At 71.7% G+C, this 56797-nt stretch carries 50 protein-coding genes (1 of these 50 cut by a window edge); 22 read left to right on the forward strand and 28 right to left on the reverse strand.

The features are described 5' to 3' along the window. From OG357_RS13495 to OG357_RS13520, 6 genes are all read right to left on the reverse strand, one after another. Positions 1 to 2513, reverse strand: the 5' portion of a protein-coding gene (locus tag OG357_RS13495; RefSeq protein WP_329621372.1) for an AfsR/SARP family transcriptional regulator. The gene continues 148 nt to the left of window position 1, outside the view; the window shows 2513 of its 2661 coding nt (coding positions 1-2513); it begins with the start codon at positions 2511 to 2513; its stop codon lies off the left edge, out of view. A 298-nt stretch (positions 2514 to 2811) separates the two neighbouring features. Beyond that, positions 2812 to 3282, reverse strand: a complete 471-nt coding sequence (locus OG357_RS13500) for a DIP1984 family protein (protein WP_329621373.1) — start codon at positions 3280 to 3282, stop codon at positions 2812 to 2814. 175 nt (positions 3283 to 3457) lie between these two features. Then, positions 3458 to 4807, reverse strand: a complete 1350-nt coding sequence (locus OG357_RS13505) for a DUF4407 domain-containing protein (RefSeq protein WP_329621374.1) — start codon at positions 4805 to 4807, stop codon at positions 3458 to 3460. Beyond that, positions 4797 to 6653 (reverse strand): hypothetical protein, encoded by a 1857-nt coding sequence (locus tag OG357_RS13510; protein WP_329621375.1) that lies wholly within the window; start codon positions 6651 to 6653, stop codon positions 4797 to 4799. The genes OG357_RS13505 and OG357_RS13510 overlap by 11 nt, the downstream gene beginning before the upstream one ends. After that, a complete protein-coding gene (locus OG357_RS13515) occupies positions 6650 to 8902 on the reverse strand; it encodes a hypothetical protein (RefSeq protein WP_329621376.1) in 2253 nt (750 codons plus the stop codon). Before OG357_RS13515 ends, OG357_RS13510 begins: the two co-directional genes overlap by 4 nt. 88 nt (positions 8903 to 8990) lie before the next feature. Further along, entirely contained in the window at positions 8991 to 9812 is an 822-nt protein-coding gene (locus OG357_RS13520; protein ID WP_329621377.1) for a hypothetical protein, read from the reverse strand. 286 nt (positions 9813 to 10098) lie between these two features. Here OG357_RS13520 and OG357_RS13525 point away from each other — a divergent pair, with 286 nt between their 5' ends. After that, positions 10099 to 10671, forward strand: coding sequence for a Pycsar system effector family protein (locus tag OG357_RS13525; RefSeq protein ID WP_329621378.1), 573 nt, complete (start codon positions 10099 to 10101; stop codon positions 10669 to 10671). Here OG357_RS13525 and OG357_RS13530 read toward each other — a convergent pair. After that, on the reverse strand, positions 10651 to 11307 hold the full coding sequence (locus OG357_RS13530; protein ID WP_329621379.1) for a Crp/Fnr family transcriptional regulator: 657 nt from the start codon (positions 11305 to 11307) through the stop codon (positions 10651 to 10653). The genes OG357_RS13525 and OG357_RS13530 overlap by 21 nt on opposite strands. Before the next feature lie 223 nt (positions 11308 to 11530). After that, positions 11531 to 12619 carry a redox-regulated ATPase YchF gene (gene ychF / locus OG357_RS13535; RefSeq protein WP_329621380.1) on the reverse strand — a complete coding sequence of 363 codons (1089 nt, stop codon included), beginning with the start codon at positions 12617 to 12619 and terminating at the stop codon, positions 11531 to 11533. Positions 12620 to 13044: 425 nt separating this feature from the next. On the opposite strand from ychF, the gene OG357_RS13540 reads away from it, so the two are divergent. Beyond that, positions 13045 to 13533 carry a DUF6542 domain-containing protein gene (locus OG357_RS13540; RefSeq protein WP_329625583.1) on the forward strand — a complete coding sequence of 163 codons (489 nt, stop codon included), beginning with the start codon at positions 13045 to 13047 and terminating at the stop codon, positions 13531 to 13533. A 118-nt stretch (positions 13534 to 13651) separates the two neighbouring features. Here the strand turns inward: OG357_RS13540 and ppgK are convergent, their stop codons facing one another. Both ppgK and OG357_RS13550 read right to left on the reverse strand, forming a co-directional pair. Then, positions 13652 to 14395 (reverse strand): polyphosphate--glucose phosphotransferase, encoded by a 744-nt coding sequence (gene ppgK, locus OG357_RS13545; protein WP_329621381.1) that lies wholly within the window; start codon positions 14393 to 14395, stop codon positions 13652 to 13654. Positions 14396 to 14424: 29 nt separating this feature from the next. Next, on the reverse strand, positions 14425 to 15480 hold the full coding sequence (locus OG357_RS13550) for a 4-hydroxy-3-methylbut-2-enyl diphosphate reductase (RefSeq protein ID WP_443066678.1): 1056 nt from the start codon (positions 15478 to 15480) through the stop codon (positions 14425 to 14427). 54 nt (positions 15481 to 15534) lie between these two features. Here OG357_RS13550 and OG357_RS13555 point away from each other — a divergent pair, with 54 nt between their 5' ends. From OG357_RS13555 to OG357_RS13570, 4 genes are all read left to right on the forward strand, one after another. After that, the gene (locus OG357_RS13555; protein ID WP_329621383.1) at positions 15535 to 16899 is read left to right on the forward strand and encodes an APC family permease; all 1365 of its coding nucleotides are present in this window, start codon (positions 15535 to 15537) and stop codon (positions 16897 to 16899) included. Between the two features lie 79 nt (positions 16900 to 16978). Then, a complete protein-coding gene (gene xseA, locus OG357_RS13560; RefSeq protein ID WP_329621384.1) occupies positions 16979 to 18208 on the forward strand; it encodes an exodeoxyribonuclease VII large subunit in 1230 nt (409 codons plus the stop codon). Between the two features lie 82 nt (positions 18209 to 18290). Next, entirely contained in the window at positions 18291 to 18545 is a 255-nt protein-coding gene (locus tag OG357_RS13565; protein WP_329621385.1) for an exodeoxyribonuclease VII small subunit, read from the forward strand. Between the two features lie 203 nt (positions 18546 to 18748). Beyond that, complete coding sequence (locus OG357_RS13570; protein WP_329621386.1) at positions 18749 to 19339, forward strand: malonic semialdehyde reductase; 591 nt, start codon at positions 18749 to 18751, stop codon at positions 19337 to 19339. A gap of 106 nt (positions 19340 to 19445) precedes the next feature. Here the strand turns inward: OG357_RS13570 and OG357_RS13575 are convergent, their stop codons facing one another. Next, entirely contained in the window at positions 19446 to 19979 is a 534-nt protein-coding gene (locus OG357_RS13575) for a DUF4245 domain-containing protein (RefSeq protein ID WP_329621387.1), read from the reverse strand. A gap of 133 nt (positions 19980 to 20112) precedes the next feature. Between OG357_RS13575 and glpX the strand changes: the two genes are divergently transcribed. Further along, positions 20113 to 21147 carry a class II fructose-bisphosphatase gene (gene glpX, locus OG357_RS13580; RefSeq protein ID WP_329621388.1) on the forward strand — a complete coding sequence of 345 codons (1035 nt, stop codon included), beginning with the start codon at positions 20113 to 20115 and terminating at the stop codon, positions 21145 to 21147. A 195-nt stretch (positions 21148 to 21342) separates the two neighbouring features. On the opposite strand, the gene OG357_RS13585 is transcribed toward glpX, so the two are convergent. Together OG357_RS13585 and OG357_RS13590 are read right to left on the reverse strand one after the other, a co-directional pair. After that, positions 21343 to 21717, reverse strand: coding sequence for a WhiB family transcriptional regulator (locus OG357_RS13585; RefSeq protein WP_317598754.1), 375 nt, complete (start codon positions 21715 to 21717; stop codon positions 21343 to 21345). Positions 21718 to 21901: 184 nt separating this feature from the next. Further along, positions 21902 to 22621: a DUF1707 SHOCT-like domain-containing protein gene (locus OG357_RS13590; RefSeq protein ID WP_329621389.1), complete on the reverse strand. Its 720-nt coding sequence runs from the start codon at positions 22619 to 22621 to the stop codon at positions 21902 to 21904. Positions 22622 to 22944: 323 nt separating this feature from the next. Between OG357_RS13590 and OG357_RS13595 the strand changes: the two genes are divergently transcribed. Further along, positions 22945 to 24615 carry a fumarate hydratase gene (locus tag OG357_RS13595; protein ID WP_329621390.1) on the forward strand — a complete coding sequence of 557 codons (1671 nt, stop codon included), beginning with the start codon at positions 22945 to 22947 and terminating at the stop codon, positions 24613 to 24615. A 200-nt stretch (positions 24616 to 24815) separates the two neighbouring features. Continuing rightward, positions 24816 to 25493, forward strand: a complete 678-nt coding sequence (locus tag OG357_RS13600; RefSeq protein WP_329621391.1) for an HAD family acid phosphatase — start codon at positions 24816 to 24818, stop codon at positions 25491 to 25493. Positions 25494 to 25523: 30 nt separating this feature from the next. Here OG357_RS13600 and OG357_RS13605 read toward each other — a convergent pair whose 3' ends face one another. Beyond that, entirely contained in the window at positions 25524 to 26060 is a 537-nt protein-coding gene (locus tag OG357_RS13605) for a hypothetical protein (protein WP_329621392.1), read from the reverse strand. A 98-nt stretch (positions 26061 to 26158) separates the two neighbouring features. On the opposite strand from OG357_RS13605, the gene OG357_RS13610 reads away from it, so the two are divergent. Further along, complete coding sequence (locus OG357_RS13610) at positions 26159 to 26815, forward strand: lipoprotein (protein ID WP_329621393.1); 657 nt, start codon at positions 26159 to 26161, stop codon at positions 26813 to 26815. A gap of 63 nt (positions 26816 to 26878) precedes the next feature. Here the strand turns inward: OG357_RS13610 and OG357_RS13615 are convergent, their stop codons facing one another. Continuing rightward, a complete protein-coding gene (locus OG357_RS13615; RefSeq protein WP_329621394.1) occupies positions 26879 to 28408 on the reverse strand; it encodes a ricin-type beta-trefoil lectin domain protein in 1530 nt (509 codons plus the stop codon). Between the two features lie 118 nt (positions 28409 to 28526). Between OG357_RS13615 and OG357_RS13620 the strand changes: the two genes are divergently transcribed. From OG357_RS13620 to OG357_RS13630, 3 genes are all read left to right on the forward strand, one after another. Further along, entirely contained in the window at positions 28527 to 29936 is a 1410-nt protein-coding gene (locus tag OG357_RS13620) for a class II fumarate hydratase (RefSeq protein WP_329621395.1), read from the forward strand. Between the two features lie 74 nt (positions 29937 to 30010). After that, positions 30011 to 30676, forward strand: coding sequence for a cytidylyl-2-hydroxypropylphosphonate hydrolase (gene fomD / locus OG357_RS13625; RefSeq protein WP_317598746.1), 666 nt, complete (start codon positions 30011 to 30013; stop codon positions 30674 to 30676). A gap of 311 nt (positions 30677 to 30987) precedes the next feature. Next, the gene (locus OG357_RS13630; RefSeq protein WP_329621396.1) at positions 30988 to 33099 is read left to right on the forward strand and encodes an ATP-binding SpoIIE family protein phosphatase; all 2112 of its coding nucleotides are present in this window, start codon (positions 30988 to 30990) and stop codon (positions 33097 to 33099) included. Positions 33100 to 33198: 99 nt separating this feature from the next. Here OG357_RS13630 and OG357_RS13635 read toward each other — a convergent pair whose 3' ends face one another. Next, positions 33199 to 35466 carry a transglycosylase domain-containing protein gene (locus OG357_RS13635; protein WP_329621397.1) on the reverse strand — a complete coding sequence of 756 codons (2268 nt, stop codon included), beginning with the start codon at positions 35464 to 35466 and terminating at the stop codon, positions 33199 to 33201. 278 nt (positions 35467 to 35744) lie between these two features. Here OG357_RS13635 and OG357_RS13640 point away from each other — a divergent pair, with 278 nt between their 5' ends. From OG357_RS13640 to OG357_RS13650, 3 genes are read left to right on the forward strand one after another with little or no spacing between them, the layout of a single operon-like run. Further along, positions 35745 to 36269 carry a PadR family transcriptional regulator gene (locus OG357_RS13640; RefSeq protein ID WP_329621398.1) on the forward strand — a complete coding sequence of 175 codons (525 nt, stop codon included), beginning with the start codon at positions 35745 to 35747 and terminating at the stop codon, positions 36267 to 36269. Next, positions 36266 to 36949, forward strand: a complete 684-nt coding sequence (locus OG357_RS13645) for an ABC transporter ATP-binding protein (protein WP_329621399.1) — start codon at positions 36266 to 36268, stop codon at positions 36947 to 36949. The genes OG357_RS13640 and OG357_RS13645 overlap by 4 nt, the downstream gene beginning before the upstream one ends. Continuing rightward, the gene (locus tag OG357_RS13650) at positions 36946 to 39318 is read left to right on the forward strand and encodes an FtsX-like permease family protein (RefSeq protein ID WP_329621400.1); all 2373 of its coding nucleotides are present in this window, start codon (positions 36946 to 36948) and stop codon (positions 39316 to 39318) included. Before OG357_RS13645 ends, OG357_RS13650 begins: the two co-directional genes overlap by 4 nt. Before the next feature lie 84 nt (positions 39319 to 39402). Here OG357_RS13650 and OG357_RS13655 read toward each other — a convergent pair whose 3' ends face one another. Continuing rightward, positions 39403 to 40377, reverse strand: a complete 975-nt coding sequence (locus OG357_RS13655) for a hydrogen peroxide-inducible genes activator (RefSeq protein WP_329621401.1) — start codon at positions 40375 to 40377, stop codon at positions 39403 to 39405. A gap of 135 nt (positions 40378 to 40512) precedes the next feature. Here OG357_RS13655 and OG357_RS13660 point away from each other — a divergent pair, with 135 nt between their 5' ends. After that, positions 40513 to 41067, forward strand: a complete 555-nt coding sequence (locus OG357_RS13660) for a peroxiredoxin (protein WP_024758658.1) — start codon at positions 40513 to 40515, stop codon at positions 41065 to 41067. Positions 41068 to 41073: 6 nt separating this feature from the next. After that, positions 41074 to 41604, forward strand: a complete 531-nt coding sequence (locus OG357_RS13665) for an alkyl hydroperoxide reductase (RefSeq protein WP_317598739.1) — start codon at positions 41074 to 41076, stop codon at positions 41602 to 41604. 72 nt (positions 41605 to 41676) lie between these two features. On the opposite strand, the gene OG357_RS13670 is transcribed toward OG357_RS13665, so the two are convergent. The 5 genes from OG357_RS13670 to OG357_RS13690 form a co-directional block, all read right to left on the reverse strand. After that, on the reverse strand, positions 41677 to 42351 hold the full coding sequence (locus tag OG357_RS13670; RefSeq protein WP_329621402.1) for a hypothetical protein: 675 nt from the start codon (positions 42349 to 42351) through the stop codon (positions 41677 to 41679). After that, complete coding sequence (locus tag OG357_RS13675) at positions 42348 to 43823, reverse strand: AI-2E family transporter (protein WP_329621403.1); 1476 nt, start codon at positions 43821 to 43823, stop codon at positions 42348 to 42350. Before OG357_RS13675 ends, OG357_RS13670 begins: the two co-directional genes overlap by 4 nt. A 141-nt stretch (positions 43824 to 43964) precedes the next feature. Next, entirely contained in the window at positions 43965 to 44687 is a 723-nt protein-coding gene (locus tag OG357_RS13680; RefSeq protein ID WP_329621404.1) for a transglycosylase SLT domain-containing protein, read from the reverse strand. Positions 44688 to 45066: 379 nt separating this feature from the next. Beyond that, positions 45067 to 46392, reverse strand: a complete 1326-nt coding sequence (locus tag OG357_RS13685; protein ID WP_329621405.1) for a PhoH family protein — start codon at positions 46390 to 46392, stop codon at positions 45067 to 45069. A gap of 305 nt (positions 46393 to 46697) precedes the next feature. Further along, the gene (locus OG357_RS13690; protein WP_329621406.1) at positions 46698 to 47459 is read right to left on the reverse strand and encodes an isoprenyl transferase; all 762 of its coding nucleotides are present in this window, start codon (positions 47457 to 47459) and stop codon (positions 46698 to 46700) included. A 127-nt stretch (positions 47460 to 47586) separates the two neighbouring features. Between OG357_RS13690 and mgrA the strand changes: the two genes are divergently transcribed. Further along, positions 47587 to 48624 (forward strand): L-glyceraldehyde 3-phosphate reductase, encoded by a 1038-nt coding sequence (gene mgrA / locus OG357_RS13695; RefSeq protein ID WP_329621407.1) that lies wholly within the window; start codon positions 47587 to 47589, stop codon positions 48622 to 48624. Between the two features lie 244 nt (positions 48625 to 48868). On the opposite strand, the gene OG357_RS13700 is transcribed toward mgrA, so the two are convergent. Beyond that, the gene (locus tag OG357_RS13700) at positions 48869 to 49606 is read right to left on the reverse strand and encodes an A24 family peptidase (protein WP_329621408.1); all 738 of its coding nucleotides are present in this window, start codon (positions 49604 to 49606) and stop codon (positions 48869 to 48871) included. A 39-nt stretch (positions 49607 to 49645) separates the two neighbouring features. Between OG357_RS13700 and OG357_RS13705 the strand changes: the two genes are divergently transcribed. Next, complete coding sequence (locus tag OG357_RS13705; RefSeq protein WP_329621409.1) at positions 49646 to 50011, forward strand: DUF192 domain-containing protein; 366 nt, start codon at positions 49646 to 49648, stop codon at positions 50009 to 50011. On the opposite strand, the gene OG357_RS13710 is transcribed toward OG357_RS13705, so the two are convergent. Both OG357_RS13710 and OG357_RS13715 read right to left on the reverse strand, forming a co-directional pair. Continuing rightward, positions 49983 to 51104, reverse strand: coding sequence for a hypothetical protein (locus OG357_RS13710; protein WP_329621410.1), 1122 nt, complete (start codon positions 51102 to 51104; stop codon positions 49983 to 49985). The genes OG357_RS13705 and OG357_RS13710 overlap by 29 nt on opposite strands. A 30-nt stretch (positions 51105 to 51134) precedes the next feature. After that, positions 51135 to 51497 (reverse strand): hypothetical protein, encoded by a 363-nt coding sequence (locus OG357_RS13715; RefSeq protein WP_329621411.1) that lies wholly within the window; start codon positions 51495 to 51497, stop codon positions 51135 to 51137. A 164-nt stretch (positions 51498 to 51661) separates the two neighbouring features. Between OG357_RS13715 and OG357_RS13720 the strand changes: the two genes are divergently transcribed. After that, positions 51662 to 52603 (forward strand): endonuclease domain-containing protein, encoded by a 942-nt coding sequence (locus tag OG357_RS13720; RefSeq protein ID WP_329621412.1) that lies wholly within the window; start codon positions 51662 to 51664, stop codon positions 52601 to 52603. Positions 52604 to 52668: 65 nt separating this feature from the next. Here the strand turns inward: OG357_RS13720 and OG357_RS13725 are convergent, their stop codons facing one another. Continuing rightward, on the reverse strand, positions 52669 to 54120 hold the full coding sequence (locus OG357_RS13725; protein WP_329621413.1) for a hypothetical protein: 1452 nt from the start codon (positions 54118 to 54120) through the stop codon (positions 52669 to 52671). 255 nt (positions 54121 to 54375) lie between these two features. Between OG357_RS13725 and OG357_RS13730 the strand changes: the two genes are divergently transcribed. Further along, a complete protein-coding gene (locus OG357_RS13730; RefSeq protein ID WP_329621414.1) occupies positions 54376 to 55668 on the forward strand; it encodes a S1 RNA-binding domain-containing protein in 1293 nt (430 codons plus the stop codon). A gap of 9 nt (positions 55669 to 55677) precedes the next feature. On the opposite strand, the gene OG357_RS13735 is transcribed toward OG357_RS13730, so the two are convergent. Next, on the reverse strand, positions 55678 to 56424 hold the full coding sequence (locus OG357_RS13735; RefSeq protein WP_329621415.1) for a DUF2071 domain-containing protein: 747 nt from the start codon (positions 56422 to 56424) through the stop codon (positions 55678 to 55680). After that, positions 56421 to 56753, reverse strand: coding sequence for a metalloregulator ArsR/SmtB family transcription factor (locus OG357_RS13740; protein WP_150263333.1), 333 nt, complete (start codon positions 56751 to 56753; stop codon positions 56421 to 56423). The genes OG357_RS13735 and OG357_RS13740 overlap by 4 nt, the downstream gene beginning before the upstream one ends. Between the last annotated feature and the right edge of the window lie 44 nt (positions 56754 to 56797).

Here is a 56797-nt window from a genome sequence, read left to right on the forward strand (position 1 = left end):
ACGATCTGCAACTGCGCCAGGACGACCACCGCGTCGGGGGTGACCAGTTCCCCCGCGCGAACGGTGTGCGCGAGCGCCTCGTCATATTCGCCGGCCTTCAGGCAATGCGTCGCCAGATGGTGGAGGGTCAGCACCTGGGTGGACGGATGGCCGGTGCGGTCGGCAAGCGAGACCGCGTGGACCATGAGCAGTCCGGCCCGCTCGTGCTCCCCGGTCGCGTCCAGGACGGCGGCGTAGTTGACGTACGCGATCGCCTCGCTGACCGCGTCCCCGGCCCGGGCGGCGAGGATCGGCGCCTTCTCCAGGTGGACGAGCGCCTCGGCGTCCCGCCCTTCCTCGTGCAGCACCCAGCCGAGGAGCGCTCGCGTCCGCGACTGCGCGTCGAGGTCGCCCTCGTGCTCGGCGGAGGCGAGCCCGGCCTCCAGGAGCGGCGTCCAGCCGTCACCGATCCGCATGAGCATCAGCGGCCACTGCACGAGGGCGAGGCGCCAGGCCCGGTCGTGCAGGCCGAGGGCCGCGGCGGCGGCCACCGCGCCCTCCAGGGCGGGGCGCTCGGCCGCGTACCAGTCGAGCGCCGCCGCGCGGTCCTCGAACTCCCGGGTCGCGGCGGGCCGTCGGGCGTCGGCGGGCAGCGAGTAGCAGGGCTGGGAGCCCGGTTCGGCGGCGGCGTCGGCGGCGAGACCCGTGTAGAGGTAGTGGTCGAGGAGGCGGGGCAGGCCCTCGGGGTCGGCCTCCGGGGCGACGCTGCGGGCGTAGAGGCGCACCAGGTCGTGCGGCGTCCAGCGGCCGGGGACGGCCTCGGCGAGGAGGTGGGCGGCGGCGAGACGGTCCAGGTCGGCGGAGGCGTGCGTGGGGGACGTACCGGCGAGCGCGCCCGCCGCGAACCGGTCCAGATCGGAGCCGGTGTGCAGGCCGAGCGCGCGGAACATCCGGGCGGCGGAGTCGGGCAGCTGCTGCACGGTGAGACGCAGAGCGGCGGACACCCCGACGTCCTCGACGTCTAGGAGGGTCAACCGGACCTGTTCGTCGGCGAGTTCGCCGACCATGACGTCGAGCGTCCACTGCGGCCGTTCGGCGAGCCGGGCCGCCGTGACGCGCAGCGCGAGGGGCAGTCCGTCACAGAGTCCGGCGAGCCGCTCGGCGGCGGCGGGCTCGGCGGCGACCCGCGCCTCGCCGAGCACGGTGGCGAGCAGGGCGGCCGAGTCGGCGGGCGGCAGATGGCCCAGCGGCACGGGCCGGGCGGCGTCGGAGGCGATGAGGCCGCTGAGCCGGTCGCGGCTGGTGACGACCGTCGCGCAGAGGTCGCCGCCGGGGAGCAGCGGCCTGACCTGCTCGGAGGAGCGTGCGTTGTCGAGGACGACGAGCAGCCGGCGGCCCGCGGTGAGGGAGCGGAAGAGCGCTCCGCGCGCGTCGGCGGCCTCCGGGATCCGCAGCGCCGGGACGCCGAGCGCGAGCAGGAACTCGCGGAGGACGGCGGCGGTATCGGGTGCCGGGGTGTCGCTGAAGCCGCGCAGATCGGCGAAAAGTCGACCGTCGGGGAAGCCGGTGCGCCGCTCGTACGCCCAGTGGACGGCGAAGGCCGACTTGCCGACACCGGCGGGTCCGGTGACGAGACAGAGGGGCGCGACGACACCGCCGACAGCCCGGTCGAGGGCGGCCAGTTCGGCGCCCCGGCCGGTGAAGCCGCGCGGCGCGCGCGGCAGCTGCTCCGGCGCCGCGAACGCGACGGACGCCTCGACCGGGAGGGCCGGGCGGGGGACACGGGCGGCGGGCTCGGCGGAGCGGAGGAGCGTCGCGTACGCCTCGGCGAGCGCCTCGCCGGGGTCCACGCCGAGCTCCTCGGCGAGCAGCCGCCGGGTGCGGTGGTACCAGTCGATGGCGTCCGACTGGCGCCCGGCGCGGCCGAGCGCCAGCATCAGCGCGGCGGCCAGGGACTCGCGCAGGGGGTGGGCGACGGCCTCGGTACGGAGTACGGCGGCGGCCCGCCCGTGCTCGCCGAGCGCCCCGTACGCCGCGGCCAGCGCCTCCACGGAGGCCAGCCGAAGCTCCTCGAGCCCCCCGGCCGCCGCCTCCAGCGGCCTGCTGTGCACGGTCCCGGTGAGCGCGGGCCCCTGCCAGTACGCGAGCGCCTCGCGCAGCATCCGCACGGCGTCACCGGGGTGACGCTGCACCCCGGCGAGCGCGACGAGCTCCTCGAAGCGGTGGGCGTCGACGAGCGACTCCGGGATGCGCAGCACGTACGCCGAGCCCTGGGTGGCGAGCTCGACCCCGTACGCCTCCGCCCCGTGCTCGGCGAGCAGCGCCCGCAGCCGCGAGACGTGCCCCTGGAGGACGGTCTTGGCGTGCGTGGGCGGCTCGTCCTCCCACAGGGCGTCGATCAACTGCTGCACGTTCACCGCGCCGTTGGGCCGCAGCAGGAGCATGGCGAGCAGACTGGACCGCTTGGCGGGCCCCAGGGCTACGTCGCCGTCCTCCGTCACCAGCGCAACGGAGCCGAGCAGCCGGAACTCCACCTGATACCTCCGCGATCCCTTGTCCCCCGTCCCCCGATCCCCAGCAGTCGAGGATACGTGGGCGGAAGGGGTCGACCGCGACGTGGAGATCCCCGATCCCGCCCTCGCCGTCCGAATCTGCACATGGTGGTGAACTGTGCGCTGTGCACCATCACCTGTGCGATGTGCTGAGCGGCTGTGTAAAAGGGGAGTTGAACCCCTGCGCTGCTCTCCACGCACCAGGTAGGGCCGAATTGACCGTCGGCCCACGGCTTGTGCACGCCTTCGTGACGACTACCGACTCCACGCCGAACCCGGCTCAGTCCAGCAGATCGACCTCCCAGTTCGACCGCTGGATCAGTACGTCGGTCTCCCGGATCTCCCGGGCGAGCACGTCCGCCTGCGCGCGCAGCTCGCCGACCGGAAGCGTCGCGAGCATCCTCAGCTCGGACCGCAGCTGCCGCACCCCGCCGTGCCGGTCCCGGCCGGCGGCGGCGTCGGCCGCGTCGGTGATCACGGCGTGCCGCAGCCGCAGCACGTCCCGGCGTGCGAGCGCGTCGGTGAGGGTGCCGCCCCCGTCGATGACGACGTGGGCATTGGTCAGGTTGATCCGCCGGATCAGCCCCTCCAGTTCGTCCAGCACCTCGCCCGCCTCGGCCAGCAGACTCCCGGCGTTCTCGGCCGGCTCCTCGCCCTCCTGATGCCGGGCACTGCTGACCACGCGGGCCCGCAACTGCTCCACCCGGCGAGCGGCGTCCGCCCGCAACGCCAACGCCTCGGCAAGCTTCAAGGTCCCAACCCTCCGTCACGACGATCAGGCCGAAGTATGTCAGCCGGCGCGGGTCCGGGGCCCACGCGGCCCGGGGCCCGCGCGGCCCGGGGTGACAGGGCTCGGGAACCGGCGGCGCAGTCGGTGAGCCCGGTCACCGTGGGACGTCATTCGCCCAGGAGCCCGGGCAGTGACGTCATTCGCCCAGGAGCCGGGCGGTACGGGCGTCGAGTTCCTCGCGGAGCATACGGGCGTGCTCGGCGCGCGCCTTGTAGCGGGCGTGACCCAGCCGGGCCTTGTCCTCCTCGGCCCGCACCTCGGCCGCGTACCGCCGGACCTCGTGGTCGATGGCGGCGACCTGGCGCTGCACGTCCTGGTCCTCCAGATGGATGCGCTGATTGGCCTCGCGCCGCTCGCCGAGCCTGCGGTCGTACTCGGACGGGCCGCTCATCAGCTTGGCGAGCACCGGCATGGCGTCGACCAGGAGCAGCACGGCGTGCAGCAGGAACATCATGAAGAGCGCGAAACCGTCGGACCAGGCCACCGCGGACAGGGCTTCGGCACGCAGCAGCAGTCCGTCCTGCTGCTGCGACTCCTCCCGCTCGGCGACCTTGGCGTCGATCGCCTTCTTGACGTCCGTGCGGTAGGCGGTGCCGGTGTCGATCAGCTGTTCGGACAGGACGTTGCCCTTGGCGACGAGTTCGGCGCGCTTCACCTCGTACTCGGCGACCTTGCTCGTCTTCCTGTACGCGCTGGTGTCGTCGCGGGCGCGCTCGCACGTCTCGGTGGTGTCCCGGCCGTTGCCGCGCCAGATCCACTTGTCCTCGGCGCACTCGCGACGCTCGATGGCCAGCTTCTTGTCGAGGGCGTCGTTGTAGGTCGCGATCTGCCGGTCGAGGCGGGTGACGGCGGCGGTGTTGTCGGCGATGTCCTCCTTGATCGAGGCCGGCGCGCCCTTCACCGTCAGATGGAAGTCGCCGCACTCCGCGCGGCTCGTCGTGTCCTTGCCGTCGAGGGGGTTGCAGGCGGTGAGACCGCCCCGGAAGTCGGCGAGGTCGCGCTCCCTGGTGACCGCCATCTCCTGGCGTATCTCCCGGTCGAAGATCTGGAACAGCAGCGGCTCGGCGATGGTGAGCCCGAGCACCACGGAGAGGAACAGCCGGGGCACGAGCATGCGGACCGCGCGTCCGCCGGTGTAGCCGTGGGTGCTGGAGACCAGCCAGCTGTCCAGGGCCAGCACGATCCACGCCCACATCACGCCGACGACGACGGCCACCGCGACCGGTGTGCCCTCGCGGATCGTGCTGATCGCCATGGCCATGGAGGCCCCGCCGAGCAGCGCGGTGTTGAGGACGATGGCGCCGTACCAGGTGTAGCGGGCCCGCTCGGCGGGCTCGCGGTCGAGTATCTCCTCGCGGATGCCGATCAGACGGCGCAGGAGCGCGGCGGGGCCACGGCCGCTCCGGCGACGGAGGACGGGTCCGGTCTCCGCCGCCCACGCGGCGTAACTCTCCTCGGGCGGGCGTACGGGGGTGTCAGCGGCCACGCTCCTCCCTCCCCGCTTCACCGAGGTCGTCGTCGGCGATCACGAGGCGGCGCGCGGGGCCGGCGGCGTCGATGTCGCCGCCGGGGCCGCCGTCCCGGCCCCGATCCCGGCCCCGATCCCGATCCCGGTCCCGATCCCGGCTCCGGTCGGTGTCGCCGTCGCGAGCGGGCCGGTCCGTGCGGTCGTACCCCTCGCCGTGACGCTCGCCCTCGTACGGATCGTCTCGCCGGCCGTCACGCGAGTCGTCTTCCCGCCCGTACTCCCGACCCGATTCCCGCCCGTACTCCCGACCCGACTCCCGACCCGACTCCTGTCCGTACTCCCGACCGGCCTCCCGTCCGGGCTCCCCCTTCTCGTACGACGTCCTCGCGTACGACGCCTCGTCCCCGGCCGGCCGGGGACGCTCGTTCGAGCGGTCCGGGGACGACCCACCGTCGCCCTCCTCCAGCTGCGGAGCGTCCCCGGCACCCGCCACCTGCGCGGCAGCGGGCGGATCCTGATCGAGCAGGCCCTGCCCGGAGCTGAGGCGCTCGACGAAGGCACGAGCGTCGAGCGGCGCGTTGTCGAGGAGGCCGCGGTTGATCATCTGGCGGCCCAGCTCCTGGTTGATGTTGTCGCGCCGGTCGGCCCGGTGACGCCGCTCGGCCCGGTCGGCCAGCACGTCCTCGCGCTGCTCGGCGCGCTGCATCCGCCGGTCGTCGCGGTCCGCGGTCCGCTGCTCGCGCTGCTCCTCCCGGGCGGCGTCGAGCGCGGCGCGCTGGTCCTGGCGGTCGACCTCCCGGTGCCGGTCCTCGCGGTCCAGGGTGTAGCGGAGGTCGTCCCGCTCGGCGACACGCCGCCGCTCGTTGTTCTCCCAGTGGCGCTCCTCGTCCTCGCGCTGCCGCTCGCGCCGCAGCCGGTCGGTCTCGCGCTGCCGCTCGGCCAGCTCGGAGTACCCGATCTCGCCCCTGCGCTGGGCGAGGATGTCGGTGTTGGCCGGGTCGGTGCCGAAGTCGTCGATGTCCTTGAGCGCCTCGGTGCGCTCGAACTCGTTGTCGTTGCGCTTGAGGTTCTGGCTGTACTTCTGGTCCTCGGCGCTGGTCCGGTGGGTGTACGTCCGCCTGAGGTCCTCGATTTCCTGCTGGTGCCGCACTTCGAGCGCCTTGCGCTCGGCGTCCATCCGCTCCCGGTCCTTCTCGCGCTCGTGCTCCATCAGCTCGCGCTCGCGGCGCACCGCCTCCTTCACACGGTCCTGCTCGTGTTCGCGCCGCTCCTCGTCGGCACGGCGCTGCTGGGCGGCGAACTCCTCCGGGGTGAGCACGGTCAGGTAGGGGTCTCCGACGGAGAGCCCGGCGATCCGCGGCGGTTGCATCTCCAGGTACGAGATCAGGCGGGCGGTCAGCCGCCGGGACACCTCCTTGCCCGCTTCGAGGGGCCATTCCTGGGTGACGTCGGTGAGTCCGGGCAGCGCCCGGAGGTAGCCGAGCAGCCGGGACTCCACGTCGGTGACGCCCTCGCGGACCACGGCCACCGGGTCGGTGACCGTGCAGTGGAAGGCGACCTGGACGGTGAAGCCGTCGGTCTCGGCGGACGGCACGTCGGTGCCGACGGTGACGGCCACGGCGGTACGGCAGTCGACGACCGTGACCGAGCCGGCGTTCAGGACGGCGTCGTCGCCGGGCCCGCGGACGCCGTGGTCGGTGAGGTACTGGTCACCGGTGCGGTAGACGAGCACCTGGTGGGCGGCGACGCGGGGCAGTTCGTCGTGAGAGCGGGTCGGCTGGTTCCAGAAGCGGCGACCGGTGCGGGGCGCGGGGGCGAGCACGCGCTCCTCGACCAGAGGGTAGGTCCTGCGGATCGTGGTCATCGTGGGTGGGTGTCCTTCACACGGTTCAGGGCGCGGAGCAGGGTCGCGACGCAGTCGGGACCCGGGGCGCGGTGGGGACGGGAGATCGCGAGTCGTTCCATCTCGCTTGTCAGCAAGGGGTGTTCGACCTGCGGAAGCGCGGCGGCGAGGGCGTGACCGAGTCGCGCGGCCACCGCGGTGGGGTCGGAGGTCACCGCGGGCAGGGCACGGGCCGTGACGAGCAGAGCGGACAGGGCGGTCCGGCGCAGCGGCCGGTAGCAGAGGACCGCCGCCCACAACTCGGCGACGACTCCTGCTTCGTTGGGCCGGTCGGCGACGTAGCGTGCCACGGCGGGACGGCCCGAGATCCGCTCGGTGGCGCCGAACACCCAGAGGGTGGTTTCGAGGACGAGCAGGCCGGTCTCCGAGTACGCGGCGGACCGGGTGCGCTGTTCCTTCCTGATGCGGTGCGCCAGGGCGTCGAGCACGATGCCGGCGTCCTCCTGGCAGTCGACGAGCGTCAGGAACAGCTGCGCCCACGCCTGGAGCCCGACCTCGCGCTCCGCCCGCTTGTCGAGCACGCCGCTCCGGAGCACCGCCCAGATCCACTTCACCGCGTCGGTGGGGAAGGTGACACCGAGCTGGCCGCTGAAGGCGATGAGCGCGGTCCCCCGCCGGGTGGGGTGGGTGGACTGCGCCCACGTGCGGGCCAGTGTGAGCGCGGCGGCCGCCTGAGTCTCCTCCAGGCACATGTACCACAGCACGTACACCGCGAGGTACTGCCCGATCTGGCCGCTCTCCCCGCACGCCCACGGGTCGAGGTAGCTCTGCACCACCTCGTCGAAGGCGATGTCCCCGAGCAGCGTGAGTCCGGAGGCGATGGAGAGCTGGAGGACCGGGTCGGGGTCGGCGTCGACGACCGCCCCCAGCCAATGGCGGACCGCGTCCCAGTACTCGGTGGGGTGATCGCGCCACAGCGCCTGGAGCACCCAGCGGCGCAGCTCGGCGTCGGCGAAGACCATGACCTCACGGGTGGTCGAGCCGTAGATCTGCATCTCGGTGGTGATCAGGGCGTTACGGGCGAGGGAGCGGCGCCGGTCCACCGGGCGGGCACGGCGGCGTCGCCGCGGGTCATGGCCGTCGGGGGCAGCCGCCTGCCCCGTGGCGTCAGGGGCTGCGCCGTCGGCAGGGGCCGGCGCGGCGTCCGGCGTGAAGTAGACGGGTTCGAGGAGCCGCTCCAGGAGGTCCTGGAGCGATTCGAAAGCGCGCCGTCCGATACCCGTGGCGAAGGCGAGGGTCGTGACCTCGGCGATCTCGCGCAGGCTCCGCTCGTCCTCCGCGCCGAACCATTCCTGGACCGCCTGCGGCGCGCTGCCGCTGTGCTCCTTCCACACCTGGTCGGGGTCGGCGCCCGCCGCGATCCGCTGCGCCGCGTCGGCGACGACCGCGATGGGGCAGCGCGGAGGGATGGCGGCCAAGGCCCGGTCGACGGTCTCCTGCGGGGTGCGGGCCTGGACCAGCCGGGCCCGCACCACCTTGTCCAGGGCGGGGGGCCGCCACGGCAGATGGCGTACGGCCTCCGGAAGGCGCCCGGGCACACCGTGGACGGTGGTGATCACCAGATGGGCGCGGTGGCGGCGCAGCTGGTCGCGCACCCGGCGCCAGTCGAAGTCCGAGGACGGACCGGCGGCTCCTCCGGTGGTCCCGGCGGTCCCGGTGCGGTCGAGGACGACGTAGCCGACACCTTCGTCGAAGGTGCGCTCCGCGAGCTGGTCGAGGCTGATGTCGGGCGAGAGCACCACGTAGTCGGCGGAGGGCCCGACGGTGTCCCGGAGCAGGGCGACCGCGCCGGAGCGCTTGCCCGTGCCCTGGGGGCCGGTCAGGACGACGACGCGGGTACGGGACAGCTCGCGGGCCGCGTCGTCGAAGCAGTCGGGGCGGATGTAGGAGCGAAGCAGCGCGTCGATCTCGTCGCCTTCGAGGAGACCGGTGGCGCGGGCCCGCCCGGGCCGCTCGGCGGCGGTGGCGATGCCGAAGTGGGCGCGGCCGTGGTACTGAGGGCCGTAGAAGTTGTTGTAGACGCGGTAGTCGCTGTCGGAGGACGCGGCTCCGGAATTCGGTGCGGAACTCGATGCGGAACTCGGTAAGGAATTCGGTGCGGAGGGGGAGGAGGGGGGAGGGGACGAGGGCGCGAGCGAGTCGGGGGCGGGGCCTGGATCGGCGGTGCCGTTCGCCCCGTCGGACGGCTGCTGCCTCGGCTCACCGGGCACGCCACCCCCTTCCCCACCACTTCCCTGACTTTCCGTCAGCCGATCCATGGAACTCATGTGCGCACCCTCGTCTCCCCGTCCACTCAGCTCACTTGGAGATGCCGAAGACGACGTTCCCGTTGATGACGGTTCCGTACAGGTTGGTGGTGGCGGAATCGCCACCGCCCGCAGCAGGCGCGGCAGGGGCGGCGGTCTCGGGGGTACCCGCTGCGGAACCGGCCGCGGAACCAGAACCGGAACCGGAACCGGAGCCCGCGCCGGAACCGGAACCGGAATCCGTGCCGGAACCGGATTCGACAGCGCCGAGATCCAGCGCGTGGACGTCGTACCCCGGCACCCACAGCCAGGCCCGTCCCCGGTACTCCTTCTTCTCGACGACGACCTCCCGGAACTCCTCCGGCCGGAAGTTGGTGTACCCCTGGGCGACGAGCTCCGTGAAGACCGGCGCGGTCAGCGCGACGGCGAGCGCTGCGTCCGGGGCCCCGGCGAGGGCCCTGCGGAGCGGGTCGCTCTCGAGGATCCGGGAGACCTCGACGGGCCCGGGGCCCACGAAACCACTCGGGGCTTCCGAGGCCGGACCGAAGTGCACGGCGGCGCGCAGCGCGAGCCGCGCGCCGGGCACCCGGTCGCGGTTGTGGGCGCGCAGCCCGGCGTCCAGCCTGCGCATGAACGGCTCGACGAGCGCCTGCTCGTCGGAGCCTGCCGGGAGCACCGCGAACTCGGAGTCCCCGGCGAGCTGCCGTACCCACGAGGCGCGGTCGAGCCCTGCCGCCTCGGCTGCTTCGGAGAGCAGCCGGGGCAACACTGTCTGGATCTCGCGCTGTCGCGCGGTGTCCGCGCTGCCGTATCCTCGCGCGTCCACAGCGAGCAGAAGCCGCCTGTCGAACACGCCCATCGCACCTACGGACATCCCGTCCTCCTCGTCCGTCACATCGGGAAGGACAGCATGCCGCACCTCCAACCCACTTGCGAATCAAGGGAGTTACGAGGCAAAAGGCGATGCGGCATGCTGCTCCCGGACCGCTGCCCACCCCCGTGGAGCACCGGTCGCACTGCCAGTCGTACACCGGATCCGGGCACCCGCACCCCGTGGAAGTACGGGATCTCGCACAGTCGCCCAATCCCGTAGAAGTGCCTGGTCCGCGCGGCGCGTCCGCGGCTCAATGGAAGTCCGTCCGAGCCGTGTTGGAGGTTCCGTGTCAGCCACCCCGCCCACCCGGCCCACCGCGCCCACCGCGCCCACGGCGGCGCCCGGGCCCTCCGAGGGTGTACTCGCCCCCGCCTCGCACACGATGCTGCCCGTCCTGCAGACGGCGCACCAGCACGCCGACGCCAAGGCCGGCATCCTCTCCGCCGTGCAGGCGGCGCTCGTGGGGACGGCCGGCGCGTGGAGCGAGGCCGCGGTGGACGGCTGGCGGCGCGGCGGCCCGCTCGGCTGGACGGCGGGGGTGCTGCTGGTCCTCTTCGTCTGCGGTCTCTTCGGCGGCGCGGCGTCGCTCGCGCTGGCGCTCCGGCCGCGCGTCTGGCGGCCCACCGGACCCAACGACTACAGCTTCGTCCGGCTGGCCGCCGCCTCGGACCCGCCTCCGCTCACCGCTCCCGTTCCCACTCCGTCCGACGAGGACGAGCGCCAGCTGCGTGCGATGATCCGCTTCCTGTCCGACGTGGCCCTGCGAAAGTACCGCTGCGTGACGGCCGCCGTGGTGTGCACCGCGGTGATGGGAACCACCGCCGGACTCTGTCTGCTGCTACGGCCGCTCCTCGGCTGACGCCCGGGACCGGGGCGGGGCGGGCGGCACCACGGGCTCGGCGAGTTCGGCCACCCGGGCGAGCCGGGCGAGGTCGTGCACGGTGGTCGTCCGGTACCCGGTACTGAGCAGCTTCTCGTCCCGCAGCTCGCGCAGGCCCTTGTGCACGGTGGTCTCCGCGGCGCCGGTGAGCGCGGCGAGTTCGGGCTGGGTGAGCTGGAAGCCGACCACATGACCACCGCCCGCCTCCGGCCGCCCGTACGCCACGGCGAGCTCCACCAGAAGCCGGGCGAGGCGCACCTTGACCGGATAGCCCCGGAATTCGAGCCGCCGACGATTGGCCCAGCGCAGGCGGTCGGCCACGATCCGGGTCAGCGCCATCGCCACCTCGGGCCGCCGCAACATGAGCCCGTGCAGGGCGCCGGGCCCGATCACGCGCGCCCGCAACGGCCCACAGGCCACCACGCCGGCCGACCGCGGCGCACCGTCGAGCGCGGCCATCTCCCCCACGCTGTCACCCCCGACCCGCACGGCGAGCAGCGACTCCTGCCCGTTCTCCACGGTCGCGGTGACCTTCGCGAACCCGCTGAGGATCACGTACAGATGCCGGTCCGTGGCGCCCTCGGTGAGCAGCACACCCCCGGACCCGAGCGTCAACTCCGACCCCAGCCCCAACAGTTCGGCTCGCGCGGGAGCGGACAACACTCCGAGCAGACTCCGCGCCGGCCACTCCCACTCCCCACCCGGCCCCACATCCACCCCTCTCCACACCCACAACGACCGCACGCCCGCCCAGGCTAGGCGCTGCGGACTCCCCGTGGACCGCAAAAGGCCGCCCAACCCGCTCTGTCGCAGGTCGGACGGCCTTTCGCCGGACGTATCAGACGTTGAAGCGGAACTCCACCACGTCGCCGTCCTGCATCACGTACTCCTTGCCCTCCATGCGGGCCTTGCCCTTCGCGCGGGCTTCGGCGACCGAGCCGCATTCGACCAGGTCGGCGAAGGAGATGATCTCCGCCTTGATGAAGCCGCGCTGGAAGTCGGTGTGGATGACGCCGGCCGCCTCGGGGGCGGTGGCGCCCTTCTTGATCGTCCAGGCGCGGGTTTCCTTCGGGCCTGCCGTCAGGTAGGTCTGGAGGCCCAGGGTCGCGAAGCCGACGCGGCCCAGGGTGGCCATGCCCGGCTCCTCCTGGCCGACCGACTGGAGGAGTTCGAGGGCCTCGTCGTCCTCCAGCTCGATGAGCTCCTGCTCCAGCTTCGCGTTCAGGAAGATCGCCTCGGCGGGGGCGACCAGCGCGCGCTGCTCGTCCTTGAAGGCCTCGTCCGTCAGCTCGTCCTCGTCCACGTTGAAGACGTAGAGGAACGGCTTCGTGGTGAGGAGGTGCAGCTCGTGGAGGAGGTCGCCCTGCTCCGTGCCCTTGGCGATGCCCTTCGAGAAGAGGGTGTCGCCCGCTTCGAGGATCTTCTTCGCCTCGAGGACGGCCGCGAGGACCGCGACCTTCTCCTTCTGGAGGCGGGACTCCTTCGTCAGGCGCGGCTCCGCCTTCTCGATCGACTGGAGGTCCGCGAGGATCAGCTCCGTGTTGATCGTCTCGATGTCGTCCTTCGGCGAGACCTTGCCGTCGACGTGGACGACGTTCTCGTCCTTGAAGGCGCGGATGACCTGGCAGATCGCGTCCGACTCGCGGATGTTCGCGAGGAACTTGTTGCCGAGCCCCTCGCCCTCCGAGGCACCGCGCACGATGCCGGCGATGTCGACGAAGTCCACCGTCGCGGGGAGGATCTTCTGCGAGCCGAAGATGCCCGCGAGGACGGCCAGGCGGGCGTCGGGGACACCGACCACTCCGACGTTGGGCTCGATCGTGGCGAACGGGTAGTTGGCCGCCAGCACGTCGTTCTTGGTCAGGGCGTTGAACAGGGTCGACTTGCCGACATTCGGCAGACCGACGATTCCGATCGTGAGCGACACGGTGGCGACTTCCTGAAGTGTGGATGGTGGGCCGATCCCCCAGTTTACGGGCGGGGCGAACCGGCCAGTGACGCCGACCTTCGGTCGATCTCGGGGGCAAGGTCACCCAAAGGGCGTGTCCCGGACCCGGTTCCCGCCCTTTCCCGACCTACGTTGGTGGGGTGGAGCAGCACAGGACAAGTCAGCCGCAAGGCCGCCGACGGCCGCAAAAGCCCGTCACGCCGCCCGTCACGCCGCCCGGGGCGGCGCCCGGCGCGCTCGTGGAGGGCGCTGCCGTGGAAGGCGTGGCCGTCTACCGCGTGACCGGCAGGGCCGGGCGGAGTGCCGGCGGCGCCCGCGTGCAGCGGGCCGGGGCGGCCGCAGCGGCGGGCGCCGTTCCCGGGCGCGGTTCCGAGCGGCCCGGAGCGGCCCCCGGGAGACGGCCCGTGCCGCCTGTCGTCCTCGCCCTGCGGCGGCTGCCCTCGCCCCGGCTCACCGGGCTCGGCGCCGGGCTGTTCGCCGCCGCCGCCATGCTGGTGATCGGATTCCTCGACCGGCTGATCCTCGACGGCTCCCCGATCGTCTTCGGGCTGCTGTTCCTGCCGGTCAGCGCCCTGACCGCGCTGTGGGTCCGTGCCGCCGACCTCGTCACCGCCCCCATCAGCGTGCCCATCGCCTTCGCCGTCGGGGTCGTCCCCATCGCGGGCGGTACGGGTGGGCTCGGCGGCCAGGCCATGGCCGTCGTGACCGCGCTCGCCGTGCACGCCGGGTGGCTGTACGGCGGCACCCTCGTCGCCGGGCTCATCACGAGCGTACGGAAGGTGCGGGACATGGGGCGCCGCCAGCAGCGGGCCGCCGGCGTCGCCGCCGCCGCTGCCGCGGGTGAGAAGGCCGGTGGGCGGCCTTCGGCGCCCGGCCGCCGTCCTGTCGCGTAGTTCTGTCGCCCAGCCCAGTCGCGTAGGCCTGTCGCGTCGCCCTGTCCCGTCGCGTCGCCCTGTGTCGCGTCGTCGGCTCGTACGGATTCGGCTGCGCCCGCCGCATCCGTACGAGCCCTCAGGACTCGCCCGCCGCCATCGCCGCGCCCACGATCCCCGCATTGTTCCGCAGCTCAGCCGGGACGATCTCCGCGCGGATGCCCTCGACGAGCGGGAGGAACTTGTCGGCCTTGCGGCTCACCCCGCCGCCGATGATGAACAGCTCCGGCGAGAACAGCATCTCCACGTGCGCGAGGTACTTCGTCAGCCGGCGCTTCGCCCAGTGTTCCCAGGTGAGGTCCTCGTCCTCCTTGGCCTTCGTCGAGGCCCGCGTCTCCGCGTCGTGGCCCTTCAGCTCCAGGTGGCCCAGCTCCGTGTTGGGGACCAGCCGGCCGTCGACGAAGACGGCCGAGCCGATGCCCGTGCCGAGCGTCAGGAGGATCACCGTGCCCTTGCGGCCCCGGCCCGCGCCGAAGGTCATCTCCGCGACCCCGGCCGCGTCCGCGTCGTTCAGGACGGTCACCGGGAGGCCGCCGAGCCGCTCGCTCAGCCGAGTGCCCGCGTCCACGCCGATCCACGATTTGTCGACGTTCGCCGCCGTACGGATCGTGGAGCCCGTCACCACGCCCGGGAAGGTCACCCCCACCGGTCCGGTCCAGCCGAAGTGCTCCACGACCTCCACGACGCAGCCCGCCACACCGTCGGGTGTGGCGGGCTGCGGGGTCAGTACCTTGTGGCGCTCCTCGGTGAGCGCTCCGCGCTCCAGGTCCACAGGAGCGCCCTTGATGCCCGAGCCGCCGATGTCCACTCCGAAGACGTTCATGGACCCACGGTAAGGGCTGTGGCGTGGAGTTACTCCTTGGCAGCGGCAGCCGGCTCCGGCGCCTTGCCGAGCTGCTCCGCCACTGCCCGCAGGTCCTTGTTGCGGAGCTCCTTCGGCAGCGAGAACGTCAGGGACTCGTCCGCCGTCTTGACGATCTCGACGTCCGCGTAGCCGCGCTCGCCGAGCCACTCCAGGACCTCCTGCACCAGGATGTCCGGGACGGAGGCGCCGGAGGAGAGGCCGACGCTGGTGACGCCCTCCAGCCAGGCCTCGTCGATCTCGCTCGCGAAGTCGACCAGGTACGCGGCGGGGACGCCGGCCTGCTTGGCGACCTCGACCATGCGGATCGAGTTCGAGGAGTTCTTCGAGCCGACGACGATCACGAGCTCCGCCTGGCCGGCGAGCTCCTTGATCGCGATCTGGCGGTTCTGCGTGGCGTAGCAGATGTCGTCGGACGGCGGGGAGATCAGCTGCGGGAACTTCTCCTTCAGCGCGTCGACCGTCTCCATCGTCTCGTCGACCGAGAGCGTGGTCTGGGAGAGCCAGACGACCCGGGCGGGGTCGCGGACCTCGATCTTGGCGACGTCCCCGGGGCCGTCGACCAGCTGGATGTGGTCGGGGGCCTCGCCGGAGGTGCCGATGACCTCCTCGTGGCCCTCGTGGCCGATGAGGAGGATGTCGAAGTCGTCGTTGGCGAAGCGGACGGCTTCCTTGTGGACCTTGGTGACCAGCGGGCAGGTCGCGTCGATCGTCGCGAGCCGGCCCTGGCGGGCCTCCTCGTGGACGGTCGGGGCGACGCCGTGCGCGGAGAACATCACGATGTTGCCCGGCGGCACCTCGGTCGCCTGGTCGACGAAGATCGCGCCCTTCCGCTCCAGCGTCTGGACCACGTACTTGTTGTGGACGATCTCGTGGCGTACGTAGATCGGCGCCCCGTACTGCTCCAGGGCCTTCTCCACGGCGATCACGGCACGGTCCACGCCCGCGCAGTAGCCGCGGGGAGCGGCGAGCAGGACACGCTTCGGGCGGTTCGTCGCGGAGGCGGACTCGGGCGTCGGCGCGGGCGTTGCAGTCATGCGTCCCATCGTAAGGCCGCGTCGGTGAGCGGTTTGATCGGCACCGTGGCCGAGACTGGCCGCATGGCCGAGGAACCGCAGGTGGCTGCGCGCGACGAGCACACGGATCTCCGTCGGAGCCTCGGCTTCCGCGACCTGGTCGTCTACGGCCTCCTCTTCATCGCGCCGATGGCACCCGTCGGCGTCTTCGGCACGCTCGACGCCAAGTCCCACGGGGCCGTCGCACTGGTGTACGTCGTGGCCACCGTCGCCATGGCGTTCACGGCGTTCAGCTACGCCCAGATGATCCGGGTCGCGCCGCAGGCCGGCTCCGTCTTCACGTACGCCCGCAAGGGGCTCGGCGAGGGGCCCGGGTTCGTCGCCGGGTGGATGGCGCTGCTCGACTACCTGCTGATCCCCGCCGTCGCCTATCTCTTCGCGGGCATCGCCATGGAGGCGCTGGTCCCGGAGGTGGACCGGTGGGTGTGGACCGGGATCGCCGTGGTGGTCACCACCCTGCTCAACCTGTGGGGCGTCCGGGCCGCGGCCCGGGTCGGCTTCGCCGTGCTGGCGATGGAGATCGTCGTCCTGCTGGTCTTCGTCGTGTCGGCGGTGGTGGTGCTCGTACGGGACGGGGCGCAGCGCGACTGGTGGTCGCCGCTGACCGGTGACGGCACGTTCTCGGCGGCCGCGGTCCTCGGCGCGGTGTCGGTGGCCGTGCTGTCCTATCTGGGCTTCGACGCGATCGCCTCCTTCGCGGAGGAGGTCACGGGCGGTTCGGCGAAGGTCGCGCGGGCGGTGCTGTTCTGCCTGGCGCTCGCGGGCACGCTGTTCGTGGCACAGACCTGGCTGGTGGCCCTCCTCGAACCGGTCTCGTCGGCCGAGCTCGCGGCGGATCCCGTGAAGCAGGGCTCGGCCTTCTACGACGCCGTGGAGGTGTCGGTCGGCAGCTGGCTGCACGATCTCGTGGCCGTCTCCAAGGCGATCGGCGCGGCCTTCGCCGCCCTCGCCGGGCAGGCCGCCGGCGCCCGGCTGCTCTTCGCGATGGGCCGCGACCGGCGGCTGCCGCACGTCCTCGCCCGTACGGACTCGGGCGTGCCGAGGGTGGCGCTGCTCGTGGCGGCGACGGTGACGATGGTCGCCGCGGTGTGGGCGGCGCGGCGGGACGACGGGCTCGACCATCTGGTGTCGGTGGTCGACGTCGGCGCCCTGACGGCGTTCGTGCTGCTGCACGCGAGCGTGGTGGGGTGGTTCGCGGTACGGAGGGCGGAGGGGCCGCCGAACTGGCTGAAGCACGTCGTCATGCCGGTCGTCGGGGCGGCGATCCTGATCGCGGTGATCGTGGAGGCCTCGGTCGCCGCGCAGGTGGTGGGCGTGGTGTGGCTGGGGGTCGGGCTCATCGTCCTGGCCGTGCAGGGCACGACACGGACTCCCGCGCCGCGGCGCTGACGCCCGCCGGACGCGCACGTGGCCGTGACGCCGCCCCGTTGTCGTACACGTTGTCGTACCGCGCCGTTACGCTCGGTCCATGGCTCTGACTACGTCCGCCGAAGCACCGCTTCCCGTCGGTGAGGTCTCCCGGCTGATCGGGGGCTGGATCGACCGGCTCGGAGCGATCTGGGTCGAGGGGCAGATCACGCAGCTGTCGCGGCGACCCGGCGCCGGGGTCGTCTTCCTGACCCTGCGGGATCCCTCGTACGACATCTCCATCGGCGTCACCTGCTACCGCCAGGTCTTCGACTCGGTCGCGGACCTGGTGTCCGAGGGCGCCCGGGTCGTCGTGCACGCCAAGCCCGAGTGGTACGCGCCGCGCGGGCAGCTGTCGCTGCGGGCCGTGGAGATCAAGCCGGTCGGCATCGGCGAGCTGCTCGCCCGGCTCGAGCAGCTGAAGCGGAGCCTGGCGGCCGAGGGGCTCTTCGCGCTCGACCGGAAGAAGCCGCTGCCGTTCCTGCCGCACCTGATCGGGCTCGTCTGCGGACGCGCCTCGGCGGCGGAGCGGGACGTCCTGGAGAACGCGCGGCGCCGCTGGCCGGCCGTCCGCTTCGAGGTGCGGAACGTCCCGGTGCAGGGCGTGAAGGCGGTCCCCCAGGTCGTCCAGGCGGTGAAGGAGCTCGACGCCCACGAGGACGTGGACGTGATCATCGTCGCCCGGGGCGGCGGCAGCGTCGAGGACCTGCTGCCGTTCTCGGACGAGCAGCTCGTGCGCGCCGTCGCCGACTGCCGTACGCCGGTGGTCTCCGCGATCGGGCACGAGCCGGACTCGCCCCTCCTCGACCTGGTGGCCGACCTGCGGGCCTCGACGCCCACGGACGCCGCCAAGAAGGTCGTACCGGACGTCGGGGAGGAGCTCGACCGGGTGCGCGGGCTGCGGGACCGGGCGCTGCGGACCGTGCGGGGGCTCCTGGAGCGGGAGGAGCGCGGTCTGGCGCACGCGCTCGCGCGGCCCGTCATGGAGCATCCGCAGCGGATGGTCGAGGTCCGCGAGGACGAGATCGACGCGCTGCTCGCGCGGAGCCGCCGTGTCCTGGGGCACCTCCTGGACCGGGCCGACTCGGAGCTTTCGCACACGCGGGCGCGGGTCCGGGCGCTGTCGCCCGCCGCGACGATGGAGCGCGGGTACGCGGTGCTCCAGAGGGCGGACGGCGCGGTGGTCCGCTCACCCGAGGAGGTCGCGGAGGGCGAGGAGCTGCGGGCCCGGGTCGCCGAGGGCGAGTTCGCGGTGCGACGCGTGGGCGGGGACGTGGCCGGACCGGCCTGACCACGCCCTGCCCCCTGACCCCCTGACCCCTGACCAGGGGCTGAAGATCATCGAGAGAGAAGCGACACGGAGGGTGGAGCACATGGCAGCCGGCACGGAAGAGGCGGCGCTCGGGTACGAGCAGGCGCGGGACGAGCTGATCGAGGTCGTGCGGCGGCTGGAGGCCGGCGGGACGTCCCTGGAGGAGTCCCTCGCGCTCTGGGAGCGCGGCGAGGAGCTGGCGAAGGTCTGCCGGCGCCGGCTCGAGGGCGCGCGGGCCCGGCTGGACGCCTCCCTGGCGGCGGAGCGCGCGGCCGAGGCGGAGGCGGCGGGCGGGGGCCCGGGCGGAGAGGAGTAGCCCCGCCGGTGGCCCTGCCGCTGCCCTGCCGCCGCCCCGCCGGGTCCTGTCGCCGCCCCGCCGGGTCCTGCGGGTGCCCGCGGGTCCTGGCGTAGACTCGGGAGTGAAGCGGATCACTATCCGGATGGATTAGTTGAAGTTTCACCAATCATGCGCGTACTGTCGAGGACATCGCTTGATCCGCAGTCCGGAAGGTACGCAGCATGTCTCTCGCCCTTGACCCCGCCGCCCAGGACCTCCTTTTCCGTGAGGCCCGCACCGCCAACACGTTCACCGACGAGCCGGTGACCGACGAGCAGGTTCAGGCGATCTACGACCTGGTGCAGTACGGTCCGACCGCCTTCAACCAGACCCCGCTGCGCATCACCCTGGTCCGCTCCCCCGAGGCCCGCGAGCGCCTGGTCAAGCACATGGCCGAGGGCAACCAGGCGAAGACGGCGACCGCCCCGCTGGTCGCGATCCTCTCCGCCGACAACGAGTTCCACGAGGAGCTCCCGGCCCTGCTCCCGCACTTCCCGCAGGCCAAGGACATGTTCTTCTCGGAGCGCCCGGTCCGCGAGCAGTCCGCCGTGCTGAACGCCGCCCTCCAGGCCGCGTACTTCATCGTCGGCGTCCGCGCCGCCGGCCTCGCCGCCGGTCCGATGACCGGTCTGGACTTCGCCGGCCTCCAGAAGGAGTTCCTGGACGGCGACCACACCCCGCTGATGGTCGTCAACATCGGCAAGCCGGGCGAGGACGCCTGGTTCCCGCGCTCCCCGCGCCTGGCCTACGACGACGTCGTCACCACCGTCTGAGCCTGATCGCACACAGCCTGACGGCGTACGAGAAGGGCCCCGCACTCACGGAGTGCGGGGCCCTTCTCGTACGTCTCGTGCGTCCCTCGTACGAGACGGGTGCCCGTCAGGCCTTGTGCGGCTTGAGCGAGCCCGCCATCTCGGCCAGCCGGTCGAAGGAGGCCGTACCGGTCACGACGGTCGTCGCGCCGCCCTCCGTACGGACGAGCGCGTCGTACTTCGACCCCTCCCAGCGCTGCCAGACCTGGCCGGCCACCGTCCGGGTCTTCCCCGTGTTCTTCGCCTCGTGCGTGACCTCGGGCACGTACTTGCCCGGCGCCGCCGTCGACTGGTGGATCGCCACGTACTGCGTGTCCGGGGAGAGGAAACCGAGCTGCCAGGCGTCGCTCTTCTCCCGCTTGTACGAGACGACCGTCGCCTTCCAGTCCGCCCCGAGCCCCTCGGGCGCCAGCACCGGATAAGGCGCCGCCCGCTGGGCCGTCAGGAGCTCGACGCGGTAGTCCTTCGCCTTGACCGGCGCCGCGTTCTCGTCGTGCGGGATGAAGAGATACATCACTCCCGCAGCGACCATGATCACCCCGAGGGACTGGAACATCCCTCGTACCGTCTGCCTACCTCGCATACCTGCCACGCCCATCATGGTCGCATCAGGGTGTCGTGCTCAAACGTGGGCCCCTCTGCTCATTTTGTCGACGTACCGATAGAGTCGGAGCACCCTCGTTTTTCCGGCCGTCGCCGTTCCCGGCCGTCGCCGTACAGAAAGGTGCGCTTCGATGACCGAGAGCCATCACCTGCCGCCCGAGCTCGTCGTCTCCCCTGAGGCCCCCGACCGGAACCTCGCCCTCGAGCTGGTCCGCGTCACCGAGGCCGCCGCCATGGCCGCCGGCCGCTGGGTCGGCCGCGGCGACAAGATCGGCGCGGACGGCGCGGCGGTCAACGCCATGCGGACCCTGATCTCCACCGTCTCGATGAACGGCGTCGTCGTCATCGGCGAGGGCGAGAAGGACGAAGCCCCGATGCTCTTCAACGGCGAGCGGGTCGGCGACGGCACCGGCCCCGAGGTCGACATCGCCGTCGACCCGATCGACGGCACCACGCTCAACGCCAAGGGCATGCCGAACGCGATCGCCGTCCTGGCCGCCGCCGACCGCGGCACCATGTTCGACCCGTCCGCGGTCTTCTACATGGACAAGCTGGTCACCGGCCCCGAGGCCGCCGACTTCGTCGACATCAACGCCCCCGTCTCGGTCAACATCCGCCGGGTCGCCAAGGCGAAGAACTCCTCGCCCGAGGACATCACGGTCATGATCCTGGACCGCCCCCGTCACGAGGGCATCGTCAAGGAGATCCGCGAGACCGGCGCCCGGATCAAGTTCATCTCGGACGGCGACGTCGCCGGTTCGATCATGGCCGTCCGCGAGGGCACGGGCGTCGACATGCTCATGGGCGTCGGCGGCACGCCCGAGGGCATCATCTCCGCCTGCGCCATCAAGTGCCTCGGCGGTGTGATCCAGGGCAAGCTGTGGCCGAAGGACGAGGCCGAGCGTCAGAAGGCGCTCGACGCGGGCCACGACCTGGACCGGGTGCTCTCCACGAACGACCTGGTCAGCGGTGACAACGTGTTCTTCGTCGCGACCGGCATCACCGACGGCGAGCTGCTGCGCGGCGTGCGCTACCGCGCCGAGACGGCGACGACGCAGTCGCTGGTCATGCGCTCGAAGTCCGGCACGATCCGCCAGATCGACTCGACGCACCGACTCTCGAAGCTGCGCGCGTACAGCAAGATCGACTTCGACCGCGCCAAGTAAGCCGAAGGGCTCAGCGGCCGAGCAGCGGAATGGCTGAATCGGTGTGCGGCCGACATCGGCCGACATCGGCGGGCCGCTGAGCGGCCGCCACGGCTCACGGCTCGCGGCCGAGCGGAACGGTACGAAGAGGGGCGCCCCCATGTGCGGTGGGGGCGCCCCTTCCCGTACGGGACGCGACGGCGTCCGGCTCCCCCGTCAGCCCGCCTGGGCGATCCGTCCGTCGGTCGCGGACGCCTTCCTCAGCTCCACCTCGCGCCGCCGGCGCCTGGCCAGGACCACCCGGCGCTCCGCGGCGGTGAGGCCGCCCCACACCCCGTACGGCTCGGGCTGGAGCAGCGCGTGCTCCCGGCACTCGATCATCACCGGACAACGGGCGCAGACCCGCTTGGCCGCCTCCTCCCGCGCGAGCCGCGCTGCGGTCGGCTCCTTGGAGGGGGCGAAGAACAGCCCGGCCTCGTCCCGGCGGCACGCCGCCTCCGCGTGCCAGGGGCCGGCCTCGTCCTCCCGGGCAGGTGTGCGCTGAGGGGGAACGGCGGCGACCTGGAGGGGCTGATGCGGCAGTGGCAGCACGATCTACTCCTGACGACGGCTTCGCGAGCGAGCGGCGATGCAGCAGCCCTACCCGCTGTGCGCGCGCCTATGCACTGCGTGCCGCGCCGTTCCGCACTGCGGATACCTCAGGACGAAATCCGGTCACCGACCGGCCGCAAAGATCGCCCCGGCCCCCGGAGGCCGTCCGGAGCGGCGCCCGGAGTCAGTGGCCGAGGTGCTTGCGCAGCTTGTCCTGGAGGTCGGTGATCCACTTGCCGCGCTTGGGCCTCGCCTCGACGTTCCCGAAGACCGAGTAGCCGTTGACGACGACGACCGGGGCCTGCGGATCGACACCTTCCAGGGTCACCACCTCGAAGTTGCCGAAGACTCCGCTGCCGTTGCCGCGCAGGCTGATGTTCTCCGGGACGCGCACCTCGACGTTCCCGAAGATCGACGTGGCGTTGATGGTGGTCAGGCGCTGCGCGAAGATCGCCTCGGTCAGATCGATCTCGATGTTCCCGAAGAGCGCGAAGGCGTTCGTCCTGCGGCCCACCCGCCACCGGCCCTTGCGGGTCGCGCTGGAGAAGATCGCGACGAGGCTGTCCGCGGCGGCGTCGGGGTCGCCCGGGTCGTAGTCGTACGCCGGTTCCGGGTCCCGGCGGGTCCGGGGGCCCGGCAGGTCGCTGACGATCGGCTCCAGCTCTCCGACGGTCTTGGCGCGGTAGACGGCGTCGATCCGGTCCGAGTGCTCCTCGGGATCGATCCGGCCCTCGGCCAGGGCATCCCGGAGGATGTCCGCGATCCGGTCCCGGTCCGCGTCGGATGCCCGCAGCGCGCCTCGCGGGTCGGCGAAAGCGGTCTCGGCCGGGGCGGGTTCGGCGGGCGCGGCCGACCGCTGCGGCTGCGGCTGCTTTTCGGGTTCGGGCTTCTTTTCGAGGTCCACGGAGCCAGCCTAGCGAAACGCGATAGATCGCGACCAGGGGGCGCGGCCGGACCTGTGGAGGACGAGACGAACGGGCGGGCGGAAACGGCGGTTTGAGGCCACGGCGGGAAACCGCCTCCCACCGGACGCCCGGCGCGCCGGACCCGTCACACCTCTCCCTCGCCTCCCCTTCCCCCACCCGAGGAACACGCCACATCGGCGTGGTCCCGGTCGCTAGTGAGCCTTACCTCACAGGATCGGGGCCGCTGCCGCGCTCTACGCTGGAGGAGGCGCCGCCAATGGAGGCGGCGCCGCCGTCTGCCGAGTGAGGAATGGCTGCCGTCATGCCAGAGTTTGCGTACTCCGATCTGCTGCCCCTGGGAGAGGACACCACGCCCTACCGCCTGGTGACCTCCGAAGGTGTCTCCACCTTCGAGGCCGACGGCCGTACGTTCCTCAAGGTCGAGCCCGAGGCGCTGCGCACGCTCGCCGCCGAGGCGATCCACGACATCCAGCACTTCCTGCGCCCGGCCCACCTGGCCCAGCTGCGCCGGATCATCGACGACCCGGAGGCGTCGGGCAACGACAAGTTCGTCGCGCTCGACCTCCTCAAGAACGCGAACATCGCGGCCGCGGGCGTCCTCCCCATGTGCCAGGACACCGGCACCGCGATCGTCATGGGCAAGCGCGGCCAGAACGTGCTGACCCCGGGCCGCGACGAGGAGGCCCTGTCGAAGGGCATCTACGACGCGTACACCAAGCTCAACCTGCGGTACTCGCAGATGGCCCCCGTCACCATGTGGGAGGAGAAGAACACCGGCTCGAACCTGCCCGCGCAGATCGAGCTGTACGCGACCGACGGCGGCGCGTACAAGTTCCTCTTCATGGCCAAGGGCGGCGGCTCCGCCAACAAGTCCTTCCTCTACCAGGAGACGAAGGCCGTCCTCAACGAGGCGAGCATGATGAAGTTCCTGGAGGAGAAGATCCGCTCGCTCGGCACGGCCGCCTGCCCGCCGTACCACCTGGCGATCGTCGTCGGCGGCACGAGCGCCGAGTTCGCGCTCAAGACCGCGAAGTACGCCTCCGCGCACTACCTGGACGAGCTGCCCACCGAGGGCTCGGCCGTGACCGGCCACGGCTTCCGCGACAAGGAGCTGGAGGAGAAGGTCTTCGAGCTGACGCAGAAGATCGGCATCGGCGCGCAGTTCGGCGGCAAGTACTTCTGCCACGACGTCCGCGTCGTCCGCCTCCCCCGCCACGGCGCCTCGCTGCCCGTCGCGATCGCCGTCTCCTGCTCGGCCGACCGCCAGGCCGTCGCGAAGATCACCGCCGAGGGCGTCTTCCTGGAGCAGCTGGAGACCGACCCGGCGCGCTTCCTGCCGGAGACGACGGACGAGCACCTGAACGAGGCGTCCGACGTCGTCACCATCGACCTGAACCAGCCGATGGACGACATCCTCGCCGAGCTGACCAAGTACCCGGTCAAGACCCGCCTCTCCCTCAACGGCCCGCTCGTCGTGGCGCGCGACATCGCGCACGCCAAGATCAAGGAGCGCCTGGACGCGGGCGAGGAGATGCCGCAGTACCTGAAGGACCACCCGGTCTACTACGCGGGCCCGGCGAAGACCCCCGAGGGGTACGCCTCCGGCTCCTTCGGCCCGACGACGGCCGGCCGCATGGACTCGTACGTGGAGCAGTTCCAGGCGGCGGGCGGCTCGAAGGTCATGCTGGCCAAGGGCAACCGCTCGCAGCAGGTCACGAGCGCGTGCGGCAGCCACGGCGGCTTCTACCTCGGCTCGATCGGCGGCCCGGCGGCCCGTCTCGCGCAGGACTGCATCAAGAAGGTCGAGGTCGTCGAGTACGAGGAGCTCGGCATGGAGGCGGTCTGGAAGATCGAGGTCGAGGACTTCCCGGCCTTCATCGTCGTGGACGACAAGGGCAACGACTTCTTCCAGAACCCGGCGCCCGAGCCGACCTTCACGCACATCCCGGTGCGCGGTCCCGGCCTCGGCTGACCCGTTCCGCGCGACGTCCCGACGACGACGCCCCCGTTCCGTACGTACGGAACGGGGGCGTCGTCGCGTACCCGGACAGAGGTGTTGTCGATCTCTGCTCAGAAACTCGCTACCGACCGGTAGACCTCTCGTTACCTACCGGTCAGTATTGGCCGCGAGCATGTCAACCACTGAGCCGGTAGACCCCTCGGGAGCCCCCCATGCCCTCCGCACCCCCCGCCACCCACACCACCCCCACCGCGCCCTCGTCCGCCCGCAGGCGTGTCGCCGCCGGCGCCACGGGCGCGCTGGCCCTGACGGCCTTCCTCGTCGTCGGCCCCGCGCCCGCCGCCTCCGCGGCCGACCCGGACACCCACCTGGTGTCGACCGCCGCCCTCGCGGACGTGGACTACGCGACCTGGCGCAAGGACGTGGCCGCCGTCGTCGCCGAGGCCCGCCCGTACATCGAGGAGCGCGCGAAGGACGCCGGCAGCGAGAAGCAGGCGATCGTCCTCGACATCGACAACTCCTCCCTGGAGACCGACTTCCACCCCTTCTGGGAGCTGCCGACCCCGGCCATCGCGGACGTCCGTGACCTGGTCAAGGACGCCCACGACAAGGGAGTGGCGGTCTTCTTCGTCACCGCCCGCCCCGGGATCATCCACTCCCTCACCGACTGGAACCTGAAGCGGGCCGGATACCCCGTCGACGGCCTGTACGTGCGCTCGCTGCCCGACCTGTTCGCCGAGGTCAGCGCGTACAAGACGGAGAAGCGCGCGGAGATCGAGGCCAAGGGCTACACGATCATCGCGAACATCGGCAACAACACCACCGACATCGTCGGCGGGCACGCCGAGCGCGCCTTCAAGCTGCCCGACTACGACGGCAAGCTCTCCTGACGGAGCTCCCGCACGCCCCCACGACACCCCCTAGCGTGTGAGGTGGAACTCCAGCCGTGAGTAGGCCCCGTCCGGGGTCGAGCGGATGTGGCCGCTCACGTCCTTGAAGTCGCCGGTCCCACCGGTGACGGCGATGTCGAACGGGGCGGGCTGCTGCTCCCCCGAGTCGATCGGGAGGAGCGCCTGACCGGAGATCTGCCCGCGCTGGCCACTGGGGCCGCCGGTCAGGACGAAGGTGCCCACGCACAGCAGGTCGCCGGGGTCGTCGGCGCGCACAACGGTGCAGGTCACGCCGTCCCGGCCGAGCTGCTCACCGCCCTTGGACAGGAACAGGTCCTCGGCGAAGACGAAGGAGTCGCCGGCCTCGGGCGCCGGCGGGCTCTCCTCGGCCTCGTCGCCGGAGATGTCCTTGGCGTAGAGGGTGAACTCGAGGGCCACGGCCTGGGTGCCGGCGGCGACGGGGCCGGCGGAAACCGGGGCTGCGGAAACCGGGGCTGCGGCGCCGAAGGCGACGAGCGCGACCGTCGCCGCGCCGAGCGCGCCGATCCTCCTGAAGCGTCGGGACATGACCTTCCTCCTCGCGGGTGGTGGATCTCCCTCTCGGCTCGCTCCATTGTCCGCCGCCCGCCCCGGGCCCGCCCGCGCGCGCCGCTACTCTGACGCGCATGGAACACCCGATACGGATCATGGTCCCGGCCGCCGCTCTCCTGGTCAGCGGGGTGCTGACGGCCGGTTGCGCCGCCCCCGAACCGCTGCCCGAGGTCACCCAGGGCGCCCGGCCGGCCGCGGCGCCGAGCACGACCCCGGCGGCGCCGGCCACGACGGCCGTGGCCGCCTCGCACGCGACCCTCGGCGGGCCGGGCACGGCCTGCGCGCTGCCCGTCTCCTTCGGGCTGGCGGAGAAGTGGAAGCCCGAGGCGATCGAGAACCCGGAGAACGAGGAGTTCGCGGCGCTCACCCGCCAGGGACCGGCCACGGTCCGCTGCGAGGTGGACGCCAAGCCGGCGGGGAACGTCGGCTACCTGCGGGTGTGGACGGCAGGGAAGGGCTCCGCCCGGGCCGCCCTCGAAGGTTTCGTGAAGGCCGAGGAGAAGACCTCCGCCGTCACCTACCGGGAGACGAAGGCGGGTGCGCTGCCCGCCACCGAGGTGACGTACATCGTCCGCAACGATCTGATGGAGGAGTCCAAGGAGGAGCGGGCCTTCGCCGTCGCGACCCCGAAGGGGACGGTGATCGTCCACCTCGGCGGACTCGACACGGAGGAACACCGGGCGATGCTCCCGGCGTACGAGCTGGCCAAGACCACGCTGAAGCTCGGCTGAGCCAGAGCCGTGGCCCCCGTCCCGCACCGGACGAGGGCCACGGCGTTCCGTGAGGGCGGACGACTACGCGAACTTCTGGTTCGCGGAGCCGTCGCAGTTCTGGAGCCGGATCGGCTCCTTCGCCGCGCCCTGGGTGAGGCAGAGGCCCGTCGCGCCGCTGGGCCGGATCGTGGCGCCGTCACGGACGAACTTCTGGTTGGCACCGCCGTGGCAGTTCCAGATGATGAGCGCCTTGCCCGCCTGGAAGCCGGACGCGGGCACGTCGACGCAGCGGTCCTGGGTGAGCTGCGTGTGGACGGTCTGGCGGGCGGAGTCGTACCACCAGCCCTGGTTGCGGCCGCCGTGGCAGTCCCAGCCGACCAGTCCGGTGTCGTTGGCCGAGGAGGCGGCCTCGACGTCGAGGCACTGGCCGGTGGCCTGGTTCCTCAGCGGCTTGTACGCGTCGTCCCAGGCGACCGGGAAGAGCGTCGGCCTGCCCGAGGAGGCGACGTCGGCGCAGCCGGCCTCGCGGAGACCCGAGTCGTAGATCTGCGTGAGGCACGAGGCGAAGGCGGCGTGTCCCCGGGCGTTGGGGTGGAAGGACTGCCGGACCGAGTTCTCGTCCGGGGTCCCGGGCTTGGAGAGGTCGATGTAGAGCCCGCGGGCCCAGGTGTCCTCCATACAGACCTCGTGGCCGTGGAAGAGCCGCGAGTTGTCGAGGTAGACGGCCCCCGTCGAGGCGGCGGCCTTGCGCATGCCGCGTTCGAAGGCGGGGACGGCGGTGTTGCGGCCCCAGACGGTGTCGGAGTCGTAGCCGAGGCCGCCGCAGCTCAGCTTGCCGGGGAAGGAGGGGTTGTCGTGGAAGTCGGGGCCGATGGGGCTGGGGTAGCCCATGACGACGAGCTTGTAGTCGCCGTCGGCGTATCCGGCGTCGCGCATGACGGTCTTGAGGTCGCGCACGGTCTGCTCGACCTTGGGGACGAGCGCGTCGACGCGGGCCTGCCAGCCGGGGGCGTACTTGGGCTCGCAGGCGCCCTGGAGGAGCAGGTAGCGCTGGACGCAGTCGGTCATGACGGGGCCGAACTGCAGGTCGTCGTTGGCTCCGGCGACGAGCAGGACCATCTTGATCCGGGTGTTGCGGGCCTTCACGGCGAGGTTGTCGCTCTGGACGAGCTCGTCGGCGTACTGCTTCGAGCCGCCGATCCGGATGTTGCCGGTGTAGGCGCCGGAGCAGGAGACGTTGAAGGTGAGGTCCGCGGGGATGCCGGTGCGGTGGATGGCGGCGTCCGGCGAGCGGTGGCACCAGTTGGTCGGGCCGTTGGTGGGGGGTTCGTACGTGCCGACGCCCTCGCCGGAGATCTCGCTGTCGCCGAGGGAGATCAGGCCGGTCTTGCGCTGCGCGAGCGGGCGCTCGGCGGGGTCGCCGTAGATCTTGGTGGCCTCGGCGGCCCGGATCGCCTCCAGCTCGGGCGGGAGCGGTACGGAAGCGGTGACCGATGCTGTGAGGGTGCCGGCGGCTCCGGCGGGCGCGGCGGCGGTCATCGTGCCGAGCGCGGCGGCGGCCGCGGCGACGGCCGCGATGGGCCAGCGGAGTCTGTACCTGGTGCGCGTCATTGCGCCTCCTGGAAGTGGGGTTACCCACGGTTTTTACTGGTCGGTACGCGGCTTGGGAATACATCGAACAAGACAAGTGCTCAGCTTTTGCAGGAGGTTGAGAGAGATGGCGAGGAAGATGACGACGAACAGCGCAGCCGGCGAGTACCGCGTCGAGCACGACTCCATGGGCGAGGTGCGGGTCCCCGCGCACGCCAAGTGGCGTGCCCAGACCCAGCGGGCCGTGGAGAACTTCCCCGTCTCGGGCCAGCGCCTGGAGCGCGCGCACATCGAGGCCCTGGCCCGGATCAAGGCCGCCGCGGCCACGGTCAACGCCGAGCTCGGGGTGATCGACGCGGACCGGGCCGGGGCGATCGCCTCGGCGGCGGAGGAGGTCGCCGAGGGGCGGTGGGACGACCACTTCCCCGTGGACGTCTTCCAGACCGGCTCCGGCACCTCGTCCAACATGAACGCCAACGAGGTGATCGCCACGCTCGCCTCCGAGCGGCTCCCCGAGGGCCGTGACGTCCACCCCAACGACCACGTGAACGCCTCGCAGTCCTCCAACGACGTCTTCCCGTCCTCCATCCACATCGCGGCCACCGGCGCCGTCACCCGCGACCTGATCCCCGCCCTCGACCATCTGGCCGCCTCCCTGGAGCGAAAATCGGCCGAATTCTCGACGGTGGTGAAGTCCGGCCGTACGCACCTGATGGACGCCACCCCGGTCACTCTCGGCCAGGAGTTCGGCGGCTACGCGGCCCAGGTCAGGTACGGCGTGGAGCGGCTGCGCGCCGCACTCCCCCGGCTCGCCGAACTCCCCCTCGGCGGTACGGCGGTGGGCACCGGCATCAACACCCCGGCCGGCTTCTCCGCGGCCGTCATCGCGGAGGTCGCGCGGGCGACAGGACTGCCGCTGACGGAGGCCCGCGACCACTTCGAGGCGCAGGGCGCCCGCGACGCGCTCGTGGAGACGTCCGGGCAGCTCAGGACCGTCGCCGTCTCCCTCACCAAGATCTCCAACGATCTGCGCTGGATGGCCAGCGGCCCGCGCACGGGCCTGGCGGAGATCAACCTCCCCGACCTCCAGCCGGGCTCGTCGATCATGCCGGGCAAGGTGAACCCGGTGGTCCCGGAGGCGGTCCTGATGGTCGCCGCGCAGGTGACCGGAAACGACACCACGGTGGCGGTGGCGGGCGCCGCGGGGAACTTCGAGCTCAACGTGATGCTGCCGGTGATGGCCAAGAACCTCCTGGAGTCGGTACGGCTGCTCGCCAACGCCTCCCGGCTCCTCGCGGACCGCACGGTCGACGGCATCACCGCCAACGTCGAGCGCGCCCGCGAGTACGCCGAGTCCTCGCCGTCCGTGGTCACCCCGCTGAACAAGTACATCGGCTACGAGGAGGCCGCCAAGGTCGCCAAGAAGTCCCTCGCCGAGCGGAAGACCATCCGCGAGGTGGTCCTCGCCTCCGGGTACGTCGAGCGGGGCGACCTCACGGTCGAGCAGCTGGACGAGGCGCTGGACGTCCTGCGGATGACACACCCGTGACCGGTACTTCCACGGCTGACTCATCCGTGACCTGTACCGCAGCGCTCGTGGGAGCGCGCCCCTAAGATCTGCGCATGACAGAGTCGGGCGGCCCTCAGCACTGGGCGCCGGGGGAGCAGATCCTCTGGCGCTACCGCGGCAACGGCACCGGCGCCGTGCACATCTGCCGGCCGGTGACCGTCGTCCAGGACACGTCCGAGCTGCTCGCGGTCTGGATGGCGCCGGGCACCGAATGCGTACGGCCCGTGCTCAGCGACGGCACGCCCGTCCACGAGGAGCCGCTCGCCACCCGGTACACCGCCCCGCGCACCACGGAGCGGTCCCGCTGGTTCGGCAGCGGCGTCCTCAAGCTGGCCCGGCCCGGGGACCCGTGGTCGGTGTGGCTGTTCTGGGAGCGCGGCTGGCGCTTCCGCAGCTGGTACGTGAACCTGGAGGAGCCGCGGGCCCGCTGGTCCGGCGGCGTCGACTCCGAGGACCATTTCCTCGACATCTCCGTCTACCCCGACCGCAGTTGGCTGTGGCGGGACGAGGACGAGTTCGCGCAGGCCCAGCGGTCCGGTCTGATGGACCCGGAACAGGCCGAACGGGTGCGGGCCGCCGGGCGTCGGGCGGTGGATCTGATCCACTCCTGGGGGACGCCGTTCGCGGACGGCTGGGAGGACTGGCGGCCCGATCCGGGGTGGCCGGTGCCGCACCTCCCGGGCGACTGGGACCGCACTCCGGCCCATACGGCCCCGTGAGACCCTTGATGCGCCCCCGGGGTTCAAACGTAGGATCGTCCTCCGCACGGCAGAAGCGGATCGAACAGCACGTCAGACCGACCGAACACCGCGTCAAAGACCGATCACAGCACAGGACCTGACCGCAAGTCACCCACGAGGGGGAGAGCAGTGCCGGACGTGCGCCCGGGTGTTCCGACCCCTGCCGTTGCCGCCTCTCGCGGAACGTCCACATCCGCTGCATACGAGGGGTTTATCCCTGCCGAAGGCGCGGCATCGGCGAGAAGAGCGAGTGCATCGCACCACCGGCCCGGACGGACGGAACCCCACGCGTGACGGAGCATCCCACCTCCCACGAAGGCCGACAGCCGCTGGCTGCCCGGCCGCAGGAACGCGCGCGCCCTCGCCAGGAGGCGGCGGCCGCCGGCCTGCCCTCCGACGTGCCCGCCCAGCCGGGCGGCCCGGCGGACCGGACGGCGACGGCCCCCGGTACGGGCACGCCCGTGGCGACCGGCACCCATGGCGCCCAAGGCAGCCCCGGCTCGCCCGGCTCCCCCGCGACGGCGGGAACGCCGGGCACGTCCGGCACCCCCGGAGCTCCCGGCTCGTCCGGCGCCCCCGGAGCTCCCGGCGCCCCCGGCTCGCCCGGTGAGGCGGCCGGCGGCCCGGGCGGCGGGGGCGGTGCCCCCGGGGCCGTGGCCGTCGCCGTGGCCGCGCAGAGCCCCGGCGGAGGCAGAGGCCCCGACGGCGCCGCGCGGCGCGAGGGCGAGCGGCTGCGGTTCGTCGGCGCCGCGACCCGCCGGATCGCCCGCGGGCTCGACCTCGACGAGATCGTGCTCGGCCTGTGCCGGGCGACCGTGCCCACGTTCTCCGACGAGATCCTCGTCTACCTGCGCGATCCGCTGCCGGTCGGCGACGAGCGCCCGGTGTCGCCGTTCGTCCTACGGCTGCGCCGCACGGACCGCCTCCGGTTAAGCGAACTGGAGGGCGAGGAGCTCGTCCTCGTACCCGATCCGGACCCGACCCCCGCGGCCGAACTCTGCGAGGTGCGGTCCGGCGGGGCGCTCGCCGAGGTGCTGCGCGGCGTGCGGCCGGTGTTCGGCGACTCCGCCGCCGCCAAGACCGCGCTGACCGAACTCCTCGGCTCCGAGCATCCGCTGCCCGGCGGGCTGCGGGCGATACTCGCCCCGCTGCGCGGCCGACGCCGGGTGATCGGCGCCGCCGTCTTCCTGCGCCGTCCCGAGCGGGCCGGTTTCGAGCCGAACGACCTGCTCGTCGCGGCACAGTTGGCGACGCACACCGCGCTCGGCATCGACAAGGCCGTCCTGTACGGCCGCGAGGCGTACATCGCGGACGAGCTCCAGCGGACGATGCTGCCGGACTCCCTCCCGCAGCCGACCGGTGTACGGCTCGCCTCGCGCTACCTTCCGGCGGCCGAGACGGCCCGGGTCGGCGGCGACTGGTACGACGCGATCCCGCTGCCCGGCAGCAGGGTCGCCCTGGTCGTCGGCGACGTCATGGGCCACTCCGTGACCTCGGCGGCGATCATGGGCCAGCTGCGCACCACCGCGCAGACCCTGGCCGGGCTCGACCTGCCGCCGCAGGAGGTCCTGCACCACCTGGACGAGCAGGCGCAGCGGCTCGGCGAGAACCGGATGGCCACCTGCATGTACGCGGTGTACGACCCGGTCTCGCACCGGATCACCGTGGCCAACGCCGGTCATCCGCCGCCGATACTGCTCCACCTCGGCGGTCGCGCCGAGGTGCTGCGGGTGCCGCCCGGCGCCCCGATCGGGGTCGGCGGCGTCGACTTCGAGGCGGTCGAGCTGGACGCCCCGGCGGGCGCGACGCTGCTGCTCTACACGGACGGTCTGGTGGAGTCCCGGCTGCGGGACGTGTGGACCGGGATCGAGCAGCTGCGGGAGCGCCTCGCGGCGACCGCGCAGCTGACGGGCCCGGACCACTCGCCGCCTCTTGAGGCGCTCTGCGACGACGTCCTGGACATGCTGGGTCCGGGTGACCGGGACGACGACATCGCGCTGCTCGCGGCCCGGTTCGAGGGGATCGCGCCGAGCGACGTGGCGTACTGGTTCCTGGAGCCGGAGGACGCGGCTCCGGGGCGGGCCCGGCGGCTCGCCCGGCGGGCGCTCGCCCGCTGGGACCTGGAGGAGCTGACGGACTCGGTCGAGCTGCTGATCAGCGAGGTTGTGACGAACGCCGTGCGGTACGCGGAGCGGCCGGTGACGCTGCGGCTGCTCAAGACGGACGTGCTGCGCTGCGAGGTCGGCGACGACTCGCCGCAGCTGCCCCGGCAGCGGCGGGCGCGGGACACGGACGAGGGCGGGCGCGGCCTGTTCCTGGTGAACCGGCTGGCTCGTCGGTGGGGGGCCACCCGGCTCTCGGGCGGCAAGGTCGTCTGGTTCGAACTGGCCACGCGCGGCTGAGTTCGAACCGGTCACGCGCGGCTGAGCGAGACGGCGGGACACGAGTGATGGCCGGACCCCCATGGGGGTCCGGCCATCACTGCTCACAGCCTTACGGCCTCACTGCCCCCGATCAGGGCCCCCGGTGTTGGTGTCACCGGTCTGCCCCTCCTCCGGGTCCGGGTTCGGCGGCTGGATCGTCGTCGGGTCGGTCGTCGGCGGCTCGGTCGTCGGCGGCGGCGGCAGCGTGGTCGGATCCTGGGTCGGAGGCGTCGGGTCGCGGGTCGGCTCCGGCGGCGTGGTGACGGGGTCCCGGGTGGGCTCCGGCGGCGTGGTGGTCGTCGAGGTCGGCGGGGGCGTCGGGTCCGGGGACCTGGTGGTCGGCTCCCCGGTCGGCTCCTCCGGAGCATCGGTGGTCCGGGTGGCCTCCGGGTCCGGCTCGTACGAGCCCGTGCTCTCGGTCTCCAGGTCGAAGCGGGCGTCGGAGCCGCCGTCGAGGGCGCTGGTGGTGTAGTCGCCCCAGATCTGGGCGGGGGTGCGGCCACCGTTTGCGCGGCCCTCGTTGATGGTGTTGGTGAGGGTGACCTGGTTGCCCTTGGTGTCCTCGCCGAAGAGGCCGACGGCGGTGACGAGTTCGGGGGTGTAGCCCACGAACCAGGCGGAACGATTGTTCTCGGAGGTGCCGGTCTTGCCGGCGGCGTCGTAGTCACCGGCGGCGCGGAAGCCGGAGCCGCTCTGCACGACGCCCTGCATGGCCTTGGTGACGGTGTCGGCGGCCTCGCGGGTGATGGCCTGGCTGCCGATCGCGTCCACGGCCTCGACCTTCCGGTCCTTGTGCGAGGCGGCCTTCACCAGGGTCGGGGTGACCTTCTTGCCGTGGTTGTCGAGCGTGGCGTACACACCGGCCATGTCCATGGTCGAGGCGCCCATGGTGCCGAGGGACATGGCGGGGCTGAGACCGAAGTCCTGGCCGTCCTTCATACCGAGGGCGAGGGCGGTCTTCTTGGTCTCGGCCTCGCCGACGTCGACGATCATCTGGGCGAAGGCCGAGTTGATGGACTTGTTGGTGGCCGTCTGGACGGTGACGGGGCCGTGGTTGCGGTCGTCCTCGTTCTCCGGCGAGAAGGGGATGGTGCTGCCGACGACCTCGCGCCCGCTGGTGCCGTCGTAGATCGTGCCGAGACCTATTTTCCGCCCGTCCTGGGTCTCCGACCCGTTCTCGATGGCGGAGGCGAGGACGATCGGCTTGAAGGTCGAGGCGGGCTGGTAGTCGCGGCGGGTCGCGTTGGACGTCCAGTGCTCGGTGGCGCCGACGCCGCCGTACATGGCGACGACCGCGCCGGTCTTCGGGTCGACGGAGGTGGCGCCGGCCTGGACGGTGGCGTCCTTCTTGTCGCCCTTGCGGTCGAGCTTGGCCTCCAGCTGCCGGTCGACGGCCTTGACGAGGTCCTTCTGCTTCTTCTCGTCGATGTTGAGGGTGATCGTCCAGCCGCCGGCCTTGATGTCCTCCTCGCTGACGCCCTGGCGCATCAGCTCCTGGTTGGCGGCCTCGACGATGTATCCGGTCTGGCCCTCCATGCCGGGGGCGGGCTTGGCCTTCTGCGGCACGGGGAACTTCATGCCGGCGCGCTCGGTCGACGAGAGCCAGCCCTCGCCGACCATGTTGTCGAGGACGTAGTTCCAGCGCTCCTCGACGAGCTTGCGGCCGGTGGTGCTCGCGGTGGTCCAGTCGTACTGGTTGGGCGCCTGGAGCAGCGAGGCGAGGTAGGCGCCCTGGGCGGTGGTGAGCTCGGTGGCGTCGACGCCGTAGTACGAGCGGGCGGCGGCCTGGATGCCGTAGGAGGAGCGGCCGTAGTAGCTCGTGTTCATGTACCCGGCGAGGATGTCGCTCTTGCTCGTCTCCTGGTCCACCTTGATGGCGATGACCATTTCCTTGAGCTTGCGCGTCGCCGTCTGGTCCTGGCTCAGGTAGAAGTTCTTCACGTACTGCTGGGTGATGGTCGAACCACCCTGCTTGCCCTGGCCGGTGAGCGTCGACCAGGCGGCGCGCGTGGTGCCCTTGATGTCGACGCCGTTGTCCCGGTAGAAGCTCTTGTTCTCGGCGGCGACGAAGGCCTTCTGGACCGGCGCGGGGATCTTCTCCAGGCCGACGATCTCGCGGTTGATCTCGCCGGTGCGGGCGAGGATCTTGCCGTTGGCGTACTTGTAGATGTTGCTCTGCATGGTCGCCTCGGCGTTGGCCGTCGGCACGGGGACCATGATGTAGACGATGTACAGGGCGCCCATGGCGAGCAGGCAGAACACGAAGAAGGTGCCCAGGAGCTTCTTCCAGGAGAAGAAGCGGCGTATGCCGCGTTTCTTCGCCTTGCTCTTGTCCGGTCGGCCCATGGGTCCTGTCGCTCCACTCGTCGTGTGTCTCGGCGCCTCGGCTGTCGCGCGTCCGCGCCGGATCAGCTCAGCAAGCTAACACCGACAACGCAGACAAAGGGCAACCGATCACGCCTTTTCCGGACGTGAGAATCAGCACCCACCCCCAGAGGAACCGACGCTCGAACGGGCCCGATGGTTGCGCGCCCGCAGCAATCGAGATCAGTCGGTGAGGAGCGCTCCGCGCCACTCGCGGCAACTATGCATCGTGCATATACACCCCGTGTACAGTGACCCGCATGTCCATCGGTCACGCCCTTCTGGGGCTCCTGGAATCCGGACCGCGCCACGGCTACGACCTCAAGCGCGCCTTCGACGAGCGGTTCGGTCACGACCGGCCCCTGCACTACGGCCAGGTCTACTCGACCATGTCCAGGCTCCTGAAGAACGGCCTGGTCGTCGTCGACGGCATCGAGGCGGGCGGCGGGCCCGAGCGGAAGCGGTACGCGATCACCGAAGCCGGCATCACCGATGTCGCCGCGTGGCTCGCCACCCCCGAGAAGCCCGAGCCGTACCTCCAGTCCACGCTCTACACCAAGGTCGTCCTGGCGCTGCTCACCGGCCGCGGGGCGGCCGACCTCCTCGACACCCAGCGCTCCGAGCACCTGCGGCTGATGCGCGAGCTCACCCGGCGCAAGAAGGACGGCGACCTCGCCGACCAGCTCATCTGCGACCACGCCCTCTTCCATCTGGAAGCGGATCTGCGCTGGCTGGAACTGACCGCCGCCCGCCTCGACCGGCTCGCCGAGGAGGTCCGCCGATGAACACCGCCCCGCTCCTGCGGGCCACCGGCCTCGACAAGGCCTACGGCTCCACCCCGGCGCTCGCGGGCGCCGACTTCTCCCTCCGGGCCGGCGAGGTCGTCGCCGTGATGGGACCGTCCGGCTCCGGCAAGTCCACGCTGCTGCACTGTCTGGCCGGAATCGTGCGCCCCGACGCGGGCACGATCACCTACGACGGGCGGGAGCTCACCGCGCTCTCCGACACCGCGCGCAGCTCCCTGCGCCGGACCGACTTCGGCTTCGTGTTCCAGTTCGGCCAGCTCGTCCCCGAGCTGACCTGCGTCGAGAACGTCGCCCTCCCGCTCCGTCTGAACGGCGAGCGCCGGAAGGCCGCCGAGGCCAGGGCCGCCGAGTGGCTCGCCCGCCTGGAGGTCGACAGCGTGGCGGGCAAGCGCCCCGGCGAGATATCCGGCGGCCAGGGACAGCGCGTCGCCGTCGCCCGTGCCCTCGTCACCGCCCCGCGGGTGATCTTCGCCGACGAGCCGACCGGCGCGCTCGACTCCCTCAACGGCGAGCGGGTCATGCGGCTGCTCACCGACGCCTCCCGGGACACCGGTGCCGCCGTCGTCCTCGTCACCCACGAGGCCCGCGTCGCCGCCTACTCCGACCGGGAGATCGTCGTACGGGACGGCTCGGTCCGGGACGCGGAGTGGGCGGCATGAGCCTTGCCACCTGGGCCCGCGACCTGGCGCTCGGCGCCCGGTTCGCGGTCACCGGGGGCCGCCCCGGCCTCCTCCGTACCCTGCTGACCGCGACCGGCGTCGGCTTCGGCGTGGCCCTGCTGCTCACCGCCGTCTCGCTGCCCGGCATGACGTTCCAGCGGGAGGTACGGGAGTCCCAGCGCGCCGTCGACGGCAGCGAACTGGTCGAGTCGCCCCGGCCTGACTCCTTCCTCCACCTCGGCCGGTCCACGGTCTACCGGGACGACGTCGTCACCGGTCTGCTCGTGCGGCCCGAGGGCGACGCGCCCCCGGCCCCGCCGGGCACGGCGAAACTGCCCGCCCTCGGCGAGATGGCCGTCTCCCCCGCGCTCCGCGAACTGCTCGACTCCCCCGAAGGCGCCCTCCTCAAGGAGCGGCTCCCCTACAAGGTCTCCGGGACGATCGGCCCGGCCGGACTCATCGGCCCGGCCGAACTGCGGTACGTCGCCCAGGTCGACTTCCTCACCACCGACAACTTCGACGGGCGCGGCACGCGCTACGGCTGGTCGGTGCCCGAGGAACCGCTGAACGCGTTCCTGATCCTGCTCGTCATCGTCGCCTGTGTCGTCCTGCTGCTTCCGGTGCTCGTCTTCATCGCGACCGCCGTCCGGTTCGGCGGCGAACAGCGCGACCGGCGGCTCGCGGCGCTGCGGCTGGTCGGCGCGGACACGGCGATGACCCGCCGGATCGCGGCCGGCGAGTCCCTCGCGGGCGCGCTGCTCGGTCTCCTGGTGGGCCTCGGACTCTTCGCGGTGGCGCGGCAGTTCGCCGGGTCCTTCACCATCTGGGACGTCAACGCCTACCCCTCCGACGTCGTGCCGATGCCCGCGCTCGCCGCGCTCGTCCTCGTCGCGGTCCCGGTCTCCTCGGTCGTGGTCACGCTCTTCGCGCTGCGCGGCGTCGTGATCGAGCCGCTCGGGGTGGTCCGCGTCTCCACGCCCCGGCGCCGCCGGCTGTGGTGGCGGCTGCTGCTCCTGGCGGCCGGCGCGGCCCTGCTCGTCCCGCTCATGGGCCAGATCTCGGTGACCCAGACGAGCGTCGACACCGTGGGGATCGCGGCCGGCACCACGCTCGCCCTGATCGGTCTCACCACGCTCCTTCCGTGGCTCGTCGAGGCCTGCGTGAAGCGCCTGCACGCCGGTCCGGTCGCCTGGCAGCTGGCGGTCCGCAGGCTCCAGCTGAGCAGCGGGACGGCGGCCCGCGCGGTCAGCGGCATCGTCGTCGCGGCGACCGGGGCGATCGCCCTCCAGATGCTCTTCCAGGCGATGGAGAGCGACTTCACGGAGTTCTCGGGCCAGGACACGTCCCGCGCCCAGATCGCGGTCGGCGCCCATGCGCGGACCGCCGACGAGGCCCGCGGGATCATCTCCCGCGTCGAGCGGACCGAGGGCGTCACCGGGACGATCGGCATCGTCCAGTCGAACGTGTGGCGGTCCGGGCCTCTCAAGGACGGCGAGGAGTTCGCCCCGATGGCCTCGCTCAGGGTCGGCGACTGCGCCTCCCTCAAGGAGTACGCGACGCTGCCCTCCTGCACGGACGGCGACGTCTTCGTCTTCCTCGCGCACGGCGCTCAGGGCAGCCCGGACGACAGCCGGGTCACCAGCGCCGCACGCCCGGGCGCCGTGGTCGCCCTGCGCGACCCACATCCGCACCCGAGCGCGCCGAAGCCCCCCAAGGGCACCAAGATGCCGCAGTGGCGCATCCCGGCCGGCGCCCGGATCGTGGACTCCCGGCCCGACCCGACCGGCATGTACGAGTACGGAGTCCTCGCCACCCCGTCGGCGATCGACGCCGGACTGCTCGACGAGCCCTACGCGCAGGCCATGGTCCGGCTCGACCCGGCAGTACCGGACGCCGCCGAGCACGTACGGAACACGGCGGCGGCCATCGACCCCACGTCCTGGGTCCGCACCCTGCAGGACATCGAGCGGGACGCCGCGTTCTCCAGCGTCCGCACGGGCATCCTGGTCGGCTCCACCCTGACGATGCTCCTGGTGGCGGCCTCGCTCCTGGTGGCGACGCTGGAGCAGCTCAGGGACCGCAAGCGGCTGCTCTCCTCGCTCGTCGCCTTCGGCACCCGCCGCTCGACCCTGAGCTGGTCGGTGCTGTGGCAGACGGCGATCCCGATCGCCCTCGGTCTCGTCCTCGCCGTGGCGGGCGGGCTCGGCCTCGGGGTGGTCCTGCTGAAGATGGGCGGGCAGCGCGTCCACGACTGGTGGGTCTTCCTGCCGGTCGCCGGGATCGGTCTCGGGCTGATCGCGGCCGTGACGCTCCTGAGCATGCCGGTCCTGTGGCGGCTGATGCGGGCGGACGGGCTGCGCACCGAGTAACCCGTCGAGCGGATGTACGCCGGGTGGGCGCGGATTCCTGGGGCCGGGGGGCTCCGGGAACCCGCGCCCACCGGCGTACCGACGTCAGGAACCCGCGCCCACCACCCGTACCGGCAGCCCCTTCATCGCGCCCCGCAGCTCCTCCGCCAGCTCCTCGAACTCGGCGTGCCGGGCCGCGCCCGTCCGCATGGCGAGGGCGATCCGCCGCGAGGGCGCCGGTTCCGTGAACAGCCCCGTCCACAGGGCGCTGTTACGGGCTGTCTCGACGGTCACGGCGGTGCGCGGCAGCAGGGTCACCCCGAGGCCGCCGGCCACCAGCTGGACCAGGGTGGAGAGCCCCGCGGCGGTGGTGGTGACCTCGGCGCCGCCGGTGCGGCCGGCCTCGCGGCAGATGTCGAGGGCCTGGTCCCGCAGGCAGTGCCCCTCGTCCAGGAGCAGCAGCCGCAGCTCCTTGAGGGCCTCGCGCGGGATGTCGTCCCGCCCGGCCAGCGGATGCCCCTGCGGGGTGACGAGCACGAAGTCCTCGTCGAAGAGCGGCAGTTCGGTGACGCCGGGCACGCCCAGCGGCACGGCGAGCAGGAGCAGGTCGAGCCGCCCGGCCGCGAGGCCCTCCAGGAGGGAGGAGGTCTGCTCCTCGTGGACCTGGAGGTCGAGGTCCGGGTAGCGCCGGTGGACGAGCCGCAGGACGGTGGGCAGCAGGTACGGCGCGACGGTCGGGATCACCCCGAGCCGCAGCACCCCGGTGAACGGCGCCCGGGCCGCCTCCGCCTCCTCCATCAGCTCGGCGACCGCGTCGAGGACGGCCCGCGCGCGCACCGCGAGCCGCTCGCCCGCGGGCGAGAGCAGCACCTTCCGCGTCGTACGCTCAAGGAGCTGGACACCGAGCGCCTCTTCGAGAGCCGAAACCGCGCCCGAGAGCGCGGGCTGGCTCATGCCGATGGCCGCCGCCGCATCGCGGAAGTGCAGATGCTCGGCGACCGCGGCGAAGGCTCTGAGCTGCGAAAGGCTCGGCTGCTTGCCTCGGTGCGGGCTGTAGGGCGGGGTGTACGGGGACGCCACTGATAACCACCTTCGATCAACACGACCCACTCTAGCTATTTCACTGATCAATGCACTCCGTGCCATGCTGTGAACACGTCCAACCCCCACCGGAAGACCCCAAAAGGGACCCTTCCTGTTTCGCAAGGAGAGCGCGTGCTCACTGTCGGTGACAAGTTCCCCACCTACGACCTGACCGCCTGCGTGTCGCTGGAGAGCGGCAAGGAGTTCGAGCAGATCGACCACAAGGCCTACGAGGGCAAGTGGCGCGTGGTGTTCTTCTGGCCGAAGGACTTCACCTTCGTCTGCCCCACCGAGATCGCCGCGTTCGGCAAGCTGAACGACGAGTTCGCGGACCGCGACGCCCAGATCCTCGGCGTCTCCGGCGACTCGGAGTTCGTGCACCACGCCTGGCGCAAGGACCACGCCGACCTGCGTGACCTGCCCTTCCCGATGCTCGCCGACTCGAAGCACGAGCTCATGAGCGACTGCGGCGTCCGCGGCGAAGACGGCTTCGCCCAGCGCGCCGTCTTCATCGTGGACCCGAACAACGAGATCCAGTTCACCATGGTGACCGCCGGCTCCGTCGGCCGTAACCCCAAGGAGGTCCTGCGGGTGCTCGACGCCCTGCAGACCGACGAGCTGTGCCCGTGCAACTGGAACAAGGGCGAGGGCACCCTCGACGCGGCCGCGTTGCTCTCGGGCGAGTGATCTGAGATGGCTCTCGACGAACTCAAGGCCGCCATACCGGACTTCGCCAAGGACCTGAAGCTGAACCTCGGTTCGGTCATCGGCAACAGCGAGCTCCCGCAGCAGCAGCTCTGGGGCACGGTCCTGGCCTGCGCGATCGCCTCGCGCTCGCCGATCGTCCTCAAGGAGCTGGAGCCCGAGGCCCAGGCCAACCTGAAGCCCGAGGCGTACCAGGCGGCCAAGTCCGCCGCCGCGATCATGGCGATGAACAACGTCTTCTACCGGACCCGGCACCTGCTGTCGGACCCCGAGTACGGGACGATGCGCGCCGGACTGCGGATGAACGTCATCGGCAAGCCGGGCGTCGAGAAGGTCGACTTCGAGCTGTGGTCGCTGGCCGTCTCCGCGATCAACGGCTGCGGCCAGTGCCTGGACTCGCACGAGCAGGTCCTGCGCGAGGCCGGTGTCGACCGCGAGACGATCCAGGAGGCCGTGAAGATCGCCGCGGTGATCCAGGCCGTCGGCGTCACGCTGGACGCGGAAGCGGTCCTCGCCTGACACGGCATGACCGTCGTACGAGGAGGGCCCCGGGGCTTCACGCCCCGGGGCCCTTCCGTCGGTACCGTCCGGCTACTTCTTGAGCGCGGCCATGAGGGCCAGCAGGTCCTGCGTCATCGGGACCTCGATTCCGGAGAGGTCGATCGGCTTGGACTCCCCGACGGGGTTCCCCTGCTCATCGGTCTCGTACTGCTGGTAGACGCTCAGCTCGATCTCGACCTGCCCGTCGAGCACCCTGAGCTCCCCGCCCTCGCCGCCGCGGTCGGCGAAGAAAGCCTTCTCCCCGATGCCGTCGATCGGTGTGGTGAGTTCGTAGTACTTCGCCCGCGACGCGAACTCGGGCTCCGGGTCCGTCACCTTGTGCAGGGTGTACCTGAGGGAGACGCTGTGCCCGGACTCCGGCGGGCCGAAGGAGATCGGGCAGAACGCATCGTACAAGGCCGGGTCGTCCATCCCGGGCCCCGTGCCGTCCACGCTCCGCTTGCCGAGGATCCCCGCGAGCGCCTTGAACTCCGCCCTCTCACAGACGTTCTCCACGGCCTTGTACCCGCCCAGGTCCGGGCCCGCGGCCTTCCGCTGTTCGTACGTGTAGAGCCCGCCGCCCCACACCGCCGACGCCAGCACCGCGCCGCCGAGCGCCCACAGCCAGGGGCGGCGGGCGCCGGGCGGGCCGGGCGGCGGGGTCTCGGTGAGGACCTCGGAGGTGACGAAGGCGTCGCCGCCGTCCAGTTCCGGCTCGGATATCACGTGCTGCTCTCCCCCTTGACGGCCACCGCACCCGGTGCCGGGGTCGGGGCCACTTCGAACGCGGTCGCGCCGCGCGGTTCCGGTGTGCTGCGCAGGGCCTGTTCGGTGCTGTACGCGCGCAGGTAGCCGACGACCGTGTTCGACACGGCCACCAGCGGGACCGCGACCACGGCGCCGCCGATGCCCGCGGTCAGACCGCCGGCCGCGACCGCGAGGACGACGGCCAGCGGGTGGACCCGTACCGCGCGGCCGAGGATGAACGGCTGGAGCACATGGCCCTCGATCTGCTGCACGGCGAGGACGACGACGAGCACCATGAGCGCGGTGAACAGGCCGTTGGTGACGAGGGCGACGACGACCGCGAGGGCACCGGAGATCACCGCGCCGACCAGCGGGATGAAGGCGAACAGGAAGATGAAGACGGCGAGCGGCACGGCCATCGGCACGTCGAGGAAGTAGAGGCCGAGGCCGATGAAGACCGCGTCGATCAGGGCGACGAGCACCGTGCCGCGCACATAGGCGGTGAGGGTGCGCCAGGCGCGCGGCCCCGCGCCGGCGACGCCGGGCCGGGCCTGGGCGGGGACGAGCTTGAGCGTCCACTCCCAGACCTTCTTCCCGTCGTAGAGCAGGAAGAGCGTCGAGAACATGGCGAGCAGGATGCCGGTGAGCGCCTCGACGACGACCGTGACGCCCTGGAGTCCGACCTGGGTGATCTGTTCGGCGTTGGCGCCGACGGAGTCACTGAGGTTCTTGGCGATCCCGTTGATCTGCTGCTCGGTCACATGGAAGGGGCTGTTGAGCAGCGCGAGCTTGAGCTCCTCGATACCGTCCTTGACCTGGTCGGACAGGTTGTCGATGTTGTCCATGACCTGCCAGACCACGAACCAGCCGACCAGGCCCATCACGACGAAGCCGGAGACGGCGGTGACGGCGGTGGCGACACCGCGCGGCATGCCCATGGTGCGGAGCCGGGCGACGGTGGGCTGGAGCAGGGCGGTGACGAGCAGCGCGGCGACGAAGGCGAGGACGACGAGCTGGACGGAGCTGATCACCTTCATCAGCACCCAGAGCGTGCCCGCGAAGACGAGGAGCCGCCAACTCGCCTCCGCCGCGACGCGCATGCCCCAGGGGATCGCGGCGACGGGGTCGGGGCGGGCGGCGACGGCGGGGGCGTACGAAGGAGGGGCGGGGACGGAGCGGCCTGCTCCGTCCGGGGCCTCCTCGGCCGTGGCGACCGCGGCGTCCAAGGCGTCCGTGGCGGTCGGCGCGTCCGCCGGAAGGGGCGGGGCGGTGTCGATGTCCGACGGGGCGGGCCGCTCCGGAGCGGGGGCGGGCACGGGGCCGGTCACGTCCTCGTACGGAACGCTGTCCGGATCTTCTCGTTCCGCCTCGACCCTGCGCTCGTCCAGGCGTTCGCCCATACGGCTCAGGCCCGCGCCAAGCCGTCCCAGCCATCCCGGCAGTCTCGACATCGCTTTCCTCTTCCCCCCGCTCGTTCTTCGGCCCACCCCGCTCCCCCGGAAGCTCGTGGGCCTTCGCAACCTACACGCCCGCACGCAAGAGCCCCCCACCGTAGGACGGTGAGGGGCTCCCGGAGGTTGAGCACGCCGGTACTAGTACCAGCGGTTGGCCTGCCAGAACGACCAGGCGCCACAAGGGCCGCCGTAGCGGCTGTCCATGTAGCTGAGGCCCCACTTGATCTGGGTGGCGGGGTTGGTCTGCCAGTCGGCGCCGGCCGAGGACATCTTGCTGCCCGGCAGGGCCTGCACGAGGCCGTAGGCGCCCGAAGACTGGTTGACCGCGAGGTAGTTCCAGGTGGACTCGTGGTTCACGATGTTGCTGAAGCACTGGAACTGCGAGGCCGGGACCATCTGGCGGGCCATCGCCTTGACCTCGGCGACGGAGTACGACCCCTTCGCGGAGAAGCTGGAGGCGTCGCGGACGGAGGAACGGCTGGCGCGCTCGGCCTCTTCCTTCTCCCGCTCCTTGCGCTCCTCCTCGGCCTTGGCCTCGGCGGCGGCCTTGTCGGCGGCCTCCTTCTTGGCCTCGGCGTCCTGGGCGGCACGGAGCCGGGCGTTCTCCTCCGCGGACTTCCTCACGGCGGCGTCGGCGGCAGCGGCCTGGACGTCGGCCTGCTCCGAGAGCGAGGAGACCTGAATCTGGGCCTGCTCGCCCGCGGGGATGTCCGCGAGCAGCGTGGTATCGGCCGCGGTGGCCTCGAAGTTGTCATCCGAAGCCTGCACGGCGTTGCCCGAGGCAACGCCGACGACGGCGCCGACGGTGGTGACCGCAGTGGCCGAAGCCACCGCGAATCCCCGGACCGAGATCCGGCTCACACGGTTTCCTTCCAGCATCGCCCGCATAGGTGACCACGCGGGCGAAATCGTGCCCCTGGCGCTGGTCTCCGACGTTCTGGGTCACTGAAGACACGGGCCCGTGGTGCTGTGGGCGGCATACGGCTGACGGCTGTTGAGTTGTTCATGGGGTGTGCGCCTCTGGAGGTGCACGTGTGCCGTATGCGGGGCCTGACGGAAGCAAGACTTTGCCGGACGGCGACACCGCAAGGCAATTCTGTGTTGCGTGTGAAAGCTCACACCTCGGCGGACGCAGGTGTTTTTGACGATGCAGCGGACAGGAGAGCGCCGCCCGGCTAAGCTCCTGCGCTTTGCCGGGCGGCGCCAACTGCCGTACGCGTACGAATGCGTACGAAACCGGTCAGATCTGAACGTCCTCCAGCATCTCCGTCACGAGCGCGGCGATCGGGGAGCGCTCGGAGCGGGTGAGGGTGACATGGGCGAAGAGCGGATGCCCCTTCAGTTTCTCGACCACGGCGACGACTCCGTCGTACCGGCCGACCCGGAGGTTGTCGCGCTGGGCGACGTCATGGGTCAGCACGACCCGTGAATTCGCCCCGATCCGGGACAGAACGGTCAACAGGACGTTCCGCTCCAGGGACTGGGCCTCGTCCACGATGACGAACGCGTCGTGGAGGGAGCGGCCCCGGATATGGGTGAGCGGCAGGACCTCCAGCATCCCGCGCCCCAGGACCTCCTCGATGACCTCGCGGCTCGCGACCGAGGACAGCGTGTCGAAGACCGCCTGAGCCCAGGGGCTCATCTTCTCCGCCTCGCTGCCCGGCAGGTAGCCGAGCTCCTGGCCGCCGACCGCGTACAGCGGGCGGAAGACCATCACCTTCTGGTGCTGCCGGCGCTCCAGGACCGCCTCCAGGCCCGCGCAGAGCGCGAGCGCGGACTTGCCGGTGCCGGCCCGGCCGCCCATCGAGATGATGCCGACGTCCGGGTCGAGGAGCAGATCGAGCGCGATCCGCTGCTCGGCGCTGCGGCCGCGGAGCCCGAAGGCCTCCCGGTCGCCGCGGACCAGCTTGACGTTCCCCTCGGAGGTGATCCGGCCGAGCGCCTTGCCGCGCTCGGACTGGAGCACCAGGCCCGTGTGGACGGGAAGCTCGGCGGCCTCGGGCACGTACAGCGTGTCCTGGTCGAAGAGCAGGTCGACCTGCTCCCCGGAGAGCGCGAGCTCGGACATCCCGGTCCAGCCGTTGGCGTCCGTGATGGCCAGCTCGGCGCGGTACTCCTCCGCGAGGAGACCGACCGAGGAGGCCTTGATGCGCAGCGGCAGGTCCTTGGAGACGACCGTGACGTCGTACCCCTCCGCCTGGAGGTTGCGCGCGACCGCGAGGATCCGTGAGTCGTTGTCCCCCAACCTGTAGCCGGCGGGCAGTACGCCGGGGTCGGAATGGTTGAGTTCGACACGCAGGGTGCCGCCGAGCTCCCCGATGGGGAGCGGGGCGTCGAGGCGTCCGTACTTCACCCGGAAGTCGTCCAGCAGGCGCAGGGCCTGCCGGGCGAAGTAGCCGAGCTCGGGATGGTGCCGCTTGGCCTCCAACTCGGTGACCACGACGATCGGGAGCACCACTTCGTGCTCGTCGAACCGGGACATCGCGTTGGGGTCGGCCAGCAGGACGCTGGTGTCGAGAACATAGGTGCGCCGGTCGTTAAGGCGGCGCTTCGTGCTGGTCACCACGGAAGGACAGACCCCCTCTGAAGACCCCTGTGAGGTCGGGGCGCGACGGAACCGGTGTCGCTACGGAATGGGACCGGGTTCAGGCCGCGATGCGCGGGCCGAACCACGGCCCTCCGCTTCTCCCGTACGTGTCCCGCACGGTCGTCCTGGTGCAAGGGGCCTCCCGGGTGGCGGTCTCCGTGCCGCTCACTTCACCAGGGATATGCCCTCGAACCAGCCATGCCATGCCATGGCATATGACGACGTGTTCGTGAACACGAGATGATCGGTTCCGACAGAGTGTGTCCGACGTCCGACCGGCAGGCTCAGGTGCCGTAGCGCCGGTGCCGGGCCGCGTAGTCGCGGAGCGCCCGCAGGAAGTCGACCTTGCGGAAGGCCGGCCAGTGGACCTCGCAGAAGTAGTACTCGGAATGGGCGCTCTGCCACAGCATGAATCCGGAGAGGCGCTGCTCGCCGCTCGTACGGATCACCAGGTCGGGGTCGGGCTGGCCGCGCGTGTACAGGTGCTCCGAGATGTGCTCGACGTCGACGATCTCGGCGAGCTCCTCGAAGCTCGTCCCCCGCTCCGCGTGCTCCAGGAGCAGCGAGCGGACCGCGTCCGCGATCTCCTGGCGGCCGCCGTAGCCCACCGCCACGTTCACCAGTATTCCCGTGTTGGCGTGGGTGGCCTGCTCGGCCTCCTTCAGCACGGACTGGGTACGGGCGGGCAGCAGGTCCATCGTGCCCACGTGGTTGACGCGCCAGCGGCCGTCGGCGGCGAGCGCGCGCACGGCGTTCTCGATGATGCCGAGCAGCGGGACGAGCTGTTCCTCGGGCCGGTTCAGGTTGTCGGTGGACAGCATCCAGAGCGTGACGACCTCGACGTCCGTCTCGGCGCACCAGCCGAGCAGCTCCTGGATCTTGTCCGCGCCCGCCTTGTGCCCCTGCTCGGGGGTCCCGCCGGACGCCTTGGCCCAGCGCCGGTTCCCGTCGAGGATGACCCCGATGTGCTTGGGCACCTGGGCGTGGTCGAGGCGGCCTTCCACCCGGCGTGCGTAGAGCCCGTACACCAGGTCGCGCAGGTTCACTGTTCTTTACCTCTCCATGCAGCGGCGGTCCGCCCGGCAGCGGCGGTCCGCAAGCCGCCACACTACTGCGCACGGGCGACAGGCTCCCAGCCCGGGACTGTCACAGGTCCGTGATAAGCAGAGATACGTGACTGATTCCCCCCTGTACCGCGCCTCCGCGGACCGCTACGACGCCATGGAGTACCGCCGCACGGGCCGCAGCGGCCTCAAGCTCCCGGCGATCTCGCTCGGCCTCTGGCACAACTTCGGCGACGACCGCGCGCTCGACAACCAGCGCGCGATCCTGCGCCGCGCCTTCGACCTCGGCGTGACCCACTTCGACCTGGCGAACAACTACGGGCCGCCGCCCGGCTCCGCCGAGCTGAACTTCGGCAAGCTCTTCGCCCAGGACTTCGCGCCCTACCGCGACGAGCTGATCGTCTCGACCAAGGCCGGCTACGAGATGCACCCCGGCCCGTACGGCGAGTGGGGCTCCCGCAAGTACCTGCTGTCGTCGCTCGACGCCTCCCTGAAGCGGATGGGCCTCGACTACGTCGACATCTTCTACTCGCACCGCTTCGACCCGCACACCCCGCTGGAGGAGACGATGGGGGCCCTGGCCTCCGCCGTGCAGCAGGGCAAGGCGCTGTACGTCGGTGTCTCCTCGTACAACAGCGAGCAGACCGCCCAGGCGGCCGGGATCCTGCGCGAGATGGGCGTCCCGGCCCTGATCCACCAGCCCTCGTACTCGATGATCAACCGCTGGACCGAGGAGGACGGTCTCCTCGACACGCTGGAGGCGGCCGGCATGGGCTGCATCTCCTTCGTGCCGCTGGCGCAGGGGCTGCTCACCAACAAGTACCTGAAGGGCATCCCGGAGGGCTCGCGGGCCACCCAGGGCAAGTCCCTCGACCCGAACCTGCTCTCCGACGAGGTGCTGCGGCGCCTGCGCGGTCTCGCGGACATCGCGGAGCGGCGCGGGCAGTCGCTGGCGCAGCTGGCGCTGTCGTGGGTGCTGCGCGACGAGCGGATGACCTCGGCGCTGATCGGCGCGTCCAGCGTCGCCCAGCTGGAGGAGAACGTGGCCGCGCTCGCGGCCGCGCCGCTGACGGACGAGGAGCTCAAGGAGATCGACTCGTTCGCGGTCGACACCGACGGCACGAACATCTGGGCCGGCCGGGGCTGACCCCCGCCCGCCCAGGGGCGGGAAAGAAAAAACGGGCCGGTCCGTGGGGGGGATACGGACCGGCCCGAGGGGGGGTTTCCACCATAACCCTTCGATAGTCGTGCTGCGCGCCACGTGCGCAGAACTCACCGCCCTGGATTTTCCGGATCCCAGTCGGGACAAGGGTTGTGAGGCCGTGTGGCGGGTTTGCGCCCCGGCGTGGCGGCGGAGTTCCGTCGCGGCGCGGTGTTGACGCACGCACGCTTCAGGGGATCGCGCTGAACGCCCCGAGGAGCAGCCCGAGCAGCGCTCCGACCAGCATGAACGGGCCGAAGGGGATCGCCGAGGAGCGGTCCGCGCGGCGCAGCAGGACGAGCCCGAGGCCGTACACGGCACCGAGGAGGAAGCCCGCGAAGGCCCCGGCGAACAGGACGCCCCAGCCGTACCAGCCGAGGGCGGCGCCCAGCGGAAGCGCCAGCTTCACGTCGCCGAAGCCGAGTCCTGCCGGATTGATCACGAAAAGCACCAGATAGGACCCGCCGAGGGCGAGCGCGCCGAGCAGTGCGTGGAGCCAGGAGCCCGCGTCGTACGGCAGGAGCTCGGCGCCGCCGAGGAGCAGCGGGACGGTCGCGGCGAGCGGCAGGGTGAGCCCGTCGGGGAGCCGGTGGACGCGGGCGTCGACGCAGGCGAGGAGGACGGCGAAGGGCGCGCCGAGCAGCCAGACCGCCAGCTCGGGCCTGGGCCCGCCGGTGGCCGCGGCGAGCGCGGCGCAGGCGAGGGCGGTGAGCAGCGGCGCGGAGAGCGGGCTGGGGGTGGTCGCGCAGTGCTGCCGCCCGGGCCCGCCGAGCCAGCCGCGCGCGGGCCCCGCGAGCGGGTGCCCGGCGGGGCACCGGTCCCGCCACGGCTCCTCGGCCGGCACGGCAAGCCGGTACGCGGCGCGCGGGACGAGCAGCCCGACGGCGGCCCCCCACAGGGCGGCGACGGCGATCAGGGTGACGTACACGGACTGACCCTAGAGGCCGGTGCCGCTACGGTCTGGCGCATGGGGAAATGGGGAGACGGGACGGGGACGCTGACGGTTTCCGAGCTGGAGGTGGCTCTGGAGGTGGCGGCGTCGTACCGGGCGCGGCGGCGGGGGCTGCTCGGCCGGGACGGGATCGCGGGGGCGCTGCTGATCACGCGGACGAACAGCGTGCACACCTTCGGCATGCGGTTCGCGATCGACGTGGCCTATCTGGACCGCTCGCTCCGGGTCCTGTCCGTGGTGACGATGCGGCCGGGGCGCCTGGGCATGGTCAGGCCGCGCGGCCGGCACGTCCTTGAGGCGGAGGCGGGTGCGATGGAGGGGTGGGGGCTGCGGCCGGGAGTCAAGGTCGGGATCACGGCGGGCCCGAGCCGAGCAGGGTGAACGCCCCGTAGGCGGCGGAGGCGAGCGCGAGCCCGGCGAGGACCGGCACGGCGGCACGCGGGCGCAGGCGCGCGAGGGCGACGGCGGGCGGGAGCAACAGCCCGAAGGCGGGCATCATCAGGCGCGGCCGGGAGCCGAAGTAGGCGGCGCCGACGAGGGAGACGAGGACGACGCCGATCGTGTAGACGAGCAGGGGCAGCGGCTGCTTCTGGCGTACGCAGAGGGCGACGAGCCAGCCGAGGAGCGCGAGCGCCGCGCACAGGCCGAGGGCGGCGGGCCAAGGCAGGCCGGCGATGAAACGGGCGAGGGCGACGCCGCCGTCGATGGAGTTGCCCCAGGCGGCCTGAACGTCGAAGTAGGCGGAGGGGGTCCCCTCCCGTACACCCACGTACACGATGTATCCGAGCCATCCCAGCGGGGCGATCAGCACCCCGGCCACCGCCCGGAGGGGCAGCCTCCGCTCCTGTACGAGGGTGACGAGGGCCGTGATCCCGAGGGCGGCGATCAGCGCGGCGGCCGTCGGCCGGGTGAGCCCGGCGGCGGCGCACAGGGCGCCGGCCAGGATCCACCGCCCGCGCAGGACGGCGTACAGCGACCAGGCGGCGAAGGCGGTGAACAGGGTCTCCGTGTACGCCATCGACTGCACGAACGCGGTCGGGTACACGCCCCAGAGGATCGCGAGCAGCACGCCCACGCGCTCCCCGGCCACATGGGCGCCGCACTTGTAGATGCCCCAGGCGGCGGCGAGCGCGGCCGTCCAGGAGACGAACAGTCCGGCGGTCGCCGCGTCGACGGGGAGGACTGCGGCCAGACCCCGCTCCAGGGCGGGGAGGAGGGGGAAGAAGGCGAGGTCGGAGTGGACGTCGCCGTTCGGCAGGGTGACCTCGTACCCGTATCCGTTCTCGGCGACGCGGACGTACCAGACGGAGTCCCAGCGGCCCTTGAGCCGGTGCAGCCCGTCCTTGCCGGTCGCGGCGGCGGCGATCGCGAGGACGGCGAGGCCGATGAGCCGGGTGGCGGCGTAGCCGCCGAGGGCGGTGAGGGTGGGGCTGAGGGGACGGCGGGGACGTATGGGACGACGGGACGAGGGCATCCGCCGATTATCCCGGGCCGGTAGCCGCTCTCACCCGAGGGGCCTTATGCGGACGAACTTCGAGGACAGGACGGGTCCGAGCTGGTGGACGATGGCGTGGCCGGGCTCCTGCGGGGAGGGCAGGTCACCGAGGAACGAGGTGACGATGACCTCGTCGATGCCGATGACGCCGCGACAGCACTGCTCTTCCAGGAAGTCGAGCGTGCGGCGCCAGTCGGCGGCGGTCGGGTCCTCGCCGAGGAAGGAGCGGACGGTGCCCTGGACGACGTCCCAGAAGAAGACGTGCGGCAGGACGTCGCCCTGCGTGAAGACATGGGTCTCGTAAGCGCCCCGGAATTCGGGAATCCGGGTGACGAGATCACTGACCAGCTGGACACTCGGCGTCGACGTCATCGGCAGCCCACTTCGGAACGGTCCCTGCGGTGTCGGGTACTCCGGTCCAGGATGCTCCTCGTTCACCCCCACGTCCCGCCACTTTTGCACTTTCCTGACGACGAGTTTCTCCGGGTTTTCCACAGGGGGTGCGAACTGTCCCTCTTCCGGGGATCGTTGGGCGTATGTACGAGTTGGCCATCCTCGCGAGGGGCGGGGTACTCCTCACGGTCTGGGCGGTCGCGGCGGGCTGGCCCCGGGGCCGGCTGGCACGGCGCCTGCGCCGGGACGGTTGGCAGGGGATCTGCCGGGGCGCGTGGGCGGTCCCGGGGAAGGAAGTGGACTGGCGCGTCCGTGCGACGGCGCTCCAGCTCCTGCGCCCGGAGCTGGTGTGCAGCCACGGGACGGCGGCGCGACTGCACCGCATCGAGCTGCTGAGCGGGGCCGTTGCCCCGGCTTTCCTGGACTTCACGGCACCGGCGACGTCCCGCTCGACGCACGACGCCCTGATACGGATCCGTTCCACGTCCTCCCTCACGGACAAGGACTGCGCGATACGGCGGGGGCTGCGGGTGACGACCCCGGCGAGGACGGTCGGCGACCTCATACGAAGCTGCGGCAGCCGCGAGGAGGCGGTCGTGGCGGCGGACTCGGCGCTGGCGCGGAGGGCGGTCGGGGGCGTACGGCGCGAGCCCCTCGTCCGGTACGAGGACCTGGCCGCCGAACTCGCCGTGCCGAGGCCCGGCGGCCCCCGCGCCCGGGCCTGGCTGTGCCTGACCGAGCCGGCCTCGGGCTCCCCGGCGGAGTCGGTGGCCCGTCTCCGCATACGGGACGCGGCGCTCTTCCCGGAGTCGCAACCGTTGCTCCGCACGGCGGAGGGGCGGGCTCTGCGCCCGGACTTCCTCTTCCGCGAGGCGGGCCTCGCGGTGGAGGTCGAGGGCTACGCCTTCCACGGCACACGCCGTGCCCACGAACGGGACGTCGCCCGCTTCAACGAGCTCCAGTCCTGCCCGGAGGTACGGCGGGTGCTGCGCTTCACGGCCCGGGACGTCTTCTCCCGTCCGGATCACGTGATCGCGACGATCCGGTCGGCCCTGACGGCCATGCGGGCGCCGGCCCCCAAGTGAGGTCCGGGGGGCGGGTGGGGCGGGGGGCGGGGGGCGGGGCCCCTCGTCCTCGGACGGGTCTCGCGTCAGCGTTCGCCGCGCAACGAGATCCGCACGTTCTCGTCGTCGTCGCGCGTGACGAAGAGGCCCGAGCCGCTCACGTCGGTGTGGAACGGGGTCTCGACGCCCATACCGAGGACCTTCGGCGCGCCGTCGGCGGCGGCGAGGTCGAGCTGGGCGACGACCGGTTCACCCCCGGGCGAATCCTCCTGCACCTGGCCGTAGGCGGTGCCGTCGTCGCGAAGCGAAGCAAGGACGATGGTCTTGCGGTCACCGTCGCCCTCCAGGCAGATCCCCTTCTTCCGTTCCAGGTCGAAGACGACAGGGCCCGCTGCCAGGTAGCGGCCCGAGGGCGAGGTGATCACGGAGTAGTCGCGTTCCGCGTCCGAGCTGCCCACTCCCCTGGTCTCCTCGTATCCGCACGCCATCCGGGCCTGGAGCCGGCCCGTACGCACGTCGTGCACCGACCAGACGGGGAGGGCATCCGCCCCGGCCTCGCCGACCGTGTCCCACTGGGCGAGGAGACGACCGGCCCCGACCCCGTACACCTCGCCGTTCCAGTTGCCGAGGAAGCCCGCCTTCGCGGCGACACCGTCGGGCCGGACGTCGTCGCTGAACCACCGGCCGGGGACGCCGAAGCCCCCGCTTCCCGCGGCCACCAGCGGCCCGTCGGCGGAGGCCGCCACCACGCGGTTGCCGGAGCAGCCGCCCACCCCGTCCTCGCACTGACGCAGAAGCTTGTCGGGTTCCTTGTACGGGGTGACCGCGCCGGTCACCACATCCACGGTGTGGGACAACTGCGGGTACATGCCCTCCTCGCCCCAGGCGACCAGCAGCCGCCCGCCGTCCGCCCGCACCCGCACCTCGCCGGGGTCGGCCGACACCGGTACGTCGATCTCCCGCAGCGGCTTCACGGAGGAGCCGGACGCGTCCGCCGCGTACACCGCCAGCCGGACCACCTCGGCGCCCTCGTGGAGCGCGTCCTTGCCCCGCATGCCGTGCGCGTACGCGACGACGTAGCCCCGGCCGTCCTGCTCGACACCTGTCACGTCGGGGATCTCGGCCGCCTCGCCGGACTCGGGATCGCCCTGCGCACCTTCCACGGGCGTCGGCGGCCGCCAAGGAACGGAGGTCCAGCGCAACTCACCGGTGGCGCCCGCCCTGACCCGCAGCGTGTACCCGTCGGACGACACCCGCATCAGCGCGACCGCCTCCTGCCTCGGCACCACCGCGACGGGCACCGTCCACACGGACCCGGGCACCCAGGCCAGGGTCTCGTCCCACCCCTTGGCCGCGTCGTAGGCGGTCGGCACGCTCAGCCGTGCCAGCGGCTCCTTCGGCGTCGAGTCGGTGGCGACGCCGCCCACGCCCTTGCCGTCCGAGCCGCCCGCGCCTGATCCCGGCCCCGTACACCCGGCGACCAAGGCGGCCGCTGCGGCCACCAACGCGGCTCCGGTCATCGCTCTACCTGCCCGCATGTCCCGTTGTCCTTCCTGACGATCAAGCGTGGGCCGAGGGTATGGGCAACATCCACGGGGTCAGGTCGAGGCGCTGGCCAAAACTCAACTGCGCTGCCCTGCCCGCGAAGTGGAGAGGAGGGGTGACGACAAGCCCGCTGCGTACGCCCACCGGTCCACGAATGACCGAAACCGAGCACCGACCCCGACCCTCCGTGTCAGGAGCGGCCGACAGTGCGCGAGACCCGGCGCGGGAGCGTGCCGGATGATGGGGGTGTGCAGCTCCCCTACGTCTACCGCGTCACCAAGTACGACCCCGCCGACCGTGACGAACACGGGTACTACACCGGCAGCGAGGACACCGTCAGCGATCACGGCGAGATCGAGGCGTCTTATCTTGAGGCGGTCGCGGCCTTCGCCGGGGACACCGGCGTCGATCACCTGGCCGTACGTGAACCGCAGGTCCCGTCCTCCGTGCACTTCGGCGTGGAGCCTGCGGTGGACGGCTTCGGGTTGGACGGACTGTTCCCTGCCGGCCCGTCGGGTTTTCACGACGGAGCCGAGGTACCGCTCGCCGTCGGGCTTGAGCTGGTGCGCGCCATGTTGCGCGACAACGGCGCCTGGTGCCGGCTGGAGTCGGAAGGCGCGTTCGCGGTCCATGTGGGGTGGGACCAGTACCTCTACATCGGCAGCATCCGGCCGTGCGGCGAGGCACTGGCCCGAACCCGCGCGCTGGGCCTGTTCCCGGAACGCCTGGACTCCTCTCCGTACGAGATGGAGACCGATGAAGCGGATGTCCAACGGCCCGGCGACGACGAGTTCTGGGCCGGTCTGCGCTGGGCGGTCACCGTGCGCCGCGCCGGGCTCCTCGAAGAGACCTACGTCGAGAACGCCTCACGTTGGCACCGCCTCACGCGCGAGTCCATCGACACGGTTCGCGCCGGGATCGCTCCCCGCGCCCGGCTGGCCGTGTGGCCGGACCTGTCCTCCGATGTCGACGCGGTCATCGGCGCCTTCCCCGCCGAAGGCCTCGTCGAAGGCGTCTGGGAGGAGAAGGACGGACGGATCCAGAGCGCTGTCGCCGACGAGGACGACTACCCGGCGCTGGCCGCCCGGATGTCCCGGGCCGATGCCGCAGCGCTTCTTCCTGCCTATGCCGATGAACGTGTGCCGCTGTCAACCGCTGTCATGCCTGACGACGACGGAGTGGTACGGGCCCGCTGGCAGACCGAGCCGACGCCGAGCGACCGGAACTGGGCCTTCCTCAAGACCCTCCGCCGTGGCGAGACCGTCACCGGCACAGTGACCCATATCGCCGACTTCGGTGTCACCTTCGTGGACATCGGCGGCTTCGAAGCGACGATCAACATCCCGGAGCTGTCGTGGCGCCCCTTCGACCACCCCTCCGACATCGTCTCCGTCGGGCAGGAGATCAACGCCGAGATCCTCGACGTCGACCCGGTCCGTGACCGCGTATCACTGTCCCTCAAAGCCCTGCACAAGGACCCGATGCCGGGTCACCAAACTCCTACCGTTCGGCGTCTTCGTACCACCTGGAAGACCCTGTGACTGAGCGCTTCACTCGGCGAGTTGAGCGCCCCGGTTGGCGGCCATGGCCGGGAGCGGGCGCCAGCTGGCGGGAACGTTGCGCATGACCAGGGCGCAGTCCAGGGTTGCGCTCCCTGGCGGGAAGCGGTCCGGGTCGTCGAAGAAGGAGGACGCGGCGGAGCGAACCCGGCCGGCTTCCACGTGCCAGGCATCGGTGTGCAGTTCCATGCCGTCCAGGTGGCGGCCGGACCTGGCGGCCGAGTAGCCCTTTGCCCCGTCTTGAAAGAAGCGGGAGGCCTCGGCGAGATCGGCGAAGAGCTCGCTGCCCCGCAGCTCGTCGGACGGCTCGACGGTGACGTCCACCCGGGTGTCGCCGTCCCACGTCGCGAAGGCGACACGCACCTGGCCGGGTGTCTCGTGCACCTCGAAACCGGCGCGGCCGTGTTCGCCGGGGAAGACGCGGCCTCCGGCCCAGACGTTGAGCCGCGAGGCGGTATCGCGACGCGGGATGTAGACGCCGGTCTCGACGCCGTCCGGTCCGTCCCATTCGACGGCGATCCGATGCGCCGCGTTCTCGCTCCGCAGCCCGAACATCTTGGGGGCCCAGACCGGCCGGACACTTCCCAGCCGCAGTAGGCAGATGCCCGCGACCGCGTGGCCGTGCACCAGTTGCGGGCGCAGCGGCTGGGGAAGCAGGCGTGCCGCGGCGTCCGGGTCGACCCGGTAGTTCACCAGAAGCCGTCGTTCAACGACGCTGGACAGGCGCGGTTGCCTCATGATCCCTCGCTCTGCGCCCCGGGGCGCCATTTGGTGTGGCGCAGGACGATCTGCTCGGGGCAGACGGCGCTGAGAAACCGACCGATGCAGGTGGCCAGGCGGTCCTCGGCCAATGTGTAGAGGATCCGGTTGCCGTCCCGGCGCTCGGTGACCAGCCCCGCTCCTTTGAGCACGCCGAGATGCCGTGAAATGGACGGCGCGCTGATCGCGAACCTGCTCGCGATCTCGCCTGCCGCGAGCTCGCCACCTCTGAGGTCCTCAAGGATCTGGCGCCTCGTCGGATCAGCGAGTGCACGGAAGGCCCCCGCCTCGTCCTGAGCTTCTGTCATGTTAGATATTTAGCACATAAGCTAAAGATCTAACAACGAGCCCG

It is taken from the genome of Streptomyces sp. NBC_01255 (assembly GCF_036226445.1).
In the GTDB taxonomy this organism is placed as follows: Bacteria; Actinomycetota; Actinomycetes; order Streptomycetales; family Streptomycetaceae; genus Streptomyces.

What these genes read in the sequence shown, in the direction of transcription:
- OG357_RS13510 (WP_329621375.1), bottom strand. Translation starts at nt 6,653, where the DNA reads ATGACCACGATCCGCAGGACCTACCCTCTGGTCGAGGAGCGCGTGCTC.
- OG357_RS13520 (WP_329621377.1), bottom strand. Translation starts at nt 9,812, where the DNA reads ATGTCCGTAGGTGCGATGGGCGTGTTCGACAGGCGGCTTCTGCTCGCT.
- ppgK (WP_329621381.1), bottom strand. Translation starts at nt 14,395, where the DNA reads ATGAACGTCTTCGGAGTGGACATCGGCGGCTCGGGCATCAAGGGCGCT.
- OG357_RS13550 (WP_443066678.1), bottom strand. Translation starts at nt 15,480, where the DNA reads ATGGGACGCATGACTGCAACGCCCGCGCCGACGCCCGAGTCCGCCTCC.
- OG357_RS13555 (WP_329621383.1), top strand. Translation starts at nt 15,535, where the DNA reads ATGGCCGAGGAACCGCAGGTGGCTGCGCGCGACGAGCACACGGATCTC.
- xseA (WP_329621384.1), top strand. Translation starts at nt 16,979, where the DNA reads ATGGCTCTGACTACGTCCGCCGAAGCACCGCTTCCCGTCGGTGAGGTC.
- OG357_RS13565 (WP_329621385.1), top strand. Translation starts at nt 18,291, where the DNA reads ATGGCAGCCGGCACGGAAGAGGCGGCGCTCGGGTACGAGCAGGCGCGG.
- OG357_RS13570 (WP_329621386.1), top strand. Translation starts at nt 18,749, where the DNA reads ATGTCTCTCGCCCTTGACCCCGCCGCCCAGGACCTCCTTTTCCGTGAG.
- OG357_RS13575 (WP_329621387.1), bottom strand. Translation starts at nt 19,979, where the DNA reads ATGATGGGCGTGGCAGGTATGCGAGGTAGGCAGACGGTACGAGGGATG.
- glpX (WP_329621388.1), top strand. Translation starts at nt 20,113, where the DNA reads ATGACCGAGAGCCATCACCTGCCGCCCGAGCTCGTCGTCTCCCCTGAG.
- OG357_RS13595 (WP_329621390.1), top strand. Translation starts at nt 22,945, where the DNA reads ATGCCAGAGTTTGCGTACTCCGATCTGCTGCCCCTGGGAGAGGACACC.
- OG357_RS13600 (WP_329621391.1), top strand. Translation starts at nt 24,816, where the DNA reads ATGCCCTCCGCACCCCCCGCCACCCACACCACCCCCACCGCGCCCTCG.
- OG357_RS13605 (WP_329621392.1), bottom strand. Translation starts at nt 26,060, where the DNA reads ATGTCCCGACGCTTCAGGAGGATCGGCGCGCTCGGCGCGGCGACGGTC.
- OG357_RS13610 (WP_329621393.1), top strand. Translation starts at nt 26,159, where the DNA reads ATGGAACACCCGATACGGATCATGGTCCCGGCCGCCGCTCTCCTGGTC.
- OG357_RS13615 (WP_329621394.1), bottom strand. Translation starts at nt 28,408, where the DNA reads ATGACGCGCACCAGGTACAGACTCCGCTGGCCCATCGCGGCCGTCGCC.
- OG357_RS13620 (WP_329621395.1), top strand. Translation starts at nt 28,527, where the DNA reads ATGACGACGAACAGCGCAGCCGGCGAGTACCGCGTCGAGCACGACTCC.
- fomD (WP_317598746.1), top strand. Translation starts at nt 30,011, where the DNA reads ATGACAGAGTCGGGCGGCCCTCAGCACTGGGCGCCGGGGGAGCAGATC.
- OG357_RS13635 (WP_329621397.1), bottom strand. Translation starts at nt 35,466, where the DNA reads ATGGGCCGACCGGACAAGAGCAAGGCGAAGAAACGCGGCATACGCCGC.
- OG357_RS13640 (WP_329621398.1), top strand. Translation starts at nt 35,745, where the DNA reads ATGTCCATCGGTCACGCCCTTCTGGGGCTCCTGGAATCCGGACCGCGC.
- OG357_RS13645 (WP_329621399.1), top strand. Translation starts at nt 36,266, where the DNA reads ATGAACACCGCCCCGCTCCTGCGGGCCACCGGCCTCGACAAGGCCTAC.
- OG357_RS13650 (WP_329621400.1), top strand. Translation starts at nt 36,946, where the DNA reads ATGAGCCTTGCCACCTGGGCCCGCGACCTGGCGCTCGGCGCCCGGTTC.
- OG357_RS13665 (WP_317598739.1), top strand. Translation starts at nt 41,074, where the DNA reads ATGGCTCTCGACGAACTCAAGGCCGCCATACCGGACTTCGCCAAGGAC.
- OG357_RS13675 (WP_329621403.1), bottom strand. Translation starts at nt 43,823, where the DNA reads ATGTCGAGACTGCCGGGATGGCTGGGACGGCTTGGCGCGGGCCTGAGC.
- OG357_RS13705 (WP_329621409.1), top strand. Translation starts at nt 49,646, where the DNA reads ATGGGGAAATGGGGAGACGGGACGGGGACGCTGACGGTTTCCGAGCTG.
- OG357_RS13710 (WP_329621410.1), bottom strand. Translation starts at nt 51,104, where the DNA reads ATGCCCTCGTCCCGTCGTCCCATACGTCCCCGCCGTCCCCTCAGCCCC.
- OG357_RS13715 (WP_329621411.1), bottom strand. Translation starts at nt 51,497, where the DNA reads ATGACGTCGACGCCGAGTGTCCAGCTGGTCAGTGATCTCGTCACCCGG.
- OG357_RS13720 (WP_329621412.1), top strand. Translation starts at nt 51,662, where the DNA reads ATGTACGAGTTGGCCATCCTCGCGAGGGGCGGGGTACTCCTCACGGTC.
- OG357_RS13725 (WP_329621413.1), bottom strand. Translation starts at nt 54,120, where the DNA reads ATGCGGGCAGGTAGAGCGATGACCGGAGCCGCGTTGGTGGCCGCAGCG.
- OG357_RS13735 (WP_329621415.1), bottom strand. Translation starts at nt 56,424, where the DNA reads ATGAGGCAACCGCGCCTGTCCAGCGTCGTTGAACGACGGCTTCTGGTG.
- OG357_RS13740 (WP_150263333.1), bottom strand. Translation starts at nt 56,753, where the DNA reads ATGACAGAAGCTCAGGACGAGGCGGGGGCCTTCCGTGCACTCGCTGAT.